Here is a 53,417-nt window from a genome sequence, read left to right as displayed (position 1 = left end):
TCGCGGTGGTGGTGTCAGCCCTTGACGTAGGCCGCCAAGTGCTTGCCGGTCAGCGTTTTCGGGGAGGCGATGAGGTCGGCGGGCGTGCCCTCGAAGACGATCTGGCCGCCGTCGTGCCCGGCGCCGGGGCCGAGGTCGATGATCCAGTCCGCGTGCGCCATGACGGCCTGGTGGTGCTCCACGACGATCACCGACTTGCCGGAGTCGACGAGCCGGTCCAGCAGGCCGAGCAGCTGCTCGACGTCGGCGAGGTGCAGGCCGGTCGTCGGCTCGTCCAGCACGTAGATCCCGCCCTTCTCCGCCATGTGCGTCGCCAGCTTCAGCCGCTGCCGCTCACCGCCGGAGAGCGTGGTCAGCGGCTGGCCGAGGCTCAGGTAGCCGAGCCCGACGTCCGCGAGCCGTTCGAGGATGGCGTGCGCGGCCGGGATGCGGGCCTCGCCGGAGCCGAAGAACTGCTCGGCCTCGGCGACCGACATGGACAGCACCTCGCTGATGTTGCGGCCCCCCAAGCGGTATTCGAGCACTGCCGCCTGGAACCGCTTGCCCTCGCACTCCTCGCAGGGGTTGGCGACGCTGGCCATGATCCCGAGATCCATGTAGACAACGCCCGCGCCGTTGCAGGTGGGGCACGCGCCCTCGGAGTTCGCGCTGAACAGCGCTGGCTTCACGCCGTTGGCCTTGGCGAAGGCCTTGCGGATCGGTTCGAGCAGGCCGGTATAGGTGGCCGGGTTGCTCCGCCGCGAACCGCGGATCGGGCTCTGGTCGATCGACACCACGCCTGCTCCGGCGGGCACCGACCCGTGCACGAGCGAGCTCTTGCCGGAGCCCGCGACGCCGGTGATCACGCACAGCACGCCCAGCGGGATGTCGACGTCGACCTTGCGCAGGTTGTGCTTGGTGGCGCCCCGGATCTCCAGCGCGCCGGTGGCCTCGCGCACGGAGTCCTTGATGGACGCGCGGTCGTCGAGGTGGCGGCCGGTCGTGGTGTCGCTTGCCCGCAGCTCGTCCACGGTGCCCTCGAAGCACACCGTGCCGCCGCCGGCTCCGGCTCCGGGACCGAGGTCGACCACGTGGTCGGCGATCGCGATCGCCTCCGGCTTGTGCTCGACCACGAGCACCGTGTTGCCCTTGTTCCGCAGCTGCACCAACAGATCGTTCATCCGCTGGATGTCGTGCGGGTGCAGGCCGATCGTGGGCTCGTCGAAGACGTAGGTGACGTCGGTCAGCGCCGAGCCGAGGTGCCGGATCATCTTCACGCGCTGCGCCTCACCACCGGAGAGCGTGCCAGCGGGCCGGTCCAGCGAGAGGTAGCCGAGGCCGATCTCCACGAAGGAGTCCAAGGCGTGCAACAGCTTCTCCAGCAGCGGCGCCACCGACGGCTCCTTGAGCCCGCGTACCCACTCGGCGAGGTCGCTGATCTGCATCGCGCACGCCTCGGCGATGTTGACCTTCTTGATCTTCGAGGAGCGCGCCAGCTCGCTGAGCCGGGTGCCGTCGCACTCCGGGCACGTGGTGAAGGTGACCGCGCGCTCGACGAAGGCGCGGATGTGCGGCTGCATCGCCTCCTTGTCCTTGGACAGGAAGGACTTCTGGATCTGCGGCACCAGCCCGAGGTAGGTCAGGTTGATGCCTTCGACCTTGATCTTGGTGGCTTCCTTGTAGACCAGGTCGTGCAGCTGCTTCTTGGTGAACTTCTTGATCGGCTTGTCCGGGTCGAAGTAGCCGCAGCCCCGGTAGATGCGCCCGTACCAGCCCTCCATGCTGTAGCCGGGGATGGTGATCGCGCCCTCGTTGAGCGACTTGTCCTCGTCGTAGAGCTGGCTCAGGTCGATGTCGTTCACCGAGCCACGGCCCTCGCAACGCGGGCACATGCCGCCGACGACGTTGAAGTCCCTGCGCTCCTTGACCTTCTGCCCGGCCTTCTCGAAGGTGACCGCGCCCGCGCCGCTGATCGAGGCCACGTTGAAGGAGAACGCCTGCGGTGAGCCGATGTGCGGCTTGCCGACCCGGCTGAAGAGGATGCGCAGCATGGCGTTGGCGTCGGTCGCGGTGCCGACGGTGGAGCGCGGGTCGGCGCCCATTCGCTGCTGGTCCACGATGATCGCGGTGGTCAGCCCTTCGAGCACGTCGACCTCGGGGCGGGCCAGCGACGGCATGAAGCCCTGGAGGAAGGCGCTGTAGGTCTCGTTGATCAGCCGCTGCGACTCGGCCGCGATCGTGCTGAACACCAACGAGCTCTTGCCGGAGCCGGAGACGCCGGTGAACACCGTCAGGCGGCGCTTCGGGATCTCGACGCTCACGTCCTTGAGGTTGTTCACGCGCGCGCCGTGCACGCGGATCAGGTCGTGGCTGTCCGCGAGGTGCTGCTCCGGCACAGGCGGCTGCGCCTTCTTCTTCGTGGCCATGCTCTTCGTCTCCATGCTGGTGCGCCGTGGCCGCCTGCGTCGTCGCGGCGAAGGGGGGTGGGGGTCGGGGTCAGCCGGTCTGCTGGATGCGGACGGTGTTGCCCGCGGGGTCGCGCACGGCGCAGTCGCGCACGCCGTAGGGCTGGTCGGCGGGCTCCTGGATGACCTCGGCCTTGTGCTCCACGAGCCGCGCGAAGGCGCTGTCGACGTCGGCCGTGGCCAGCACGATGCTGCCGTAGGTGCCCTTGGCCATCATCTCGGTGATGGTGCGGCGCTCGTCATCGGTGACACCCGGGTCGACGGCGGGCGGGTGCAGCACGATCGACGTTCGCGGCTGCCCGGCCGGACCGACCGTGATCCAGCGCAGGCCGTTGTAGCCGACGTCGTTGCGGACCTCGAAACCGAGCGTGTCGCGGTAGAAGGACAGCGCCGCCTCGGGGTCGTCCTGGGGGAGGAAGCTGGCGTGAATGTTCAAATCCATGCCGGTCAGGCTATGTGTGCCCGGGGGAGCGCGCTTCTCGATTCCTGATCGGTCTGGTCACCTGTTTGGCCACGCACGAGGGAATCCCGGCGGTCGCGTCGGCGGCATGCCGCCGGTAGGCGCTCGGCGGCATGCCCACCAGTTCGGTGAACCGGGTGCTGAAGGTGCCCAGCGACGAACACCCCACCTCGAAGCACACCTCGGTGACGCTGAGGTCGCCGCGCCGCAGCAGCGCCATGGCCCGCTCGATGCGCCGCGTCATCAGGTAGCCGTACGGCGATTCCCCGTAGGCGAGCCGGAACTGGCGGCTGAGGTGCCCCGCCGACATGTTCACCCCGCGCGCCAGGGCCTCGACGTCCAGCGGCTTCGCGTACTCGCGGTCGATGCGGTCCTTGACCCGGCGCAGCCTCGCCAGGTCGCGCAGGTGCTGCTCGGGCGTCGGCCTGCTGGTCACGCCCGCGATCGTGCCACACGTTCGGCCAGGTCAGCGACCGAAAGCGGTCTCGAAAGCGGCACGGCCGCCGAGCACGGGCACGCTCACCCCGGTTCGGTCCAGGTGCACCGCGAGGCCCGTGCCCGGCTTGGGGCGGAGCGTGTGCTCGCGGTCGCTGGAGAGCAGCACCAGCCCGAGCGCGTGGTTCGCGGGCACGACGTAGTCCATCGGTTGCAGGTCGAAGGCGAGCGAGTACGGCTCTCCTGGCTTGACCGGATCGGTGCGGTCGAGGCGTGCGCGGTTCTGCGGGTCCGTCCAGCCACGCGTGATCACCTTCGTGGTGCCGTCCGGCGCGCGGTCCACGAGGGCCACGGTCACGTTCGCCGCAGGGCGGTCGAAGGCGATCCTCAGCTCGGCCCTGGTCGTGCCGCTGATGCGCACGGCGTTCTTCGCCGCGGGTGTGGTGTAGAGCAACCGGTTCGCGGGCTCGGGAATCAGTTGCGCGAGCTTCTTCGTGGCGTCGTCGGTCAGTTTTTCCACGCCCGTGCCCCTTGTGATACCGAGCGCGCCGCCCGGCTTCGGGTGCACCGAGACGTCAGTGCTGCCCGGAGTGGGCCAGTCGATTTCGTTGACCCATGTGCCGTCCTCGCGCTGAATGGTGACGCGGGGTTCCGCTTCGACGTTGTTCCGGTGGCCGAACAGGTAGCGGGTGAACCAGCGGTTGAGCGTCTTCTGCCACTCGTCCTTCCGCAGCGATTCCGGGGACTCGTGATCGCCTTGGTGCCACCAGAGCTTCAGTGGCACCCTGTTGGCCTTCAATGCGCTGTACCACTGCGCGGCTTGCTTGGTCTTGACGTTCCAGTCCTTCAAACCGTGCGCGATGAGCGTTGCCGCACGCACCTTGTTGGCGTCTTTGAGGTAGTTGCGCTCATCCCAGAACCGGTTGTAGTCACCGGTCACGCGGTCTTGCTGCCGCGTGAGTTCTTCGAGCATCGGCTTGCAGATCTCCCGGTCAGCACGGCTGTTGACGCGCGTGGCCAGCCAGTCGGCGTCCTCGCCCTGATAAGGCGCGGCCGCGACGACAGCACCGTTTGCGCGGTAGTAGTCGTACCAACTGGAAATCGCGGCGATGGGCACGATCGCTTCAAGGCCCTGCACGCCCGTTGCCGCGACCGCGTTCGGCAGAGTTCCGTTGTAGGACAAGCCCATCATCGCGGTCTTACCAGTCGTCCACGACGCGATCGAAGGCTTGTTGTCGGCGTCGCGCGCCGTAGCGCGGCCGTTGAGCCAATCCACGACCGAACGCGCACCGAGGACCTCGCTCCGGCCGCCACTGCTCGGACAGCCCGTGGAGTCACCCGTGCCGAGAGAATCCGCGTACACCAACGCATATCCGCGCGCCAGGTAGTAGGGCTCGTCGGCGTGCACCGGGATGTCGCGGGGACTCGGGCCGGAATTCGGGTTCCCCTCAGGGCCACCACTGCCTGGGACGTGCAGCTCGACGTCGACGTTGTGCACCGGAATTCGCTGCCCGCCACCGAAGTACGGGCTGATCCGGTAGAGCACAGGCGCTTTCACGCCTTGGTCGGTCGCTCGGTGGCGCACCACGACCGCACGGATCTCGTCGTCCTTGCCGTCCCGGTCGCTGTCGACGGGAACGCGCACGAACACCGTTTCCCGCACGAGGTCCGCCGGATCGAACACCGGCTGGGCCTCGCCGTCGGCGAACACCGGTTGTTGCGGCGGCGTGTGCGCGCCGGTCAGCGGCAACACCACCAGCGCGGCCAGCAGAACCGTTCGTACACGCCTCATTCTCGGAATGCTATTCCGGTCTTCCCTGTTTCGCAGAATTCGGTTCGGCGTTGCCCGAAGGCCTATTCGGTGGGCTCGTCATCCGTTGACGGCAGCCTCGACGGAACTGATGATTTTGTCCGCCCATTCCCTCGTCACCGCGCCACCCCTTTTGGTCGACAGGCCGTACTGCCCTGAGCGCGCCAGCACGAGCTTGGTGACAGCGGTCTCGCCCCCGGAATCCAGAGCGCGAGCTTCCTCGTCGGGGGAGAGCAGAGCGAAGGTCGGGTTGTTGCTGCTGCGCGAGATGAACGAGAACTTGTGCGCGGTCGAATCCCCGCCCCTGATCACCGTGAAGCCGATGGTCAGGCCGCTCTCCTGGTAGTTCTTGCCTTCCGCGGCCAGCCTGGAGTACGCGTCCTTCGCCGCGATGTGCTCGGAGAGCTTCCCGTGACTGGACAGGTTTCCCTGGCCGCTGTGCGTCGTGTACTCGCCCGGTTTCTCACCGTAGACCGAGGCGTCCTTCAGCACGCTGTCATCGAGGGGATGAGTCCGCACGCCCGTTTCGAGATAGGCGCCCTCGGCCTGCGTCGGAAACAGAATGATTTTGGGATCTTCCGGGGCGCCGGTGGTGGTTGAACGACTCCCGAACCGCACGATGCCGGTGTACGCCTGACCTGAGTGGCCGTGGTCGCGGAACACCGTGACGCTCTGCCCGTGCACGGGAACCGGCCCAGTCGGCACGACCGGCCAATGCGGTGGATACGTGCCGTTCCCGCCCGTGATCACCGCGTCCGAATCCTTGTAGCCCGGCCGCTTGCTGTTCCGGATCTCCTCCGCGTCAGCGGGTTCGGTGTAGGGCTCCGCGTTCACCGCGTCATACCTGTTCTTGATGTCGGCGACGACGTCCTCTCGGTTCACGCCGTAGTACGCCTTCACCGCCAGGTCGACGAGGTTCTTCTGGCGCAAGGGAATCTTGCCGCTCGCGAATCCGCCGACCTTGGTGTGTTCCTGCGGCAGGTCGTAGGTCTCGCCCACGTCGACAGGGTGCTGAACCCCCACCGTCACGGGCGCCAAGCCCTCTGCGGGAGGTTCTGGGATTCCGGCGTCTTCCACCGTCGCGGCGGAAACGGTCGTCGTTGTCGTCGTCGTTGTCGTGGTCGTGACCGGAGGGTTCTTCCGGGTTTCCAGCTCCGCCCTCAACTGGACGCTGAGGTCCGCCAACGCCGTGTACGTCGTGGAAAGCCCGTCGACGACCGCGATCACCTTCTTGAGCTGGGCGATACTCAACTCGTCCGTGGTGAAGTCGTCGTTCCACGCGTCAGTCTCTTCGACGATCGTCTGCCAATCCGAGTCGGAGAGGCCCAGAACGTCCTTGTCGAGCGTGACCGTCACTGTTCTTCGCCTTCCCCTGCAAGGACCTTCTCGAATTCCGACGGTGGGAACCCCCACTGCTCGAAGATCGTGCGCGAGGTGTCCGCGTCACCGTTGGCGTAGTGCACCGTCGCCAGGTTCCAGGCGATTTCCATCAGCGCCTCGCGGCTCTGCTCGAAGAACTCCCGCGTCGGCGCGTCGTTGAGGATGTTCGTCCAGATCTGGATGGCGGTCTCGAAGTCGCCGTTCTTCGCCGCGTCGAATCCCATGACCTGGTAGTCCAGCAACTGCTTGTGATAGGCGAGCGTCTCCGAGTTCGTCACGGTTGAGCCCCTTCTGAGCCGATGACCGTCCCCGTCGACGTTAGGCAGCCAGGGGCTCGTGGAGTTGACCGAAAAGGCAGCCGTGCGGGCAGTGGGGTTTCCCCCAGTACGAGCCCGGGGGCGCGCCCGATGTCGTTCTTCCCCGCGCGCGAGCAGGCTCACCGCATGGCGATTTCCCACTCCCGTCGCGTTCTCATCAAGCTGATCGCTGCCGGCGCGGCGGTCCTCGGCCTCGCGGGCTGCACAACGGCGGCCGAGCCGTCCCAGATCACGCCGCTGCGCATCTCCACCGCCGCGGGGACCTTCGACGCCGTCGCCGCCGGACCATTGGACGGCCGAAAAGTGCTTCTGCTGCACGGCTTTCCCGAGCTCGGCATCGAGTGGGAGCACCAGCTCCGCGCCCTGGCCGCCGCCGGGTACCGGGCCGTGGCGCCCGACCAGCGCGGCTACTCGCCCGGCGTCCGCCCCACCGGCGTCGAGAACTACCGGCTCGACCACGCCGTCGGCGATGTCGTCGCGATGGCCGATTCCCTTGGCTGGAAACAGTTCGACCTCGTCGGCCACGACTGGGGCGCGGCCGTCTCCTGGGTCGCCGCCGCCCGGCACCCGGACCGGATCCGCACGCTGACCGCCGTGTCCGTGCCGCACCTCGGCGCGTTCGCGGAGGCGCTGCGCTCCGATCCCGCGCAGAAGGAGGCTTCCAAGTACATGGACATGTTCCGGCAGCCCTCGCCGGTCCCCGAGGACAAGATCCTCGCGTCGGGACCGCCGAAGCTGCCGGGCGTCTCACCCGAGCGGAGCGCCGAGTACTTCCAGCGGCTCTCCCAGCCCGGCGCCCTCACCGCCGCGCTGAACTGGTACCGCGCCAACGATTTCCGGGGTTACGAGCAGCGCGTCGCGGTGCCGACCCTCTTCATCGCCAGCACCAAGGACGCCATGGTCGCGCCCTCCGGCGTCCAGGCGACGAAGAACTGGGTCACCGGCCCCTACCGCCTGGAGAACCTCGAAGGCATCGGCCACAACATCCCCGAGGAAGCCCCCGCCGTCACCAACTCCCACCTCCTCGCCCACCTGGCTTCGGTGCCCGCCCGCTAGCGCGGTACGCGCTCAGCACCTGGCGCACGAACGGCGTGATGGTGATGCTGTCGAGCTCCTCGAAGGCGAAGAACCTCAGTTCCTGGCCCTCCGTCAGCGTGAACTCGGTCGACGGCATCGTGGTGCGGGTGATGAACACCGACACCAGGTGGCGGTGACCGCCTCGGTCGATCACCGAGCAGAAGTGCTCGAACTCGCCGAACTCCTCGACCGCCGAGCCGATCTCCTCGCCCAGTTCCCGTCGTGCCGTGACGACCGGCGACTCTCCCGGCTCCGCCGCGCCGCCGAGGATGGCCCAGTGGTTCGGGTACAGGATCTCGGGCTTGTCGTCGCGCAGGTTGAGCAGAACGCGATCGTCCTCGTCCAACACCATCGTCATGGACGCGCGCCCGGTGAACTCACCGCGCTCCACCTCGATGCGGTCCTGTTCGGAGAGATACATGGCCGCCACCCTGCCACGGCACTGAACGTGAAAGTTCGAACACGTATGCCGAGGAGGTTCTGAACCGGGGGAGCGGGGGGCGAAAAAGATCAGGCCCTGACCGGCTGATGCTGGTCAGGGCCTGATGTCGTTGGTGCCCCTGGCAGGAATCGAACCTGCGACACACGGTTTAGGAAACCGATGCTCTATCCCCTGAGCTACAGAGGCGCGCAACGGCTAGATCATACGACCCACGGCCAAGCCGGTTGGCGGGTGGGCCGCTTCGACGGGCTTGATGGGGTGGCGTTGACCGTCGTGCGCGCGCCGGACCACAGTTGGGAAAGACTCTTTCCGAACTGCGGAGGTTCCCCGTGGACAGTGAACTTTCCCGCCGTGCCCTGCTCCGAGGCGTCGCCGGTGCCGGCCTGGTCATGGGCGCCGGGCTGTGCACCGCGACGCCCGCGCTGGCCGTCCCCGCGCCGAGCATCGTGAACTGCGCGGGCTGGAGCGCGCGGCCCGCGAAGTCGACGCCGCAACTGCTCGGCCACAAGCCGACGGTGCTGATCGTGCACCAGACGGAGAGCCCGAACTCGACCGACTACAGCAAGGCGCACGCGTACTCGCTGGCCCGCTCGGTGCAGAACCACCACATGAACAGCAACGGGTGGATCGACAGCGGGCAGCAGTTCACGATCAGCCGGGGCGGCCACATCCTGGAGGGGCGGCACCGCAGCCTGGCCGCGCTCAAGGGCGGCAAGCAGCACGTTCTGGGCGCGCACGTGGGCGGGCACAACTCCACGCACATCGGCATCGAGAACGAGGGGACCTACCACACGGCGAAGCCGCCGGAGCAGCTCTGGGCCTCGCTGGTGACGATGTGCGCCTACATCTGCCAGCAGTACGGAATCAAGGTTGCCAACATCAAGGGGCACCGGGACTACAACTCGACTGACTGCCCTGGCAACAAGCTTTACAGCATGTTGCCAAAGCTGAGGCAGGACGTGGCCAAGCTGCTCGGCTGAGGAGCGAGGCTCGTCGCTGGTAACCCTCCGTTCACCGCTGTTCCCCGACTGGGTGTCGCGCCGGAGTCCCTGACGTGGTGAGATAACCGGACCGTAACGCCGGTGGGTGATACTGCCCTCCGGTACAAGCCCGTGAACACGACGCGTCAGTCGGGGAGGCGTCCGTGATCAAAGTTCTGTTGGTCGATGACGAGGATCTCGTTCGATCCGGTCTTCGAATGATCTTGTCGAGTGCTGGTGACATCGAGGTTGTCGGAGAGTGTGACGACGGTTGCCTCGTGGTGGACCGGGTGCGGCAACTTCGCCCGCACGTGGTCCTGCTGGACATCCGGATGCGCACGACGGACGGCCTGTCCGCCCTGCGACGGCTGCGCGCGCTGCCGGACCCGCCACGGGTCGCGATGCTCACCACGTTCGACATCGACGAGTACGTCAGCGAGGCCTTACGCCTCGGTGCCAGCGGTTTCCTGTTGAAGGACACCGAACCCGCCCAGCTCGTCCGGGCGGTGCGCGACGTCGCACGCGGCGGAGCGGTGCTCGATCCCGGAGTGGCCGCCCGCGTGCTCGCGGCGGTCGCGAACGGGGAGCGCGCCGCTGAGCCCGCTCGGACGTTGCTCGGGTCCCTGTCCGAGCGCGAGCGGGAGGTGCTCGCGCTCATCGGGCAGGGCATGTCCAACGCCGAGATCGGCGGTGCCCTGCACCTGTCCGAGGCGACGGTGAAGGGCTACGTGTCCTCGGTGCTCGGCAAGATAGGAGCCGTGAACCGGGTGCAGGCCGCCCTGGTCGCCTACCGCGGCGGGCTGATCGCCTGATCGGGTGACCTGTCGGTCTGGATCACTCCAGGCCGACGGGTTGCTCGGGCGCCAGCACGGTCCCGTCCACCCCGCCGTCCACCCCGCCGTCCGCTCCGCCGTCGACTCCGCCGTTCAGCGAGGGCTGGACCTCCACGCGGTTCCTGCCGTGGCGCTTCGCCCGGTAGAGCGCGATGTCGGCCGCCGCGAAGAGCTGGTCCAGCTTGGCCGGGCCGGCCGCGACGCCGATGCTCACGGTCGGGCGCCTGATGTCGCCAAGCACCATCGACCAGTCGTGATCGTCCACGGCCGCGCGGATGCGCTCGGCCACCACGGGCCCGACGTTGTGCCGGTCCTCGTTGGCGTCGACGAGCAGCACCACGAACTCATCGCCCGCCCACCGCGCCACCAGGTCGTCAGTGCGGCACTCGCGGCGCAGCAGCTGGGCGATCTCGCGCAGCGCCGCGTCTCCGGCAGCGTGCCCGGCGTCGTCGTTGACGCCCTTGAACCAGTCCACGTCGACCAGCACCAGCCAGGGCATCCGCCCGCGCGCGGCGGTCCGCTCCAGCAGCTGCGGCGCGGCGCGCTCCAGGCCGAGCCGGTTCGCCAGCCCGGTCAGCGGGTCCCGCGCGGCGGCCTCCTGCGCCGCCATCGCCAGCCGCTGGGCCTGCACGGCGAGCCTGCGCTGCTCCAACGCCTGGCCCAAGCCCTCCTGCAAGGTCTCCACGGCTGTGCGGCTGGACTTGAGGCTCCTGCGCAGCGCCTCCGCCTCGCCGACGGCGTCGCCGAGTGAGTTGCAGATGTCGGCCAGGTCCAGCGAGAACCGGAACAGCAGGGAGGTGTCGTTGATCTTCTCCGCCTCCGCGACGGACCGAGCGGCGAGCGTGCGCGCCTCGGCGAGGTCCCCGCGTGCGCGCTGGACCGTGGCGAGCACCCAGTGACTGACCGCCTGGCCCCACCAATCCTCGGCGCGCCGGGCCAGCTCGCCCGCCTGCTTCGCGGTCTTCTCGGCCTGGTCCAGCTCGCCGATGCCCGCGAGGGAGCGCGAGTAGGCGCCGAGCAGCGCGCGGTGCACGTAGCCCTCGCTGATCAGCTCAAGGCCCTGCTCCAGCAGCACGGCGGCCTCGCCGAAGATCTGCCGAGCCGCCTCCTCGGGCGCGTCGACCGCGCGGAAGTTGAGCGTGCCACCCAGCCGCTGCAAGCAGTGGGCAAGCGTTTGGGCGTCGCCGGAGTCCCTGGCCACCTGCACCGACAGCCGCGTCATGTCCAGCGCGGCGCGGCGGTGGCCGATGCCGTCGAGCAGGTAGCCCAGCATGCCGATGGTCTGCGCGGCGGCGGCACCGACCGGGCGCTCGGAGTCCAGCTCCGTCCAGCCCTCGGCGGCGAGTTCGAGCGCGAGCGGGATGCGGCCGAGCCGCCACGCCACCACGGCGCGGTAGACCAGCACGGTCGCCCTGCGCCAGCGGTCACCGCCGGACGCGGGGGTGCGCGAGACCACGTCGTCGAAGAGGGTGTTGGCCTCGACCACGCGGCCGGAGTCCAGCAGCGACCGGACCTCTCGGTCCTGCCGCGGGATCTGTCCCGCCGCCAGCGGCTCGTCGTGATCCACGTCGTGATCCACTACGTCCTCGGCATCCCCTGACCCCGGCTGACCGCGCCGTCCTTGCCCTCACCAGGCGCGATCTGCCGACAGGCTACCTTTCCCGTCGCTGCCCGTACCGCTCGTGGTGCACAACGTCATGAAGAGGTAGCCGACTGCGCCACCCGTGTCGCTCCAGATCAGGGGTGTCGGCGAGCCGCTCCACGGGCCCGAGGCACAACCACGCGACCGGGCGCACGCCCTGCGGAACGCCCAGGAGCCTGCGCAGGAAGTCCTCGCGGTAGAAGCTCACCCAGCCCACGCCGAGCCCCTCGGCGGTCGCGGCCAGCCACAGGTTCTGGATCGCCAGGCAGACCGAGAACAACCCGGCGTCGGCGATCGCGTGCCTGCCGAGCACGGCGGGGGAGCCCCGGTCGGCGTCGTAGGTCACCACGACGCCGACGGTGGACTCCAGCACGCCCTCGACCTTGATCCGCGAGAAGGTCTCCGCGCGCTCGCCCTCCAGCGAAGCGGCGAACACGCTGCGCTCCGCCTGGACGTGGTCGCGGAAGGACCTGCGGGTGTCGCGGTCGCTGACGAGCACGAAGTCCCACGGCTGCGAGAGCCCGACGCTGGGGGCGGCGTGGGCCGCCCCCAGGACGCGGTCGAGCACGTCCTCCGCGATCGGCCCACCGGTGAACTCGCCGCGCACGTCGCGGCGCCGGAACAGCACGTCGTAGAACTCGGAGACTTCGGTCGGTGCGGCCACCGCGACGACGCTACTACCGCTTCCCGCCAGCTGGGCCCGAGTAGGGGAGCAGCGCCATCTCCCGGGCGTTCTTGATCGCCCTGGCGACCGTGCGCTGCTCCTGCGGAGTGAGACCGGTGACGCGGCGGGAGCGGATCTTGCCCCGGTCGGAGATGAACTTCCGCAGCAGCGCGGAGTCCTTCCAGTCGACTTCGGTGACCCGCTCGCGCTTGAGCAGGTTGGGCTTCTTCTTGCCGGTGAACCGGGTCATGGCCTCACCAGCTCGACTTGCTGACGCCGGGCAGCTCGCCCGCGTGGGCCATCGAACGCAGGCGCACGCGGGACAGGCCGAAGGCGCGGAAGTACGCGCGCGGCCTGCCGTCGACGGAGTCGCGGTTGCGGACCCTCGTCGCGCTCGCGTCGCGCGGCTGGCGCCGCAGCTCCCGCTCGGCCGCCTCGCGCTCGGCGTCGGAGGACTTCGGCGAGCGAAGGACCTCCTTCAGCTCGGCGCGGCGCTCGGCGTAGCGGGCAACGACCACCTTGCGCTGCTCGTTCTTGGCGATCTTGGACTTCTTGGCCATCTCAGCGCTCCTCCTTGAACTCGACGTGCCTGCGCACGATCGGGTCGTACTTGGTGAGCCGCATGCGGTCCGGGTCGTTGCGCCGGTTCTTGCGGGTCACGTACGTGTAGCCGGTCCCCGCGGTCGAGCGGAGCTTGATGATCGGCCGGACCTCGTTGCGCGCCATCAGACCTTCTCCCCGCGAGCGCGGATCTCGGCGACGACCGACTCCACGCCGCGCTTGTCGATCGTCTTGATGCCCTTGGTGGAGACCCGCAGCGTGATCCACCGGTTCTCGCTGCCCAGCCAGTAGCGCCTGCGCTGGATGTTGGGGTTCCACCGGCGCGAGGTCCGCACGTGGGAGTGCGAGACCTGCTTGCCGAAGCCGGGTTCGCGGCCGGTCACCTGGCACCTGGCTGACACGGGTCCTCCTCGGGAATGAAAACGATACCGATTTTCGTTAAGGCGGGAGTCAGGGTAGCGTGACCGTCGTTGAAAGTGGAAATCGTTGTCAACAAGGGAGCCGACGTGACTGATCAGCGCGTGCCGGTGGTGCTGCTCTCCGGCCTCGCCGCCGACGCGGTTGCCGAGGTCGCCCGCCACGCCGCCGCGGACCCGACGACCGCGGTGCTCCACCACGACCTCCGCGAGGTGGTCCAGGGCGTGGTGCGGCGGACCCTGACCCACGGCGAGCACAGGGCGACCGAAGTGCTGGAACTGGCGCACGGCTGCGTCTCCTGCACGCTCCGCCAGGACCTGCTCCCCGTCGCGCTCCGGCTCGCCGAAGCGCCGGACGTGCGCCGGATCGTGCTGCACCTGGACCCGGCGATGGAGCCCGAGGCGGTCTGCTGGGCGCTGCACCACGTGGTCGTCGACGGCCGGGTCGCCACCGAGCGCCTGCGCATCGACGCGGTGGTCAGCACGGTGGACGCCGCGACGTGGTTCGCGGACGCGATCGGCGAGGAGTCGCTGTACGAGCGCGGCATGTCCGCGAGCGCCGACGACGAGCGCACGATCGCTCAAGTCGTTGTGGCGCAAGTGGAGTTCGCCGACGCGGTGATCGTGGCCGGGGCCGCCCCTGACGCGTGGACGGCGGCGCGGACCGACGCTGTGCTGGACCGGCTGGCCCCTGAACTGCCGCGTGCCGACCTGCCCGGGCTCGATCTCGACGCGTTGGTCGCGGCCGTCCCGGCGCGGGCGCGCAAGGGCGAGGTCGGTGACGCGCACGAGCCGCTGCTGCGCGGTCAGCCGCCGTTGGAGCCGGACTGCGGGATCTCCGTGGTGCTCTTCGACGAGCGCAGGCCGTTCCACCCCGGGCGGCTGCACGACGCGCTCGACGTGCTGCTGGAAGGCGTTGTGCGCACGCGCGGGCGCCTTTGGGTGGCGAGCCAGCCGGACGCCGCGCTCTGGGTGGAGTCGGCGGGCGGCGGGCTCCGCATCGCGCACGCCGGGCCGTGGCTGGCGACCACGGAGGACTGGTCCGAAGTGGACTCCGAGCGCGTCGCGATGGCCTCGCTGCGCTGGGACCCCTACTACGGCGACCGCGAGCAGCAGCTGGTCGTGATCACGCACCTGGCTTCGCCGGAGGAGATCACCTCAGCGCTGCACGAGGCGCTGCTCACCGATGCCGAACTCGCCGAGGGCGCTGAGGTTTGGCGCACCTACGAGGACCCGTTCGGCGAGTGGCACACAGACCCCTGCGAGGACTCGGGCGACCGGGACTCCGCTTTGAGGACAGGAAGGGAAGAAGGATGAAGACCGGAATCCACCCCGAGTACCACCCGGTGGTCTTCAAGGACTCCTCGACGGGCACGGCGTTCCTGACCCGCTCGACGGCGACCTCCGAGAAGACCGTGGAGTGGGAGGACGGCAACACCTACCCGTTGATCGTCGTCGACGTCACCAGCGACTCGCACCCGTTCTGGACGGGCAACCAGCGCCTGGTCGACACGGCGGGACGCGTCGAGAAGTTCCACCGCCGCTACGGCAGGAGAAGCTGATGGCCGTCCCCAAGCGGCGCATGTCGCGCAGCAACACCCGCAGCCGCCGCTCCCAGTGGAAGGCAGCGCCCGTGCCCCTCGTCCCCATCACCGTGGACGGCCGCGCACTGCTCGTCCCACCCCACCTGGTCCAGGCGTTCCGCCGCGGCTACGCCTCCTGAGTGAGGGTGCGCCTTGGCCTTACGTGCTGAATGAGTCATTGAGGGCGCTCAAGTACCTCAATGACTCATTCAGCACAAAAGAGGCCTAGGCCACCTGGGTGATCTGAGTTTCACCATCGGGGGACTCGCGCCACTGGGTGAACGGGCGGTCCATGTGCCAGCGGCCGGTGGAGTCCCGTTCGAGGACCCGGAAATCACAGGTCGGCGGGTTCGACAGCGATTCGAACAATTCGATGCTCCAGTTGAAGAGCCGACGGCACAGCAATCGCATCGTGAGCCCGTGGGAGACCACGAGCACGTTCTTCGGATGGGCGGGATCGTTGTCCACCCGCCGCTCCAGCTCGGTGAGGAAACCCGCGACGCGGTCGTCGACGTCCGCGCCGGACTCGCCGTGGGCCAGCCGGAAGAAGAAGTGGCCGAACGCGTGCCGCTCCTGCTTCTGCCGCTCCTGGTCGACCGGGTCCTGGAGGTTGCCCCAGTCCTGTTCGCGCAGGCGGGGCTCGGGAACTATCCGTTCGATGAGATTGCTGAGCTCCATCAGCTCGAAGGTCTGCCGCGTGCGCAGGTAGGGGCTGACGTACGCGGCGACGGGACCAGGGCTGAGCAGGCGGCGCATGCGCGGTGCCATGCCGCGCGCCTGTTGCACGCCCCGCGGTGTCAGCGGCAGGGCGTGGTCCGGTATGCGGCAGTAGGCGAGCTCATCGACGTTGCCGAGGCTTTCCGCGTGTCGCAGCAGGATGATCCGCACGTCTCTATCGTGCCTTTTTTCCTCTACTCCATCAGCGGGAACATCAGTTGTCGCAGCGTCCGACCGGGTAGAGAACCTGATGCAACCACCCCAATTTCCCGAGCCCCCATCGCGAAATAGAAGCCTTCGGCGTAGGGCTCCGCGTCCAGGACGAGCTCCGTCCATCCCATATTCCGGGCGTTTCGCACCGCATCCGCCCACAACAGCCTGCCGAGACCGGTGCCGATGTGCGGCGGATCGACCCACAGATTGCTCAGCTCACCGCGCGGTCCCGTGCCGTCCAGACCGAAGAACCCGAGCACTTCGCCGTCGCGCTCGGCCACGACGAACAGGCCCTCCGAAAGCCGTTCCGCGCTGTAGGTCAGCTCGGCGCGCACGGCCGCCATGAACTCCGCGTCGTAGCCCCAGTGCGCTTTCGACCGCTGAGCGAGCGCGCTGAGCGCCCCGGCCTCGTCCGCCCGCGCCCGGCGCAGCGTGATCTCGTTGCCCACGGCTCGATCTTCGCGGTCAGGATCACGTCGCCGCACGCGATTTCCTGGGGGAGGATCTCCGGGTGTTGCTCGTGTTGGAGCTGGTCGGCATCGCCGTGTTCGCCGCGTCCGGTGCGCTCGCCGGGGTCCGCGCCCGGTTGGACGTCTTCGGCGTGGTGATCCTCGCCATGACCACCGCGCTCGGCGGCGGGATCATCCGGGACGTGCTGCTCGACGTCAGCCCGCCGACGAGTCTGCGCGACTGGCGCTACCTGCTGGTGACCGCGGTGACCGGCCTCATCGTGTTCTGGATCCACCCGCACATGGCCAAGCTGCGCCGCGCCATGCTGCTCGCCGACGCGGTCGGGCTCGGGCTGTTCACCACCGCGGGCACCATCACCGCGCTCGAACTGGGCGCGCCCGCCTACACCGCCTGCCTGATCGGCATGACCACGGGCATCGGCGGCGGTGCCCTGCGCGACGTGCTGATCAGGGAGATCCCGGTGGTGCTGCAACGCGAGATCTACGCGGTCGCGGCGCTGCTCGGCGCCGTTGTGGTCGTGGTGGGGCGCGATATCGGCCTGCCGCAGGGGCCGACCGTGCTCGCCGGTGCCGTGCTGATCGTGACGGTCCGCGTGCTCGCGCTGTGGCGGAAGTGGAACGCACCCCTGCCTCGCGAGTCCTGAGGCCCACGGACCAGGCCCTGTCCTGCAAGTCATCAGGTTTGCAGGTCTTCAAGACCACGCAACCCCCACCTCAACCGTCTCCAACCACAGCAAACCCCTGCAAGGCCGCTGGGTTTGCGGCGGTTAGCGATGATCAGCAGAGGGGTTTGCCGGTCTTGAAGACACCCCAACCCCAGCGACACCGTGAGGACGAGCCCTGCGCGGTCATGACTATTCGCCGGCGTTCAGGCCCTTCTCAGGCACCTCTCAGGGCGGCGGGTCAGACTACGTGCCATGCGCATCCTCGTTGTCGACGACGACCGGGCCGTTCGCGACTCGCTGCGGCGGTCGTTGCAGTTCAACGGCTATCAGGTCGAGATGGCCAGCGACGGTGTGCAGGCACTGGAACAGCTCGGCGCCAGCAGGCCGGACGCCATGGTGCTCGACGTGATGATGCCGCGCCTGGACGGCCTTGAGGTCTGCCGCAGGCTCCGCAGCACCGGGGACGACCTGCCGATCCTCGTGCTCACCGCACGTGACGCGGTGTCCGACCGGGTCGCGGGCCTCGACGCGGGCGCCGACGACTACCTGCCCAAGCCCTTCGCGCTCGAAGAGCTGCTCGCGCGGCTGCGCGCCCTGCTCCGGCGCACCGGCCCCAACCAGGACGACGCGGGCGCGATGGCGCCTGCGCTGCGCTTCGCAGACCTCGAACTCGACCCCGGCACCAGGGACGTGCGCAGGGGAGAGCGGCCGATCAGCCTGACGCGCACCGAGTTCTCGTTGCTGGAGCTGTTCCTCGCGCACCCGCGCCAGGTCCTCACCCGCGGTCGCATCCTCGAAGAGGTGTGGGGCTACGACTTCCCCACCTCCGGCAACGCGCTTGAGGTGTACGTGGGCTACCTGCGCCGCAAGACCGAGGCCTCGGGCGAACCGCGGCTGCTGCACACCGTGCGCGGTGTGGGCTACGTGCTCCGGGAGACCGCTCCGTGACGGTTCCGACCGGGATGCGCCAGCGCTTCTCGCTCCAGTCCAGGATCACCGCGCTGGCCGCCTTCGGAGTGGGTTTCGCCGTGGCCCTGGTGTCCCTCGCCGCCTACGTGACCGTGCGCTCCAGCCTGTACAACCAGCTGGAGACCAAGCTGGAGGACCAGGCCCGGGAAGCGGTCAGCACCGCCATCGCGCGGGACAACTTCGAGGGCTTCCCCAGCGACATGTTCCAGATCTTCGGCCTGAAGGTCGCGCTGCTGGAGGTGGACCGCACCGGGCACGTCACGCTCCAGGTCGGCAGCGGTGGCCGCTCCACCGCGCCCGCCGTCGGCCAGGACGAGATCGCGGTGGCCATCGGCACGAACGACGCGAACAGCAGGTCCGACGCCAAGACCGACACGCAGATCGCGGCCGCGAACATCCGGCCGGGGCTCGCGCTGGTCCTCGGCCAGTCGCTGGCCTCGCTCAAGGCGACGTTGAACCAGCTCGGCGTCGTGCTCGTCGTGGTCGGCGGCGCGGGCATCCTGCTCGCGGCCGCCGCGGGCACGGCCGTCGCGCGCGGCAGTCTCAGACCGGTAAAGCGGCTGACCGAGGCGGCCGAGCACGTCGCGCGCACAGCGGAGCTACGGCCGATCCCGATCACCGGCGACGACGAGCTGGCGCGGCTCACGCAGGCGTTCAACTCGATGCTCGCCGCGCTCTCGGAGTCCCAGGAGCGCCAGCGCAGGCTCGTCGCCGACGCCGGGCACGAGCTGCGCACACCGCTGACTTCCTTGCGCACCAACCTGGAACTGCTGCTGGCCTCGCAGCGCCCCGACACGCCGAACCTCTCCGAAGAGGACCGCTCGGAGATCTACGAGGACGTCCGCGCACAGGTCAACGAACTGTCCACTCTGGTCGGTGACCTCGTCGAGCTCGCCCGTGACGACGCCCCCGGCGTGGTGCACGAGCCGGTCGAGATGGTGGACGTGGTGGAGCGCGCGCTCGAACGCGCCCGCCGCCGCGCGCCGAGCCTGGAGTTCGAGGCGAGTCTGCGGCCGTGGGTGCTCGACGGTGACGCGAACGCGTTGGAGCGCGCCGCGCTGAACCTGTTGGACAACGCCGCGAAGTGGAGTCCGCCGGGCGGTCGTGTCCGCGTCGAGCTGCGCCAGGCCGGGCAGGGCGTCGCGCTCCTCGAAGTGGCGGACGCGGGCCGGGGCATCGCGGACGCGGACCTGCCGCACGTGTTCGAGCGGTTCTACCGGTCGTCGGAGGCGCGCACGCTGCCCGGCTCCGGCCTGGGCCTGGCCATCGTCAAGCAGGTCGCCGAGCGCCACGGCGGCACCGCGACCGCAGGGCACGCCCCCGAGGGCGGAGCGCTCATGTCGATCTGGCTCCCCGGGCGTCCCGGCTGAGTCCGCGATCGATCCTGTTCGCTTGACGGCCAGGCCGCTCGCCACCGAACGAACTCGAACAAGGCGACCGATAGCCCTGCTGAGCACCGAATATCCGATTCTGCCGCCGTTTTCCGGCGGATTGGTGATCAGTGATCTTCCGGAAAGGGCTCAACTCGGACGCGACTTCGTGTTTGACTGTGTTGACGTTGCCCCTCGGGCTGGGTCAGGCTGGGTGGGTGGAGCCGTCAAGGGGAAGAGGTGCGCGGTGCTGGCGCGGCAACGACAGGCGGTGATCCTGGAAGAGGTGCGCAGGACCGGCGCCGTGCGGGTCAGCGACCTGGTGACCAGGCTCGGCGTCTCCGACATGACCGTGCGCAGGGACCTCGACGCGCTCGCCCGGCGCGGCCAGGTGGAAAAGGTCTACGGCGGCGCGACCTCGGCGACCGGGCGCAGCACGGACGAGCCCGGTTTCGAGGCCAAGTCCGTCCGCCAGCTCCCGGAGAAGGAGGCCATCGCCGCGATGGCCGCCGAACTCGTGCGGCCCGGCACGGCGATCGGCCTCTCGGCGGGGACCACGACCTGGACCCTGGCGCGCTATCTCGACGACGTGGCCGACCTGACCGTCGTCACCAACTCGATCCGCGTCGCCGACGTGCTCCAGCAGCGCGGACGCACCGACCGGACAGTGGTGCTCACCGGCGGCGTGCGCACGCCCTCCGACGCGCTCGTCGGCCCGGTCGCGGTGCAGGCGCTGCGCTCGCTGCACCTGGACCTGGTGTTCCTCGGCGTGCACGGGATGGCGCTGAACGCGGGCTTCACCACGCCCAACCTCAACGAGAGCGAGACCGACCGCGCGCTGGTCGACGCCGCGAGCAACCTCGTGGTGCTCGCCGACCACACCAAGTGGGCCACGGTCGGCATCTCCACCATCGCCCAGCTGGACGAGGCGCACGTGCTGGTCAGCGACGAGGGCCTGGACGAGGGCGCGCGCGAGGTCCTCTCCGAGCACGTCGACGAGCTGGTGCTCGCCCCCGTTCCCGCCCGCAGGACTCAGCCGGAGGTCGGCGCGTGAGGCGCAGCAGCAACCACCTCGCGGACGGCCGCGAGATCATCTACTTCGACGACACCGAGACCGCGCCGCGCACCGCGAAGGACACGCGCGACCTGCCCGAGCAGGCGCCGCGCTCGGAGATCCGCCGCGACCCGCTGACCGGGGAATGGGTCGGGATGGCCGCGCACCGGCAGACCCGCATCTACAAGCCGCCGGCCGACCTGTGCCCGCTGTGCCCGACCTCGCCGGGAAGGCCGACGGAGATCCCCGAGTCGAGCTACGACGTGGTGGTCTTCGAGAACCGCTTCCCGTCCTTCGCCCAGGGCGTTCCCGCCCTACCGTCCACTGTGGACGGAATGCCCATGGTCGAGCAGGCGGGAGGGCTCGGCCGCTGCGAGGTCGTCTGCTTCACCTCCGACCACGAGTCCTCCTTCGGCGGGCTCAGCCCGACGCGGGTGCGCACCGTCGTGGACGCGTGGGCCGACCGCACGCGCACGCTCAGCGCGCTGCCCGGTGTGGAGCAGGTGTTCTGCTTCGAGAACCGAGGCGAAGAGATCGGCGTGACGCTGCACCACCCGCACGGCCAGATCTACGGCTACCCGTTCGTCACGCCGCGCACGGAGCGCATGCTCGCCACGGCCCGTGAGTACCACGCCGAGCACGGGCGCCACGTCCTCGGCGACGTGCTCGCCGCCGAGCGCACCGCGGAGATCCGCGTGATCAGCTCCACGGAGCACTGGACCGCGTTCGTGCCCGCCGCCGCGCGGTGGCCGGTCGAGGTGCTCCTCGTGCCGCACCGCCAGGTCCCCGACATCCCCGCGCTCAGCGACGCCGAGCGCGACGACTTCGGCCGGCTCTACCTCGACGTGCTCGGCAGGCTCGACGGGCTCTACGACAAGCCGTTGCCCTACATCGCCGCCTGGCACCAGGCCCCGGTCCGCGTCGGTCGCGAGCACTCCTGGCTGCACCTCCAGGTGTTCTCCGTGCTGCGCACCGCGGACAAGCTGAAGTACCTGGCGGGCTCGGAGTCCGGGATGGCGGTGTGGGTCAACGACGCTACGCCGGAGCAGATCGCCGAACGGCTGCGTGCCTCCGGGTGAATTGACGGCGTATCCATAAGCGAACCCCAGGCGTGTCTAAGCCTCTTCTCAGGTCGGCACTCCAGAGTGGTTCCCATGACGGACAACACCTCCGGCGCCTCGGGCGGACAGCCTGAGCGCCCGCAGCAGCCGACCGAGGCCACCACCCAGCAGCAGCCGGGTGCGCCGGAGGCCAACGCTGCCCAGCAGCAGCCGCACGTGGGCTCGCACGTGGCCTACGGCGGCCAGTCCTACCCGCAGCAGGACAACGGTCCGCTGACCAACCCGCTCGGCATCCCCGTGCAGGGACAGCCGCAGCAGGTGTTCGCGCAACCGCAGCCCAAGCCGAAGTCCGGCAAGGGCAAGCTCGTCGCGGGCGCGCTGATCTTCGCGCTGCTCGGCGGTGCGGCGGGTGGCGTCGGTGGTGGTCTGCTCGGCTACAACCTCGCGCTCAACGGCAGCTCCTACAACGCGCTCGACGCGCCCCGGCCCGACGCCAGCAACGTGAACAGCCCCGCTCCGGCGGGCACCGTGGAGGCCGTCGCGCAGAAGGTGCTGCCGAGCGTCGTGCAGCTGCAGACGCAGAGCGGCTCGGGCTCCGGCGTCGTGCTCAGCTCCGACGGCATGATCCTGACCAACAACCACGTGGTCGAGGAGGCGGCGGCCGGGGGCGGCCAGATCCGCATCCAGTTCAAGGACGGCAGGACCGCGCCCGCCAAGATCATCGGCGTCGACCCCACCTCCGACCTCGCCGTGGTGAAGGCCGAGGGCGTCACCGGGCTCACCCCGGTCGAGCTCGGCCGCTCCGGCAACCTCCGTGTCGGCCAGCAGGTCGTGGCCATCGGCGCCCCGTTCGGCCTCAGCAACACGGTCACCAGCGGCATCGTCAGCGCGCTCCAGCGGCCCGTGCGCACCGGCAACGAGGCGGGCGACAGCACCGTGATGGACGCGGTGCAGACCGACGCCGCGATCAACCCCGGCAACTCCGGCGGCCCGCTGGTGGACATGAGCGGCAAGGTCATCGGCATCAACACCGCGATCAAGACGGCCAGCGGCGGCCAGCAGCAGTCCGGCGGCTCCATCGGACTCGGCTTCGCCATCCCGATCGACCAGGCCATGCGCATCGCCAACGAGCTGCGCGCCAACGGCAAGGCCACCCACGCCGTGCTCGGGGTGACGCTCGCGCCGCAGCAGCAGCGCTCGGCCGCGACCAACGGCGCGGCCGTCGGCACCGTCGAGCCCAACTCGGCGGCCGAGGCGGCGGGCATCAAGCAGGGCGACGTGATCACCAAGCTGGACGGCCGGCGGATCAACGACACCGACTCGCTGATCGCCGCGGTCCGCTCGCACGACCCGAACTCCAAGGTCAAGGTCACCGTCGCCAGCGGTGGCACCGAACGCGAGGTCGAGCTGACGCTGGGCAGCAGGGTGCTCAGCGGAGGCTGACCTCCTCGCAGGAACGCGGGTTCCCGGCTCGCCCTCGCGCCGGGGGCCCGCGCTCCGTCCTGTCCGATCCCCGGGGGAGCAGATGAGACCGAACCTGATCGTCGAACCGTCCACGCACGGCATGCCCGAGCCGACTAACGTGCTCCTCATGGAACGCACCGCGAAGCTCGGCCGTGCCCTCGTCGTGCTCGTCGACGACCGCCTGGCGCACGGCGAACACGAGGACACCACCGGGCCGCTGGTCACCGAGCTGCTCGAAGAAGCAGGCTTCATCGTGGACGGCACCGTCGCGGTCGCCGGCGAGATCGTGGAGATCCGCAACGCCCTCAACACCGCGGTCATCGGCGGCGTCGACCTGGTGATCACCGTCGGTGGCACCGGTGTGTCCCCGCGCGATGTCACCCCGGACGCCACGGTCGGCGTGCTCGACCGCCCGCTGCCCGGTGTCGCCGAGGCGCTCCGCGCCTCCGGCCTGGCCGCCGGAGCCGTGGACGCGGGCATCTCGCGCGGCGTCGTCGGGGTCTCCGGCAGCACGCTCGTGGTCAACCTCGCCGCATCGCGCTCCTCGGTTCGCGACGGCATGGCCACGCTGACCCCGTTGGTGCAGCACGTGATCGAGCAGCTCTCCGGCATCGAAGAGGCGTGAGGCGGCGTCGGTGACGGGCGAATCAGCCGAGCGCAAGCAGGCCGAGGAGCGTCGCAGGAAGCTCGACGAGCTCTTCGGTGACGTGCTCCCGGAGACCACCTCCGACGAGCGCGATCCGAGCGAGCGCTCCGACCGCGCCGCCGACACCTGGTACTACGAGAACCGCCCGCCCCACCACGACACCTGACACCCGTTTCGTACTCACGACAGGGAAAAGAGCGCTTCCCAATCCTGTCGTGAGTACGGAACGAGCCTCTGGGGACCTGTCTACTTCTTGCGGTCGGGGTCGAGGACGTTCTCCAGCTTGGTGCTGACGTCCTCGATCTTGTCGTGGTACTTCCCGCCCGTGGCCTTGTCCAGCTTCGAGGCGGCCAGGTCGACCCCGCGCGCCGCGGCGTCACCGGCCTTCTCGGCGAGCGGACCCGCCTTCTCCTTGGCCTGCTCCGCGAGCGGGCCGACCTTCTCCTTCGCCTGGTTGGCGAGTTCCTTGGCCTTGTCCAGGAAGCTCATTGCCTTGTCCCTCCACCGCAGCGGTGTGCCGTCCTGGTTCCGACGCTACCCAGGACGGCGCACCGGCGCAGTGGTCGCGGCTCAGCGCTGGGCGTTGCGCTCCTGCAGCAGGTCGCGGATCTCGGTCAGCAGCTCGACATCGGTCGGCTTCGACGGACCGGCCTCCTTGCCCCGCTCGCGCCGCTCCTGGATCTTCTTGATCGGCAGGACGAGGACGAAGTAGACCACCGCGGCGACGATCAGGAAGTTGATCGCCGCGTTGATCACGGTGCCCAGGTCGATGAACGTGGACGGCTTGTCACCGATGATCTGGAAGCCCAGACCCTGCGCCGGGTCCGAGCCACCGATGGAGTTGATCAGCGGCTTGATGATGCCGGTGGTGAACGCCGTGACGATCGCGGTGAACGCGCTGCCGATGACCACGGCGACCGCGAGCTCGACCACGTTGCCGCGCATGATGAAGTCTTTGAAGCCCTTAAGCACTGCTGCCCCTTTTGGTTCTGTGCCGACTGGCCCGCACAGAGTAAACAGTCACTTCCGCAGCGTGATCGCCACCGGTCGGGTGAGCCCGGCCGCCGCAACCCTCGTGGCGTCCTCCCTGGTCAGCGCGAGGACGACGAGGCGGTTCGCGCGATTGGCCGCGCGGTGCCCGTCGTTCTCACCGCGAACCGCGAGCACCACGGCATCCTCGGCGAGCACGGTCGACTCCTGGGCGATCACGTCCACCCGGCTACCCGCGCGCAGCAGATCGGCGACTCCGGGATCGGCGGGGCGCACCGCGACCGCCGCACCGTTGACGTCACCGGTGGCCAGTCCGGTGAGCTCGGGCCCGGCGAGGCGCAGGTCGGTCAGCGGTTCCCCGCGTCGCGCCGCGCCCACGAGTAATCGCCCGGAAACCGTTGTGGCGACGGGGAGTGCGCCGTCGGGCACCGAGTCCGTGGTGAAGGCGTGCGGCCGCACGTCATCGGCGTTGAGGACCGCGCCGGGCGCCAGATCCCGGGCGGCGACGAGGACGTGCACGCTCTCCGCCGGTGGCGCGCAGGCCAGAAATGCCGCCAGGGCAACGAGAAGCGCCGTCAGCAGCCTGCGGAGGAGAACGACGCGGCCACGCAGCAACCGCCCTATCCGGTCGCGGGGCAGCGGCGCCAGTGTTCCGCCCATCGAGCCTCCTGAAGTCGTCGTGGGTCAGCGACTTCGACGTTAGGAGGTGATGGGGTGCGGTCCGGCCGTCGTCGGCGAAGTTGTGGACAACTGGTGCCGATGTGGACAACTAGCCGGATCAGGTGCCCTCAGGAGGCCGCGGAGGCCTTGGCCGTCGGGGTCGTGGTGGAGGATGAGGACGTCGACTTCGACGAGTCCGAAGAAGACCCGGACGACCCGGACGAGGACTCGGTGGAGGAGGACTTCGGCTTGCTGTCCGAAGAGGACGAATCAGAGGAGGCGCCCACCGTGGAGCTGCTGCCCGACCGGCTGTCGGTGCGGTAGAAGCCGCTCCCCTTGAACACGATGCCGACCGAACCGAACAGCTTGCGCAGCTTGCCGGAGCACTCCGGGCACGTCGTGAGAGCGTCGTCGCTGAACGACTGGAACTGCTCGAAGCGGTGCTCGCACTCAGTGCAGGCGTACTGGTAGGTCGGCACGACGTCCCTCCGCGAACTGTCAAGCGACTGGCACTCAACAGTGATGAGTGCTAATACGATGATGCGCCACTTCGGCCCCGGAGCGCAAACACCCCGGGTCAGAGAGGTCGCACGTCCGCGTGCGGGACCAGCACCGCCGTCATGCGGATGTCGTGCTCCTCACCGGGAAGCTCGTCGACGAACTCCTCCGGGTGAACCACCGCGATCAGGGGCGTGCCGGGACGGATCAACGGCAGCGACCTGTCGTAGTGCCCGGCCCCGCGCCCGAGCCGGACGCCTCGCCGGTCCACGGCCAGCGCCGGGACCAGCACCGCGTCCGCCTCGCCGATCGCCGACGCGTCCAGGCGCGGACCGGGCGGTTCGAGAAGCCCGTACCTGGCGGGCAGCAGTTCCCCGGTGTGCTCGGACCACGCCAGAGGGCTCCTGCCGGTCACCACGGGCAGCAGCACACGGCAACCAGCATCGAGAAGGGAGGACAACAACGCAGGTGAACCGGGCTCCGCGCCGATCGGGGCGTAGGCGCAGACGGTTCCGCCGGAGCAGGTGGCCGCCCAGTCGGACAGGGTGCGGGCCAGCGCCTCCGCGCGGTCCGCGAGCACCCGCTCCGACAGGGCCGCCCTGCCGTGGGACAGCCGCTCGCGCCACGCCTTCTTCGCCTGCCTTATGAGATCTTCCGAAGCCACGAAAAGTGAGCTTAGGCACGCCGGATAGGCTCGGCCCATGAGCTCGTCGAGCGCCTTCCGCACCGCAATCGTGCCCGCAGCCGGACTCGGCACCCGGTTCCTGCCGACCACGAAGTCCGTGCCCAAGGAACTGCTGCCCGTAGTCGACCGGCCCGCGATCGAGCTGGTGGCCGAAGAGGCCGCCAGGGCGGGCGCGAGCAAGCTGGTGATCGTCACCTCGCCGGACAAGGCGTCGGTGGGCCAGCACTTCCAGCCCGCGCCGGAGCTGGAGTCGACGCTGGAGAAGCGCGGCAAGACCGAGCTGCTGGACAAGGTGCGCCGCGCCCCCGGCCTGCTCGACGTCGAGGTCGCCATCCAGGAGCAGGCGCTGGGCCTCGGGCACGCGGTCGCCTGCGCCGAACCGAACCTGACCGGTGCGGACGAGGCCGTCGCGGTGCTGCTGCCGGACGACCTGATCCTGCCCAACGGCGCGCTGGATGCCATGTCCGCGGTGCGCGAGCGCTTCGGCGGCAGCGTGCTGCTCGCCATCGAGGTGCCGCGCGAACAGGTGTCGGCCTACGGCGTCTTCGACGTGGACGACACCGACGAGCCGGACGTGAAGCGGCTCAAGGGCATGGTGGAGAAGCCCGCGGTCGAGGACGCGCCGTCGAACCTGATCGCACCCGGTCGCTACCTGCTCGACCGGGCGATCTTCGACGCCCTGAAGCGGATCACGCCGGGTGCCGGTGGGGAGCTCCAGCTCACCGACGCCATCGCGCTGCTGATCGCCGAGGGCCACCCCGTGCACGTGGTGGTGCACCGCGGTGACCGGCACGACCTGGGCAACCCGGGGGGCTTCCTGAAAGCCGCCGTCGACTTCGCGCTGAAAGATCCCGCGTATGGGCCCGGCCTGTTGCAGTGGCTCCGCGAGCGCGTTGCCGCATCCTAGGAAGTTATGAGGTCCGTAGACGAGCAGCTGGCCCGCGTTCTCCGCGCCGCGGTGCAGCCGTCCCCAGTGCGGGTGGCCATCTCCGAGGCGCAGGGTCTGCTGTGCGCCGAGGAGGTCGTGGCGGAGCGGGCGCTGCCCGGCTTCGACCAGGCCGCCGTTGACGGCTACGCGGTGCGCAGTGTCGACGTGCAGCAGGCGGGTGCCGACCCGGTCGTGCTGCCCGTCGTCGGGGAGATCCAGGCCGGTTCCCGCCAGCCCAGCCGCCTGCAACCAGGTCAGGCCGTGCGGGTGGCGACCGGCGCCCCGCTGCCCACGCTGGCCGACGCGGTCGTTCCGCTCGCCTACACCGACGAGCACCCGGCCAGGGTCTCCGTGCAGCGCCCGGTGCCCTCGGCCGCGTTCGTCCGCCGCACCGGCGAGGACGTGCAGACCGGCGACGTCGCCGTGCGCATGGGCTCGGCGATCGGCGCGGCCCAGGTCGGCCTGCTCGCCGCGGTCGGCCGCAACAAGGTGCTCGTGCACCCCAGGCCCAGGGTGTCGATCATCTCCATCGGCGAGGAGCTGGTGGACATCGGCCGCACCCCGGGACCGGGGCAGGTCTACGACGTCAACTCCTACGCGCTGTCCGCGGCCGCCCGGGACGCCGGGGCCGAGGTCAGCAGGGTCGGCGTGGTCACGACCGAGCCGTCGCGCTTCGCCGAGATCGTCGAGGGACGGCTGCTGATCTCCGAGATCGTGGTCATCACGGGCGCGATCGGCGGCAGCAGCGGTGAGGAGGTCATCGGCGCGCTGGCCGACCTCGGCGAGCTGGACGAGACCCGGGTGGCGATGCACCCCGGCTCGGTGCAGGGCTTCGGCAGGCTCGGACCGGACGAGGTGCCGACCTTCCTGCTGCCCGGCAACCCGATCAGCGCCCTGGTGATCTTCGAGGTGCTGATCCGGCCGCTGATCCGCGCCGCGCTCGGCAAGCGCAACCCGCAGCGCCGCAGGGTCAAGGCGCGCCTGGTCTCCCCGGTGACCTCCACCAAGGGGCGCAAGGGTTTCCTGCGCGGACAGCTCATGCGCGACACCGAGACCAACGAGTACCTCGTGCAGCCGCTCGGCACCTCCGGCTCGCACCTGCTCGCTTCGCTGGCCGAGGCGAACTGCCTGATCCTGCTGGACGAGGACACCACCGACGTCCTGGTCGGGGAAGAGGTGGCGGTGAGCTTCCTGGCGCAGCGTGGCTGACCTCCGGCCACCGGAGGGACGTCACCCCGGCTGGCCCGCCCGGCTCGGCCCGCTGGTCGTCGCCGGGGGCACCCTCGAACTGCGCCCGCCGCGCCTGCGCGACGCGGGCGCGTGGAGCTCCGCCCGCCAGCGCGACCGCGCGCACCTCGAACCGTGGGAGCCCAGCTCGTACGGACAGGGCTGGGACGAGCGCAACTCACTGCTCGCATGGCCGCCGCAGTGGGCAACGCTGCGCTCGTTGGGCAGGCGCGGGCTCGCCCTGCCGTTCACGATCGTGCTCGACGGGCGGCTCGCCGGTCAGGTCACCGTCGGCAACATCCAGCGCGGCGCGCTGCGCTCCGGCTGGATCGGCTACTGGGTGTCCAGCGAGCTGACCAGGGGCGGAGTCGCCACCGCCGCCGTCGCGCTGGTCGTGGACCACAGCTTCGGGCCCGCCGGGCTGCACCGGTTGGAGGCCACCGTGCGGCCGGAGAACGAGCCCAGCCTCCGCGTGCTCGACAAGCTCGGTTTCCGCCGCGAGGGGCTCTACGAGCGCTACCTCGACGTGGGCGGCATCTGGCGCGACCACCTCAGCCTCGCGTTCACCGAGGAAGAGCTCGGAGCCGGCGCGGTGGCCCGGCTGGTGCGCCGTGGGCTGGCTCGCATTCCCTGATTCCGACGCAATTCTTCCCTCGTTCGGGTAAAGATCGACATGTCTGGGGAGTGTCGGCGGGCGGCGTGGCTCCGACACGGGTGTGACTGGTGTGACTAACGTGGCGTTCACCTATGAATGTCGGGCGTGGTGTGGGGGAGGTGGACAGGCGTGCCGAGTTCGTTGATCTTCGCCGCTCTCGCGGCTGCCTGGCTCGTCGTTCTCGTACCCATGGTGGCGCGGCGTCGAAAGCCCGTCGCCAGAACAGCCGACTCGGCCCTCACGGGCAGAGTCGTCCGTCGCGGCGGTGAACGCGCGCGCGGGGCACAGCTTCCGGAGGAGAACGCGCAGGAGGTGTTCGCCATGCCCGGACGACGGGCGCCGGAGCCCGCTGAGGACTCCGAGGACTACGACAGCTACTCCGACCACTACGCCGAGGACTACGGCGACGAGTCGATCAACCGCCGCGCCCGCCGCCGCTACCGGCCGGGCCGAGGCGGCTTCGATCCCGAGCTCGCCGCCATGGTCGCGCGCGCCAAGTACCAGTTCCGGCAGCGCGTCGTCCTCGGCATGCTGCTGCTCGCCCTCGCCACCGGCCTGCTCGCCGGGTTCGCGATGCCGGTCCTGTGGTGGGCGCACGGCGCCACCGACGTGATCCTCGTCGGATACCTCACCTACCTCCGGCGCCAGGTGCGCATCGAGGCGGAGATCCGTGATCGCAGGCTCGCCCGCATGCGCGGCGCCGACGACGAGGACGAGGACGTCGCCCAGCTCGACCGGGACGACGACGAGGACGACGACGTCGAGACCTACGAGGTGCCCACCAAGGCCGTCAGCAAGCCCACCGGCACCCGGTGCTCGTCCCGCCCCAGCGCCGAGGCGCTCGACCTCGACGACGAGGACCCGACCTTCGAACACCTGGATCCACCTGCGCAAATGAGCTACCGACGGGCCTCGGGGGAGTAGAGGTGGGGGGTGCGCGAAGCACCCCCAACCAACTGTTATGCTTCCCCCACAACAGAACACGGGGCTGTAGCGCAGTTGGTAGCGCGTCTCGTTCGCATCGAGAAGGTCAGGGGTTCGATTCCCCTCAGCTCCACCCCAGGTCAGAGGCCGTCCACTGTAGACAGTGGACGGCCTCTTTCGTGCGCGTGCAGCAGCGGAGCACAGCCGACAGGGGCCGCACGGTGGTTGTGGTTCTGGTCAGGACTCGTTGGCGTTCTTGAGCACCCAGTTCTGGTTCGGGGCGTTGACGATGCAGTCCCACTGGTGGAGGTGGGCACCGTCCTCGCTGGAGCTTCTCTCGACGTCCAGGCACAGGCCGCTGTTGCGGTTGACCAGCTTGAAAACTCCCCTGGACGCGTCCACCCATTCCCTGTGCCAACGCTGGTTCGGCTCACCAGCGCTGCGGCATGCCCACTGGATCGCCTGCATTCCGCGCTCCAGCGAACGGTCGTACACGTCCAAGCACTTCCCGCTGTTCTTGTTGACGAACTTGAAGTCGTCGCCGCCCTGGTCCTTCATCTCCCATTCCTGGTGGGGTCCTTCGACAGAGGAGAAGCAGCGCCACTGGTGCACACGGGCACCGTCTCCGAGGGACTTCCTCTCGACGTCGGCGCATTTCTTGGTCATGTCGCTGCGCAGTTGCTTGTACACGGGCTCAGGGGCCGCCGACGCCAACGGGGACGTGCTCGCGATCGCCACGACAGCGGCGACGGCTGCGAGAGTGCGAGAGGACGTGCGCATACGCCTTGCCTTTCCTGGGTGAATGATGTGTAGCCGGGCAGGGATGGCTACTGATCAAAGTGTGATCTCAGACGGCCCAGGTGAACCAGTGATGCGCGGCTTTCTGCCTTGTCAGTCGCCCGTAGGGGTGGGGAAGTAATCGCGCAGGTGGACGATGAGGTTGTCGCGGGTGCGGAAGATCTGGACGAGGGACATGGTGGTGCGCTTACCGTCGGGGGCGTCGAGGACGGTGTCGATCTCGACGATGAAAACGGCGGGGTCGGCGGTTTCGTGCAGGACGAAGCGGGACTCCTGGGTGTTGATGGTTCCGTAGTTGTCGGAGCCGCGCCGGTAGTACGCCTTGATGCCCGTGCGGATCTCCTCGCGGCCGACCATGCGGCGCGGTAGGGAGTGGCCTTCGGGGACCAGCGGTGTCTCGAACACGCCGTCTTCGGTGAACAGCTCCGCGAGAGCGTCCGCGTCTCGGCTCATCGGGCCCGCGTACACGTAGCGCTGAAAGATTTCCTGGTGAGTCAGGGTCACTCTCCTCAGCCTAGCGAGCGTGCGAGTGGGCCCAGGGGGTGCGGTAGCGGATCAGCGAAGCGATGAGGACGAGGGCGAGCAGGAGCGCGCCGCCGTCGGTGATGATGGAGGGCAGGAGCCCGGGGAAGCCGTAGAGGTCGACGGACGCCTGGAAGACCTCGGGTTTGATCATGATGACACCGGCGGCCTGGGTCAGGTTGACGACGAGCACGACCCAGAAGACCCATTTTCGGCCGGTGAGTGCGAGAAGGCCGATGGCGTTGCCGACGATGTAGACGCTGCCGATGATCCGGAAAACGGTGAGGAAGCCGGATGGGTCGGCGGTGCGGCCGGCGAGGCGCATGGTGTGTTCGAGCATCTCGTGGTTGACGATCACGAAGTTCTGCAGCGCGGTGCCGATCGTGAAGACGACCGAGCACACCACCACGAGAATCTGGAGCCGTCGCGAAGTAGTCATGTCGTACCCCCTCCGTCGAGGTTAGGGAGAGGGCGCGAGCGGGGGAGCGAAACGGAACAGCGTGGCCGGGATCGACCGCGTGCTCCGAAAACGACGTCAGTCGCAGAGCTTTTCGAGGATGAGGCGGATCTGCGCGCCGTAGCGCTCCTCGAACTCCGGCGCGGTGGGGTCGACGCCGAAGAGCCGCTTGGTGACGTCGGGCATGACGATGGGGGCGCTGATCGCGGCCATCATCAGCAGGAGCACGGCGGCGGGGTCGAGGTCGGGGGACAGCTCCTCGTCGTGCTGGCGGTCGCGGAGGTAGGCGAGGTCCTCGTCGATGGGCGACTCGTCGGGCGGGGTGTCGCCGGAATCGAGACCGCGCCAGATCATCAGGCGGATGCCGCGCGGGTCGGCGAGGCTCTCGCGCAGGTAGCGCACGGCCAGGTCGGGCAGCGGCTGCGCCGGTGTGTTGAACGTGGCCTCGCGGTCCAGCCACGCCTGCTGGAGCTCCCGGTAGAGCCCTTCCTTGCCGCCGAAGTAGTAGTTGATCAGCTGCTTGTTCACGCCCGCCTTCGCGGCGATCTCGTGCACCCGCGCTCCGGCGAAGCCCTTGGCGGCGAACTCGTCGAAGGCGGCGGAGAGCAGCAGTCGCCGCGAGCGGTCCGCGTCCTGGCGGCGTTCGTCGGGGCTCGGCGCTCGCCTCGGTGCGGGCACGGGTCCTCCTGGAGCTGGGGTTTCAGGATCCAGGAGAGTATCAGTCATCTAGTTGGTTGACGTATTCATCCGGTTGGTTGAACCTGGAGGCATGACGATTCTGGTGACTGGAGCCACGGGCAACGTCGGGCGCAACGTGGTGGAGATGCTGCTGGCCGAGGGGGCGAGCGTGCGCGCCACGACCCGCAACCCGGAGACGGCGGGCCTGCCCGAGGGGGTCGACGTCCGTGCGGCGGACCTGGCCAAGCCGGACACGCTCGCGGCTGCTCTGTCCACTGTGGACAAGGTGTACCTGTTTCCCGAGCCGGACGCGGTCGGCGAGTTCGTGAAGCTCGCCGAGGAAGCGGGAGTGCGGCGCGTGGTGGTGCTGTCTTCCTTGTCCGCCAAGGAAACCGATGCTGAGGACGACGTGATCGGCAGGCGGCACGTGCTGGTCGAGCGCGCGGTCGAGGCGTCCACAATGGACTGGACTTTCGTGCGGCCGGGCTCGTTCTCGGCGAACACCCTCCAGTGGGCGCACAGCATCCGCGCGGAGGGCGTCGTGCGCGCTCCGTACGGCGACGCGCAGATCGCGCCGGTGCACGAGAAGGACATCGCGGCGGTCGCGGTTCGCGCGCTCCTGGACGACGGACACGCGGGCAAGGCGTACGAGCTGACCGGCTCGGAGACGATGACTCAGCGGCGGCAGGTGGAGCTGATCGGGGAGGCCATCGGACGGCAGGTGCGCTTCGAGGAGCTGACGCCGGAGCAGTCCCGCGAGCAGATGGCGCGGTGGGCGCCGGTCGGGGTCATCGACTCGCTGCTGGGCTACCTCGCGGACGCCGTCGGGAAGCCCGCCGAGGTCCACGACGTCAGCGAGAAGATCACCGGCCGCCCGGCGCGCACATTTGCCGAGTGGGCGGCCGACCACGTGCGCGATTTCGTGTGAGGGGTCGGAAAAGATAGGGGTTCGCGCCGGTCGGAACGCTCACTAGCGTCGATTTCCTGACTGAGGGGGCAATCGTGAGCGCAGTCCGACTGGCATTCCCCGTGGCCCTGAGCCTGGTGGCCTGTGTGATCGCGGCCCCTGGAGCAACAGCGGCGGCCTGCACGTGGAAGGCCTCCGCCCTGCCGCTTCCCGCCGGGATGACACAGGGGCGCGCGATCGCCTCGGACGACCAGGGCGGCTACGCGGGGATCATGATGGGCACCGGGCCGGAGCGCGTCGCGCTGTGGAAGCCCGACGGCGTCGTCGACTACGGCCAGGTGCCGTTCGCGCCGTACCTGGTCTCGGTCGCCGATGTGAACCGTTCCGGCACGGTGGTCGGCCACGGCCTGCGCAGCACGTTCGCCTACGGCCCGTTCCGATCCGTGGGGACGCGGATCGAAGCCCTGCCGGTGCCCGCGGGCACGCACTCCGCGACGGCGAAGGCGGTGAACGACCGCGGCGACATCGTCGGTCAGTACGTGCCGAAGCTGGGCGAGCGGGGCCGTGCGGTGATGTGGCCCGCCGACCGCCCGGGACAGATGGTCGAGCTGACCGGCTTGCCCGGAACGGACACCAAGGTGGCCAACGACATCGACGAGGACGGCACGGTCCTGGTCGACGTCGTCACCAGCAACGGCACGACCACCGGCTACCTCTGGAAGAACGGCGTCGCGACGAAGCTCGCGCCGCCGGTCGCCTCGAAGGACGTTTCTGGCAAGTCGATCTCGGCGGGCCGAATCGCTGGCTGGATCAGCTTGGAAGAGCAGCCCGGCGAGCTGCGCGCGGTGCAGTGGGACGCGGAGGGCAACGCCAGTGTCCTGCCGGAGGGCCAGTCGGCGGACAGCGTGAACCGCGACGGGCTCGCGGTCGGCGACACCCACGACTACTCGGTGGGCGCCGCTGTGTGGCGCGGCGGCAAGCTCGAAGCGAAGCTGCCGAACAGCCCGCAGCTGTTCGCGGGCAAGGTCGGTGACGACGGCGGCATCCCCGCCTACACGCGCTCCGACAACAAGGACACCCCGCTGGTCTACCGCTGCGGCTGAGCCGTCACCGCCAGGAAGGCAGCCACAGCTCGGCGTTCCACCGCCAAGGCGTGATCGAGTCACCCACGAGCACCGGCCACAGCCACGCGAAGTTCGCCACGACGAGCCCGATGTAGAGCGCGACGACGAGCAGCCCGGTCCTGCGGCGCTCGAAGCCCGCGCGCGCCTTGCCGAGGATCTCGCCGAGCGCCATGGTCAGCCCGAGCACCAGGAACGGCGCCATCGCGGTGGCGTAGAAGAAGTACATCTGCCGGTCGACGTCGAGGAACCACGGCAGCCACGCGGCCCCGTAGCCGACCAGAACGGCGGAGTAGCGCCAGTCCAGCCTGCTCAGCGCGCGCCAGACCGCCCAGCCGAGCATCGGGAAAGCCAGCCACCACATCGCGGGGGTTCCGATGAGCATGACCGCGCTGACGCAGTCCTCGCGGCCGCAGCCCATCGCGTTCGCGCCGGACTCGTAGTAGTAGAGCATCGGCCGCAGGCCCATCGGCCACGTCCACGGCTTGGACTCCCACGGGTGCGGGGTGGCCGGGGTGTGCAAGCTCGTGTGAAAGCCCAGCACGTTGTCGTGGTAGAAGAGCAAACCGCGTATCGGGTCGGGCAGGAACGGCAGGAACGTGTCCACCGTGAGCTTGATCGAGGCGGCCCAGCGGTCGATGCCGGTCTCGCTGCCGAACCACGCCCACCAGGTGCCGAAGTAGGTCACCACCGGGATCACCGCCAGCGCCCACAGCGCGGGGGCGAGGTCGCGGGCGAGCGTGCCGACCCACGGCCTGCGCACTCCGGCGGCTCGGCGTGCCGTGACGTCCCAGAAGACGTTGAGCAGGCCGAACGCGACGATGAACCACACGCCGGACCACTTGATGCCGCAGCCGAGGCCGACCAGCACGCCCGCGCCGAAGCGCCACCAGCGGAAGCCGAGCCGGGGACCGAACGGACTGTTGCCGACCCACCCCTCGCTCATCGCCACGGTCAACCTGGCGCGGACCTGGTCGCGGTCCACCAGCAGGCAGCCGAAGGCGCCGACGACGAAGACGGCCAGGAAGATGTCGAGCATGGCCACGCGCGAGGACACGTGGCTCACGCCGTCGGCGATCAGCAGCACGCCCGCGACCGCGCCCAGCAGCGTGGAGCGGGTCAGCCTGCGCGCGATGCGCACGATCAGCAGCACGCAGATCGTGCCGAACACCGCCGAGGTGAAGCGCCAGCCCCAGCCGTTGTAGCCGAAGAGCCACTCGCCGAACCCGATCAGCTGCTTGCTCAGCGGGGGGTGCACCACCAGCTCGTAGCCGGGGTTGTCCTCGTAGCCGCCGTTGCGCAGCAACTGCCACGCCTGCGGCGCGTAATGCTTCTCGTCGAAGACGGGGGTGCCCTTGTCGGCGGGGTGGCCGAGGTTCCAGAACCGGACGATCCCGCCGATCAGCGCCAGTGTCAGCGCGACCGTCCAGCCGCGCAGGCGATCGCTGGGCGGGGGCGGCCCGAACGGTTGCCAGGGCCGCTCGTCGACGGGGGGTGTGGCGTCCTCACGCATCAGGCGCGCACCTCTCTCCGCTGGTTCACCCGGACGATCGTAGACAGGGGCGGGGTGGCCGCGCTCGAACGCCGTGAAAGGGTCTACGTCCATGCAGGTCGAATCGGGATCAGGGCGGTTGGTGCTGGCCGCGACGCCGCTGGGGGACTCCAGGGACGCGTCGCCGAGGCTGGTCGCCGCGCTCGCCGAGTCCGAGGTGATCGCGGCCGAGGACACCAGGCGCACCAGGTCGCTCGCGGCGGCCTTGGACGTGCAGCCCAGCGGCAAGATCGTCAGCTTCTACGACGCCGTGGAGAACTCCCGGCTGCCGATGCTGCTCGAAGCCCTCCGCGCCGGTTCGACCGTGCTCCTGGTGACCGACGCGGGGATGCCGAGCGTGTCCGACCCCGGCTACCGGCTCGTTGCCGCGTGCGCTGCCGAGGGCATCACCGTCACCTGCTTGCCCGGTCCGTCCGCCGTGACCACCGCGCTGGCCGTGTCCGGGCTGCCGTGCGAGCGCTTCTGCTTCGAGGGCTTTCCTCCGCGCAAGTCCGGTGACCGTCGCCGGTGGCTGACCTCGCTGCGCACCGAGCAGCGGGCCGTAGTGTTCTTCGAAGCCCCGCACCGGCTCGCCGCGACCCTCGTCGATGCTGCTGAAGTGCTTGGTGCGGAACGGAAAGCGGCCGTGTGCCGGGAGCTGACCAAGCACTACGAAGAGGTCCGCAGGGGCGGGCTCGCCGAGCTGGCCGCGTGGGCGGAAGAAGGTGTGCGTGGTGAGATCACCGTTGTGCTCGCCGGAGCCGCCGCGGACGAGTCGGCCGTGACGGACGTGCAGGCGCTGGTGCCCGCTGTTGAGGAGCGCGTCGCCGGAGGTGAGCGCCTGAAGGAGGCGACCGCCGCGGTGGCCGCCTCCTCGGGTGTCAGCAGGAAGGCGCTCTACGACGCCGTCCTGGCTCAGAGACAGGCTTGACGGAGCGCGTCGAGCTGCTTGACCTTGGTCTCGATCCACTTCGGCAGGTTGGCGGCGTCCTCGACGCGCTGCTTCGCCATGTCGATGTAGGAGTTGCCCAGGGTGGTGATGGCCCCGCTGACGTCGCCGTCCTTGGCGTTCTTGGCGAGTTCGTGCAGCTTGTCGCCGGTCTCCTTGGTCTCCTTCTGCGCCTGCTCGCCGTCCTTCGGGTCGGGCGTGAACGCGGCGAGCGCGATGGCGTCGGTGCACACCTTCGCCTTGGAGCCCGCTTCCTGGATCTGCGAGCACCCGCCCAACGCGATCATCAGGGGCAGCACGGCGATCGCCAAGCGACGCGTCGTGGGCATGGGCTCCTCCTCGGGGCGGGGTCGTCCACCCCGAGGTTATTCACAAATCGGTCACCGTGTCAGCGTGCGTACAACCGTCTGATCAATTCCTCGATCCCCGGCTCGGCCACGGACACGTCGTGCACGGCGACGCGGCCGACAAGAGCCGAGATCAGCGCCGCCGCCGTGGTGTCCGAGCGCCCGAAGACGAGGTGCTGGCGGAGCCCGTCCAGCTCGGTGCGCACCTCGCGGACGCCGGGGAGCCCGGTCAGCGGCGGCCGCGGCTCGGTCAGGTCCACGACCAGGGTCCGCTCGGTGACGACTTCCGCGCGCAGTTCGCTGAGCGGCCCGTCCGCGAGCACCCGCCCGTGGTCGATCACCATCAGCCGCCCGCACAGCCGCTCGATGTCGTCGAGGTCGTGCGTGGTGAGCAGCAGTGTGGTGCCGCGCCGGTTGAGGTCGGCGAGGAACGTGCGCAGGCGCTCCTTGGACTCCAGGTCGAGCCCGATCGTCGGCTCGTCGAGCACCAGCAGCTCAGGGTCGTGCAGCAGCGCGGCCGTGACCTCGCCGCGCATCCGCTGGCCCAGGGAGAGCTGGCGCACCGGAGTGGCCAGGAACGGCGTCAGCTCAAGGAGTTCGACGCACTCGGCCAGCCGTTCGCGGTAGCGCTCGCGCGGCACGCGGTAGATCGAGCGCAGCAGCTCGAAGCTCTCCGCGAGCGGCAGGTCCCACCACAGCTGGCTGCGCTGGCCGAACACCACGCCGATGCGCGAGGCGAGCGCGCGTCGCTGCTTCGCCGGGTCGAGGCCGCAGACGGTGGCTCCGCCGGAGGAGGGGGTGAGGATGCCGGTCAGCATCTTGATCGTCGTGGACTTGCCCGCGCCGTTGGGGCCGACGTAGCCGACCGCCTCGCCCCGGTCCACGGTGAAGCTCACCGCGTCGACCGCGACCACTTCGGTGCGGCGCCTGCGCAGGAATCCGGCTCGGTGGGAGACGTGGAAGCTGCGGCGGAGCCGGTCCGCCACGATGAGGGCGCTCATGATCCTGTTCCTTGGTAGTGGCGGACGGCGAAGCGCCAGACGAGCCCGGCGACCCCGGCGGCGACGAGCGCGATCAGCGGCGAGCACCAGCCGAGGAACGCCGGTGCGCCAAGGGGATCAGGCCGGTCCAGCAGCGCGAGCGCGGGGTAGTAGGCGATGAACGCGCCCGGGATGACGAAGGCCAGCACCCGCCGCAGCCACGGCGGGTAGACGGTGATCGGGTAAGAGCTGAACATGTTGCTGCCGTAGGTGACCGCGTTGGCCAGCTCGCGCCCGTCCACGATCCAGAAGCAGATCGAGCACGCGACGACCCAGATCGACCCGAAGAGCACCGCGCCGACGAGCGGGGCGGTGATGGCGAGCAGCAGCTTCGGCGCGCTCCACGCTATGTCCGAAGTGGACAGGACGTACACGAGAACTCCCAGCGCGGCGGCGATCCGGCCCACCCGGCGCAGCTGGATGTCGCCGGTGACGACCTGCGCGAGCGTGCTGAGCGGGCGCAGCAGGAGCACGTCCAGCTGCCCGGTCCTGATCAGCCGGGGCAGCTCGTCGAGCTGGCCGACGAAGAGGTCGGCGAGCCCGAACCCCACGCCCGCGATGCCGTACATGATCAGCACCTCGTGCACGGCGAAGCCGCCCAGTTCCGTGGCGCGCCCGAAGAGCACGAGGATGACGATCAGCTCGCCCGCCTGGCCGAGCATCTGCGCGACGAAGTCCAGCAAGAACGATGTGCGGTAGGAGAGCTGGGATCGGAAACGCGAGCCCAGGATGCTGAGGTAGACGCGGTCAGCCACCCTGGATCACCAGCTTCCGCTCAGCCGCGCGCTGGACGAGCTGGCCGATCGCGAGCAGCGCGACCGTCCACACCGCCTGGTGGGCGAGCAGCGGAAGCGGGTCGCCGCGTTCGACGAACACGTCGATCGTGTTCTGCAGCAAGGAGGGGAAGGGCGTCCACCACAGCGCGAGCTGTGCCCAGTCGGGGAAGAACGCCAGCGGCACGGTCAGCCCCGACACGATGCCGCCGAGGATGCCGTACATCGCGGTGATCCCGCGCGCGTCCAACAGCCAGAAAGCGCTGAGGCTCAACAGGAAGCGGATCGCGAAGCTCATCGCGACGGCCAGCACCACGCTGAGCGCGAACAACACCCAGGTCTGTGACCGTTGGGGCCAGCGGAGATCGAACAGCAGTGAGCCGATGAGCATCGGCGGGACGAACCTGATCAGCACGGCGAACCCCGCGCGGCCGAACTCCTCGGCGAGCAGGGCGAACTGGAGGTTCCACGGCCGGGAGAGGTCGATCGCGACGTCTCCGCTGCGGACGCGGTCGGCGAGCTCGTGCCCGCCCCACAGCATGATCACGCCGAGCAGGCCCTGGCCGAGCCACACGTAGCTGGCGATGCTGCCCGCGTCGTAGCCCGCGACCTCCTGGCGGGCGCCGAGCACGCTGAACAGCACCGCGATGCGCATGAGGCCGAAGGCGGAGTTGGTGGTCAGGGCCGCCACAGCGGCCGAGCGGTAGGTGGAGTAGCGGTGGAATCCGGCGACGGCGAGGTGCGGATAGCACCCGATCAACGCACGCACGAAAATCCACGTTAGTCCCGGCCGCAACTCCTTTTTGGACGGTCGAACGAGGGTGGCTTTCGTACGGTGGGGGACCCCCCCACTTCAATCGTCACCCACCACGACGCCGAGCAGCAAGCCACGTTCACGCAGTGGGTGAAACTTCGCTCACCACCACGTCGTGTCCACAGTGGACACTTGTGTACCCAATGTGGCATTTGTTTCACGAGACGTAACAAATGCCACATTGGGTACGCGGCCCTGGCGGCCCTGCGGGAGCTTCACCTCTGCGTCAAAGTCCCGTTTGGTGCGTTGAGCGCGCTGAACGGGTCGTTTGGTGCGTTCAAGTACCTCAACGGGTCGTTTGGTGCGTTCCAGGTTCAGGCTTCGAGGACGATTTTGCCGGTGGCCTGGCCGGTGCTGAGGAGGGTGAGCGCTTCGGCGGCGTTGGCGAGGGGCATGCGGCGGTCGATGTGCGGTGTGAGGGAACCGGAGGCAACCAGGCGCAGGACTTCGGTCAGGGCCTTGGCGAAACCGGCGCCGGGCTTGACGTAGTACATCGAAGCGCGACGGCCACCGGTCAGCCCGACGAGCCGGCGCAGCTGCCACCACGCGAGCCGTCGCACGGTGCCCACGTAAGGCCGCAGCGGGTGCCCGGTGTCGTGCAGCGTGCCTGCGGAGCCGTAGTTCGCCAGCACGCCACCGGGCGCGAGCAAGCTCCACGACTCGTCGAGGCTCTTGCCGCCCACGTGGTCGAACACCGCGTCCACGCCGTTGGGAGCGAGCGCGCGCACCTGCGCCCCGACATCGCCCTTGCGGTAGTCGACGGGCTCGGCGCCGAGCGAACGCAGCAGCTCGTGCTTGCCCACCGAAGCGGTGCCGATGACGCGAGCACCAGCGAGGCGCGCGAGCTGCACGAGCAGGCTCCCGACGCCACCGGCCGCGCCGTGCACGAGGACGGTCTGACCCGCGCGGACCTTGGCGGTCACGTGCAGCATCTCCCACGCGGTGACGCCGTTCATCGCCACGGCGGCGACCATGCCGGGGTCGACGTCCTCGGAGATCGGGACCGCGATCTTGGCGGGGATCACCACCTCGTCGCGCCACGCGCCCGTTCTCGTCAGCGCCACGACGCGCTGATCGGTGCCGACCACCCGGCCGACCAGGTCGTAGCCGGGGACGAAGGGGAACTTCGGCTGGAGCGGGTAGCGCCCGCGCAGCATCTGCACCTCGGCGAAGCTCACGCCGGTGGCCTCGGTGCGCACCAGGAGCCGCCCCTTGCCGGGGCTGGGCTTCGCACCCTCGGTGACGCGCAGCATCTCCGGGCCGCCCTTGCCGGTCAGCACGATCTCCACGGTCGCCTCCTGTGAATGATTGTTACAAGTGTTAGAGCTTCTAACGAAAGCTTGAGCCTGTTAGGGTCCAGTTGTCAAGGGAGGTGGTCGAGGTGGACCGCAGGCAGCGCTACCGCGAGCAGACGCGGGACGAGGCGAAGCGCATCGCGCTGGAGCAGCTGGCCGAGGCCGGGCCGGGCGGGATCTCCGTCAACGCCATCGCCAAGCGCATGGGCGTCACCGGGCCCGCCCTCTACCGGTACTTCGCGAACCGGGACGCGCTGCTCACCGACCTGATCGAGGACGCGTACAACGACCTCGCGGACACGATGCAGGCGGCGGTCGTCCATCGAGCCGGGAGCGCCACGCAGATGCGCGCGCTCGCCACTGCCATGCGCGCGTGGGCGATCGCGCAGCCGCACCGCTACCTGCTGCTCTTCGGAACGCCGGTGCCCGGGTACGAGGCGCCGATCGAAACGCTGGCCGCCGCGCACCGCTCGATGACCGCAGTGCTCGCGACCGTCGGCGAGGACCGGGAGCCCGCGAACCGGCGCTCGACGCTCTACCGCCAGCTCGGCGCGTGGGGCGAGAAGATGCAGACCGGCGAGCTGACGCCCAAGCAGCTCCACTGGGGCATCACCGTGTGGACCCGTCTGCACGGCGTGATCAGCCTGGAGGTCACCGGTCAGTTCACGTTGACCGGCGTCGACCCCGAGCTTGTCTTCAAGGCGGAAGTGGAGTCACTCGTCGCGTGGGGCGAGCGCGGCTAGAACTCGCGATCCCGTGCTGTACAAGGTGATCAGCAGCGGTCGCAGCTCCATGCCCGCGTCGGTCAGCCGGTAGCTCGTGCGCACGGGGAAGCCCGGAAGGCGATCCTTCGCGACGAGCCCCTGGGCGACCAGCTCACCGAGCCGATCGGTCAGCACCTTCGCGGTCAGGGTCGGCAGCCGCGCGCGCAGCTCGCCGAACGAGCACGGGCCGTGCATCAGCTCGCGCAGCACGAGCGTTGCCCACCGGCCGGAGATCGCCGCGAGCGCGACCTCGACCGGGCACGTCGGCTCCGGCTTGTCCGTGCGACCGCGCGCGTCCGGGATCAGCTCCGCGTCGGTTTCCGTTTGGTGACCGTCGAGACGCTTCGCTTCGCTGGTGCCATGAGTACCGACCACATGCCCAGTGTGCGCCTGCCCGAGCAGTTCCGGGAGGCGTTCAACGCAGCTTCGAGTTCCGCCGTCGATGCCCTGTACGAGCCCGACGGGGTGTTCGTCGACGGCCCCGGCACTCCCACGACCGGCCTGGACCGCAAGCGCGCCAACGAGAAGATGCTCGCGCTGGGGGAGCCGATCGAGGTCCGGCCGCGCCACACCTACGTCGCGGGCGACATCGCGCTGCTCATCGTCGACTGGAGCATCGGCGAGGTGCACGGCACGGCGACCGACGTGGCTCGCCGCGGACCGGACGGCGTGTGGCGCTACGTGATCGACAACCCGTTCGGCACGGCCTGACTACTGCTTGGCGATGCCTTCCACGGGCGTGGCGTCCCAGGGCAGCAGGTCGACGCCGAGCCAGGGCATCACACCCGTGCTCTGCAACGCGGCGACCGACAACCACAGCGCCAGCAGGCTGAACAGGGGCAGGACGATCATGTTCTCGACCGTGCCGCCGGTCTTCATCCGCATGATCTTCGGCGGGGCCACCGGGTACCAGGTCTTGCCCGCGATTGGCACCGGCCACAGCATCGGGCAGCCCATCTCGGTGATCGCGTCGCCGATGAAGTGCGCGACGCAGCCGATCGCCACCGCGAGCCCGCACGCGCCCGCCAGCTCCGGCGCGCCGTTCACCCACTGCCAGCACAGCAGCGACAAGCCGGCGGAGGTCAGCGTGATCGTCATCGCGTCGCGCTTCGGGTGCCACTCGTGCAGCAGCCCGCGCACCGCCAAGCCGCAGAAGAAGAACATCACGAACGGCAGCGCGTAGGTGTGGCTCAACTGGATCAGCGCGGTCGTCGCGAGCCCGGCGAGCACCGCGAAGACGATCGTGTGCGTGAAACCGCGGTGACCGCCGTGCCGGTTGGAGTCCTTCTTCGTCCGGGTGCCCCGGTAGATCTTGTGGCTGAGCCAGTTGATCCCCGCCGACATGCTCTTGCTGATCGGCCCGAACGTGCGCGCCACCGTGGAGCTCGGGTGGTCCAGGTCCGGCAGCAGCGCCGCCCCCGTCGCCAGCGCCCCGCCCACCACGATCGCCGGCGCGGTGAACGCTCCGAAGTCGTACGCCGCGCCCAGCACCGCGACCCCGCTCCACGCCGCCAGCCCACTGATGGCGTGCGTCGGCCCCATCGACATCCCGCGCCCCCTGAAGATCGTCCGCTGCGCGAAAGGCTAGGCGATCTTCACCACCCCCAGAACCCCCACCCGCCCCATCCTCACCACCACCCCCACGCCCGCCAACGGCCCATTTGACGCGTTGAACGCACTGAACGGGTCGTTCAGCGTCCCCAACGCACTGAACGGGTCGTTTGGTGCGCTCAACGCACTGAACGGGTCGTTCAGGGCTTCAACGGCGGCCGGGGGTGATGAGGCCGAGCTCGTAGGCGGTGGCGACGGCGGCGGCGCGGTCGTTCACGCCGAGTTTGGCGTAGACGTGCAGCAGGTGCGTCTTCACGGTGGCCTCGCTGATGAACAGCTTGGCGGCGGCGTCGCGGTTGGTCATGCCGCGCGCGATGAGGCCGAGCACCTCCAGTTCGCGCTGGCTCAACGGTTCCTTGGCGGGGGAGCGGACCTGGCTGAGCAGCTTGGTGGCGATCGCGGGCGCCAGCACGGCCTCGCCGCGCGCGGCGGCTTCGACGGCGCGGAACAGCTCGGACTTGGGCGCGTCCTTGAGCAGGTAGCCGGTGGCGCCCGCCTCGATCGCGGGCAGCACGTCGGCATCGGTGTCGTAGGTCGTCAGCACCAGGACCCGCGTCCGCAGCTGCCGCTCGGCGATCGTGCGGATCGCGGTCACGCCGTCGGTGCCGGGCATCCGCAGGTCCATCAGCGCGACGTCGGGGTCCAGTGCGGTGACCAGAGTGACCGCCTCAGCCCCGTCGGCGGCCTCGCCCACCACCTCGAAGCGGGGGTCGCCGGTGAACATGCCGCGCAACCCGTCGCGCACCACCGGGTGGTCGTCGACGATCAGCACCGTGATCAAGGCTGTCCTCCAACGGGAATCGCCGGAACGGTCGCGGAGATCGCGGTGCCGGAGCCGGGTTCGGACTCGATGGCCAGCGTGCCGGAGAGCCCCTCGGCCCGCTGCCGCATCGACGTGAAGCCGAACCCGGAACTGTCCACAGTGGACGAAAAGCCGACGCCGTCGTCCCGCACGTCCAGTGTCACCACGTCCTCCATGTACGACAACGTCAGGCCGACTCGCGAGGCGCGCGCGTGCTTGGCCACGTTGGCCAGCGCCTCCTGGGCTGTGCGCAGCAGCGCCACCTCGACATCGGCGTGCAGCGGGCGCGCGGTCCCGGTCGAGGTGAACTCGGCGGCCACCCCGTTGATCTTCGACCACTGCCGCACGACGTCGCCGAGCGCCTCCGGGAGCCGAGCCGATTCCAGCGCCTCCGGCCGCACGGCGTGCACGGAGCGCCGCGCCTCGCTCAAGCTCTCCCGCGCCAGCGTCGCCGCGTTGTCCAGGTGCCGCCGCTGCTGAGCTGGATCGCCGTCAGCCGCTTGGAGCTGGGTGATGATGCCGGTCAGCCCCTGCGCGATGGTGTCGTGAATCTCGCGCGCCATCCGCTGCCGCTCCTCGGTCACCCCGGCCTCGCGCGCCTGCTCCAGCAATTGGGCCTGCAACCCCGCGTTGACCCGCATCGCGGCTTCGAGCCGCTCGTTGACCTCGGTCAGCTCGTCGATCGCGTCCTGCCGCTTCTGGCTCTCCCCGCCCGCTGCCCACCCCGCGAAGGCCAGCGGAATCGCGACGTTCACCAGCACGATGAACGGCGAGGTCGTCGGGAAGGCGCTCAGCCCGGTCTGCGCGGTGAGCCCGCCGATCGAGGTCACCCCGACCGCGAAGACCGCCCAGTGCGCCGGGAACAACGCGTACGCGTACGGGTAGCCGAGCGCGCCGAAGATCGAGTAGATCGGCGAGGTGGACACCAGCGCGAAGATCGACAGGAGCAGCCCGCCGTAGAACACCAGCCCCAGCACGGGCCGCCCCGCCAGCCAGCCCGTGGTGTTGCGGCGAGGAGAGAAGTCCGGCCGGGTCCGCAGCAGCAGCCCGACCAGCAGCCACAGCGCCGCCACACCGATCAGGGCGAACAGCGCCGGAGCCCGGTCCTGGTGATCGTCGATCAGCGCCCACAGCCCGGTGGACAGGGCGAGCGCGGCGTAGCCGATCACGACCAGCACGGTCCCGCCGTGCCTCGCCCAGAACTCCGCCTTGCCCACCGCGCTCACCTATTCCCAACGAAACAGTGCTGCTGCGACAGATCCCAGCACCACGGCGATCCCGGCCAGCACCATCGCGTGGAACGGCTGGAGGCCGACGCCGGACCAAGTGTCGCGCAGCGCCTGCAACGCCGCCCCCAAGGGCGTGAAGTCACCGATCGTGGCCAGCCACGACGGCATCGCCTCCTTCGGCGTCCACACCCCGCCGAGGAACATGCTGGGGAAGAACAACATCATCCCGGCCGCCGTCGCCGCACGAGTGGTCGGAACGAGGGCGGCCACCAGCAGGCCGACCGAGAACAGCGCGGCGATGCTCAGCAGGAGCGTCCCCGCGAACGCCAAGACGTTGGACGGCAACGGGATGCCGAGCACGAGGTGACCGACGCCGACCACCACCGCCGTGGACACCAGTGCCGTGCCCGCCCCCACGATGATCTGCGCGATCAGTAACATGGCCGGGTGCACCGGGGACGCCCGAAGCCTGCGCAGGACCCCCTTCTCCCGGTAGGCCGCGAGGTAGCTCGGCAGGGTGTTGAAGGACAGCGTCGCCAGCGCGAGCGCCAGCGCGATCGACGCGACGAAGTACGCCGCCTTCAAGCCCTCCAGGTCGGGTGGTCCGCCGCTGCCTTGGAACTGCAGGCCGATGGCCAGCAACAGGAACACCGGCAGCACGAGGGCGAACAACGGCGAGATCTTGTCCCGCAGGAACAACTTCGCCTCGGTCAGGGTGAGCTTGCCCAAGCCGTTCACTTGTCTCCTCCGGTCAGCGTCACGTACGCCTCGTCGAGCGTCGGCTGGTCCAGTCGCAGGTCCGCCACGAGCACGTGCTCCCTGGCGAGCAGGCCGGTCACCTCGTCGGCGAAGCCGCCGGTCCCGGTCACCACGACCTGTTGCCCCGTCCGAACGACCTCGCGCACCCCCGGTAGCCGCGCGAGGGCGTTCTCGTCGAAGGCCGCGACCGGCCGGAACCGCAGCCGCCGCTCCGAGAAGGTGCTGTCGACCAGCCCCGTCGGGGTGTCCAGCGCGACCACCCGGCCCTTGTCGAAGATCGCGACGCGGTCGCACAGCGCCTCCACCTCGTCCATGAAGTGGCTGACCAGCACGACCGTCACCCCCGTCGCGCGCATGTCCGAGATCAACTTCCAGGTTGCCCGCCGCGCCTGCGGGTCGAGTCCGGTGGTCAGCTCGTCCAGGAACGCGACCTTGGGCTTGCCGACCAGGGCCAGCGCGATGAACAGCCGCTGCTTCTGGCCGCCGGAGAGCGCGGAGAAGCGCGCGTTGCGCTTGTCCGCCAACCCCCACTGCTCCAACAGCTCCCGCCAGTCGCGCGGATCGCGGTAGAAGGAGGCGTAGAGATCCAGCGCCTCCCACACCTTGATCAGCTCGGGCAGTTGGGCCTGCTGGAGCTGGACACCGACGACCTGGCGAAGCTCGCGCTCGTCCTTGGCGGGGTCGAGCCCGAGCACGCGGATCGTGCCGGAATCGGGGCGCCGCAAGCCTTCCACGCACTCCACGGCGGTGGTCTTGCCCGCGCCGTTGGGGCCGAGGATGCCGAAGATCTCGCCCTCCTCGACCGAGAAGGAGACATCGCGCAGCGCCACGTGGTCGCCGTAGCGCTTCCCGAGGCCGCTCACTTCGATGATGGACATGCCACTAGCTTGCGGTGCCGCTGAGCTGGGCGAATCGACCGCGCGGCCCCGTTGCCCGACGGTGGCGGCTGACCGCGAATCCACCGTTCGGTTGATGCTCAGCGAGCCAGGACCGTGCGTAGCGGCCGGTCGGCGCGGCGGGGTTCTCGAACACAGCTCCGTCCTCGTCCGCCTCGCCCACGCCCGCGATCCGCGGCGCCCACATCGTGTGCCGCGCGGTGATCAACACGGGCGTGTGTTCCTGCTTCATTCGAACCTCCTCGGTCGCTACGATGGTCCTACGAGTCGGATATCTCTATTGTGTGTATATCTAGATTTGTGGGATATCTCGATTGATCGAAGTACTGGAGCCGGGAGGGTCGATGTCAAGCGGTGCGTCCTCGCGCGCGGAGCTGCTCGCCGAGATGGAGGGGGTCATGCGGGACAACGCCTCCAGAGGGCTGCTCATGCACCAGGCGATAGCCGACCGCTTTGGGCTCGGCGCGACCGACATCAAGTGCCTGGACCTGGCGCGCGACGAGGTGAACCTGACCGCGGGCAAGCTCGCCGAGATCACCGGGCTGAGCACCTCGGCCGTCACCGCGCTGCTCGACCGGCTGGAGAAGGCCGGCTTCATCGAGCGCCGCCGCGACCCGGGCGACCGCAGGCGCGTCTTCGTCGTCTCCACCGGCAGGCGCGAGGCCGAGACCGCGCGGGCGTTCGCGCCGCTGCGCGAGCTGATGCTGCGCGGGCTGGAGGGCTGCGACGAGCGGGAGCTGCGGCTCATCCACGACTTCCTGCGCGGCGTCACCGACGGCGTGACCGAGATGGTCCGCCGCTACCGGGTCGAATCCAGGCCCTAGAAGTCGGCTGGCAGTCGGGGAGCGGCCAGCATCACACTGGCCGGGTCCGGCGGTGGGCGCGCATAGCAGTACGCTTGTCCCGCTTGCACCGTCGCGAGAGGAGCGCTCCGCCGTATGAGCAAGATCAAGGTCCAAGGCACTGTCGTCGAGCTCGACGGCGACGAGATGACCCGGATCATCTGGCAGTTCATCAAGGACAAGCTGGTCCACCCGTACCTCGACGTGAACCTCGAGTACTACGACCTGGGCATGGAGCACCGGGACGCCACGGACGACCAGGTCACCATCGACTCGGCGAACGCCATCAAGCGCCACGGCGTCGGCGTCAAGTGCGCCACCATCACGCCGGACGAGGCGCGGGTCGAGGAGTTCGGCCTGAAGAAGATGTGGCGCAGCCCCAACGGCACCATCCGCAACATCCTGGGCGGCGTCGTCTTCCGCGAGCCCATCATCATCTCCAACATCCCGCGCCTGGTGCCGGGCTGGACGCAGCCGATCATCATCGGCCGCCACGCCCACGGCGACCAGTACAAGGCGACCGACTTCAAGGTCCCCGGCCCGGGCACGCTGACCGTGACCTTCCAGCCCGCCGACGGCTCCGAGCCGATGGAGTTCGAGGTCGCGCAGTACCCGGAGGGCGGCGGTGTCGCCCTGTCGATGTACAACTACCGCAAGTCCATCGAGGACTTCGCGCGCGCGTCGTTCAGCTACGGCCTGCAGCGCAACTACCCGGTCTACATGTCGACCAAGAACACGATCCTCAAGGCCTACGACGGCATGTTCAAGGACGTGTTCCAGGAGGTCTTCGACGCCGAGTTCAAGGCCGACTTCGACGCCAAGGGCCTGACCTACGAGCACCGCCTCATCGACGACATGGTCGCCGCGGCCATGAAGTGGGAGGGCGGCTACGTCTGGGCGTGCAAGAACTACGACGGTGACGTGCAGTCCGACACCGTGGCCCAGGGCTTCGGCTCGCTCGGCCTGATGACCTCCGTGCTGATGACCCCGGACGGCAAGACCGTCGAGGCCGAGGCCGCGCACGGCACGGTGACCCGGCACTACCGCCAGCACCAGGCGGGCAAGCCGACCTCCACCAACCCGATCGCGTCCATCTACGCCTGGACCCGGGGTCTCGCGCACCGCGGCAAGCTGGACAACACCCCCGAGGTGATCGGCTTCGCCAACTCGCTGGAGCGCGTGGTCATCGAGACCGTCGAGAGCGGCAAGATGACCAAGGACCTGGCCCTGCTGATCGGCAAGGACCAGCCGTGGCAGACCACCGAGGAGTTCCTGGCCTCGCTGGATGAGAACCTGCAGAAGAAGATGGCCTGATCCTCTTCTCGCACTCGCACGAGGGCCGTCCCCGGTTCGGGGGCGGCCCTCACGCGTTGTGCGGCCGCTGCCCCCAACGGGTGGAGCTGCCGGGTTCCCCGGGTGCACTTCGCGCGCAGGTCTTCGCAGCTCAGGCAGGGGGCGATATACCAGGAGCAGGTGTCGGGGCCGATCTTGGAGGGACCGTGTTCCTGTTCCTGCGTCCACTTCTGCTCATCGGCGCCGCCGTCGCGGGCTTCATCGTGCTGTCCAACATGGGCGCCGCACCCCAGGCCCCCGAACTCGTCGGCGGCGTGCAGCGCTGTGACTTCAAGGTCACCGCCGACCTGCTCAACGTCAGAACCGGTCCGAGCACCCAGTACCCGGTCGCGGCCAAGCTCCGCAGGGACGCGCTCACGCCGGGCACCGTCGAGCTGGACAACGGCTTCCGCAAGCTCGGCAACGAGCGCTGGGTGGCCGACCAGTTCCTCAGCCCGGACAAGCTCAACACCTGCCGCTGACCTGGGCTCGCGTGACATGGTGAGGCCATGTCCCCCTTCGACGGCACGACTCTGGCGACCTACGTCGCCGCGTGCTTCGCGCTCGTCCTCGTTCCGGGGCCCGCTCAGGCCCTCGTGCTCGTGCGCACCGCGAACGGCGGTCGGCGCGCGGGTGTGCTGACCACGCTCGGCCTCAGCGTCGGCACCCTCGTGCACACGGCCGCCGCCGCGGTCGGGCTCTCCGCGCTGCTCGCCGGTTCCGCCGTCGCGTTCTCCGTCCTCAAGTACCTCGGTGCCGCTTACCTGGTCCACCTGGCTTGGCGCGCGTGGCGCGACGGCGCCCGCCCTCTTTCGACCGCCCCGTCGGAGGTTCCCAGCAGCAAGGTGTTCACCAGCGCCGTGCTCGCCGGGGTGCTCAACCCGAAGACCGCGCTGTTCTTCCTCGCGTTCCTTCCGCAGTTCGTGCACCCGGAGCGCGGGTGGGTGGTGCTCCAGTTCCTCGTGCTCGGCCTCGTCCTCGCGGTCGTCGGTGTGCTGACCGACTGCGTGCTCTCCGTCGCCGCCGGTGCGCTGACCACCCGGCTCAACCGGAACCACCGCTTCCACCAGTGGCGGCAGCGGGTGACCGCGACCGTCTTCCTCGCCCTCGGCGTCCGCCTCGCCCTGACCGAGCAGTCCTGAGCTGGTGACGTGGTCGGCCCCGGTGTGAGAAAATCGCACTATGGCTGATGAGGCGTGGGCTCGCATCGGTGAACGGATTCGCTCCGCGCGGGTCGGTTCCCAGCACACCCAGGACGAGGTGGCGAAGAAGCTCGACATCGACCGCTCCTCGGTGGTGCGACTGGAAGCCGGGCAGCGCAAGATCTCGGCCCTGGAGCTGGCGTCGCTGTCGGAGCTGTTCGACGTTCCCCTGACCTACTTCCTCCGCGAGTCGCCCACCCCGGTGGTCTCCCGCAGGCAACGCCTCGCCGACGACCCGGACGCCGCCGCGCGCACCGTCTGGCGCCTCGACGTCGACCTCGAATCGCACGCCGATGATCTCCAGTTCCTCGCCGAGCTGGGCATGATCGAGCAGATGGCCGTCTCCTTCGACTACCTCGACGCGGACAAGCTCGCCGCCGCCGCGCGCGAACACATCGCGATCCCGCACGGTCCGCTGCCCTCGCTGTCCGAGGTCACCGAGCGGTTCGGGCTCTACCTGCTGGTGGTCGACCGAGACGTCGACGGCGCGTCGTTGTTGCTCGACGAGCCCGTCAACGTTGGAGTCGCCGTCATCGGTGGCCAGGCCGACCCTGGGCGCAGGCGGTTCACCGCTGCCCACGAGTTGGGACATCACCTGCTCGGCGACGCGTACAACTCGGACGTCGGTGGGAGCCACGACGACCGCGAAGCCCTCATCGACGCTTTCGCCCGCGCGTTCTTGTTGCCCGAGGCGGATGTCCGTCTGGAGTGGCGCTCTGTGGGCGATGAGCCCTGGCGTGCTCTGCTGCGGATCGCCGGTCTCTACCGCGTCCCGTGGTCCGTCGCCGTGCAGCGTGCGCGCGAACTGGACCTGATCGACTCCACCGACGCGCGCGTCCTTCGGCCGCGGCGCCCGATGCTGGGCGATTTTCTCGCCGAACTCGGTGTCGCCCCCGAGGAGGACCTCAAGATCGGCGCGACCGGCCCGGCGTGGAAGCGAGCCGTGCTCCAGGCCTACGAGCGTTCGCTGATCACCGGAAACCGAGCCCTCGAACTCCTGCACGGCGCCCTTGTCAGCAAGAGAGACCTGCCATCGTGCGAGGCGGGGCTGCTCGCCTGAACGTGGTGTCGGGGGCCGGGGTTAGGCTCGCGGCGTGCTGACTGTCTCCACGGTGAACGTCAACGGAATCCGCGCGGCCGCGAAGAAGGAGAACGGCCTCGTCGAGTGGCTCGCGGCCACGTCGGCCGAGGTGGTGTGCCTGCAGGAGACCAGGGCCGAGCCGGGGCAGATGCCCGACGAGGTGCGCGAACCGGAGGGCTGGCACGTCGTGCACGCCCACAGCGACCAGAAGGGGCGCAACGGCGTCTCGATCCTCACCAGGCAGCAGCCGGAGGCGGTGCGGATCGGCTTCGGTGCCAAGGAGTTCGACAGCAGCGGGCGCTACATCGAGGTGGACCTGCCGGGGCTGACGGTGGCCAGCCTCTACCTGCCGAGCGGGGACGTGGGCACGCCGCGCCAGGACGAGAAGGAGCGCTTCATGGGGGCGTTCCTGCCCTACCTGGCGAAGCGCAAGCGCGCGGCGAAGCGGCAGAAGCGCGAGGTCGTGGTGTGCGGCGACTGGAACATCGCCCACCGCGAGATCGACCTGAAGAACTGGAAGGGCAACCAGAAGGAGTCCGGCTTCCTGCCCGAGGAGCGCGCGTGGATGGACCGCGTCTTCGGCGAGGCGGGCTACGTGGACGCCTTCCGCAAGGCGCACCCGGAAGGCCCTGGGCCGTACTCGTGGTGGTCGTACCGGGGAAAGGCGTTCGACAACGACTCGGGTTGGCGGATCGATTACCAGATCGCCACGCCGGGATTGGCGGAACGGGTCAAGGAAGCGCGGATCGAACGCGCGGAGACTTATGCGGCGCGCTGGTCCGATCACTCGCCGGTGACCATCACCTACGACTTCCCATAGGCGCTGAGCGGATTCCCGGGCGGCTCTCGGAGAAAGCCGAAAGAGCCACCCGGGAACGAAGTCACGAGTACTTGATCTCCACGCACGGGTAGCCGGGGACGGCGCTGCCCCAGGCCCGGCGCACCTTCCCGCAGATCTTGCCGTTCGGGAACAGCGCGGTGCTGTTGTTCCAGGTGTGCGAGGTCCCGTCGCCGCCCCGCTTCAGGCCGGACCTGTATGAACCTCCCCACGTGTCGAGCTGGAAGACCCAGTCGCCGTGGTGATCGCCGCGATAGGTGACGGTCGCGGAATCGGTGTGCTTGTTGTTGCCGACGACCTTGATGCACACGTCGCCGTTGCACCCGGACGCGGTAGCCGACGCGGTACCTGGCACCGCGATTCCCGCGACCAGAACCGCAGCGAGGGCCGTCATCGCGCCCAGCGGGCGCAAGCGGAATCTGCTCGTCATTCCAGTGTTCCCCTAGAGTCCGTTGACAGAACCGGACAAAACGGTAACAGCGACTTCGCCGCGATTCGTTTGCTCAATGGGGAACGGGCGTGAATGTCCCCTGATTAGGGGTCGACCTCGAAACGGCGCAGGACGTGGCCGTAACCGACGTGCCGGTCG

Annotated in this window: 68 protein-coding genes, 2 tRNA genes and 1 pseudogene (1 of these 71 running past the window's edge); 31 read left to right on the top strand and 40 right to left on the bottom strand. The window is 69.3% G+C overall.

Translation table 11 applies throughout. From position 1 onward, the window contains the following. Positions 1 to 14: 14 nt before the first annotated feature. The 6 genes from ABD798_RS05010 to ABD798_RS04985 all read right to left on the bottom strand — a co-directional run bounded on the left by ABD798_RS05010 (position 15) and on the right by ABD798_RS04985 (position 6,807). Entirely contained in the window at positions 15 to 2,405 is a 2,391-nt protein-coding gene (locus ABD798_RS05010; RefSeq protein WP_344871323.1) for an ATP-binding cassette domain-containing protein, read from the bottom strand. Between the two features lie 70 nt (positions 2,406 to 2,475). Further along, positions 2,476 to 2,886 (bottom strand): VOC family protein, encoded by a 411-nt coding sequence (locus ABD798_RS05005; protein WP_344871322.1) that lies wholly within the window; start codon positions 2,884 to 2,886, stop codon positions 2,476 to 2,478. Positions 2,887 to 2,896: 10 nt separating this feature from the next. Continuing rightward, complete coding sequence (locus tag ABD798_RS05000; protein ID WP_344871321.1) at positions 2,897 to 3,340, bottom strand: helix-turn-helix transcriptional regulator; 444 nt, start codon at positions 3,338 to 3,340, stop codon at positions 2,897 to 2,899. Between the two features lie 30 nt (positions 3,341 to 3,370). Continuing rightward, entirely contained in the window at positions 3,371 to 5,131 is a 1,761-nt protein-coding gene (locus tag ABD798_RS04995) for a Xaa-Pro dipeptidyl-peptidase (RefSeq protein ID WP_344871320.1), read from the bottom strand. A gap of 78 nt (positions 5,132 to 5,209) precedes the next feature. Further along, the gene (locus ABD798_RS04990; protein ID WP_344871319.1) at positions 5,210 to 6,505 is read right to left on the bottom strand and encodes a hypothetical protein; all 1,296 of its coding nucleotides are present in this window, start codon (positions 6,503 to 6,505) and stop codon (positions 5,210 to 5,212) included. Next, on the bottom strand, positions 6,502 to 6,807 hold the full coding sequence (locus ABD798_RS04985) for a hypothetical protein (protein ID WP_344871318.1): 306 nt from the start codon (positions 6,805 to 6,807) through the stop codon (positions 6,502 to 6,504). The genes ABD798_RS04990 and ABD798_RS04985 overlap by 4 nt, the downstream gene beginning before the upstream one ends. A gap of 165 nt (positions 6,808 to 6,972) precedes the next feature. Between ABD798_RS04985 and ABD798_RS04980 the strand changes: the two genes are divergently transcribed. After that, positions 6,973 to 7,902 carry an alpha/beta fold hydrolase gene (locus ABD798_RS04980; protein ID WP_344871317.1) on the top strand — a complete coding sequence of 310 codons (930 nt, stop codon included), beginning with the start codon at positions 6,973 to 6,975 and terminating at the stop codon, positions 7,900 to 7,902. On the opposite strand, the gene ABD798_RS04975 is transcribed toward ABD798_RS04980, so the two are convergent. Together ABD798_RS04975 and ABD798_RS04970 are read right to left on the bottom strand one after the other, a co-directional pair. Next, on the bottom strand, positions 7,853 to 8,344 hold the full coding sequence (locus tag ABD798_RS04975) for an NUDIX domain-containing protein (protein WP_344871316.1): 492 nt from the start codon (positions 8,342 to 8,344) through the stop codon (positions 7,853 to 7,855). The two genes, ABD798_RS04980 and ABD798_RS04975, sit on opposite strands and share 50 nt — an antisense overlap. Positions 8,345 to 8,475: 131 nt before the next feature. Then, positions 8,476 to 8,551: transfer RNA gene (locus ABD798_RS04970), tRNA-Arg, on the bottom strand. A gap of 143 nt (positions 8,552 to 8,694) precedes the next feature. Between ABD798_RS04970 and ABD798_RS04965 the strand changes: the two genes are divergently transcribed. Together ABD798_RS04965 and ABD798_RS04960 are read left to right on the top strand one after the other, a co-directional pair. Further along, complete coding sequence (locus ABD798_RS04965; RefSeq protein ID WP_344871315.1) at positions 8,695 to 9,345, top strand: peptidoglycan recognition protein family protein; 651 nt, start codon at positions 8,695 to 8,697, stop codon at positions 9,343 to 9,345. A 164-nt stretch (positions 9,346 to 9,509) separates the two neighbouring features. After that, positions 9,510 to 10,157 (top strand): response regulator, encoded by a 648-nt coding sequence (locus ABD798_RS04960; protein ID WP_030427006.1) that lies wholly within the window; start codon positions 9,510 to 9,512, stop codon positions 10,155 to 10,157. 22 nt (positions 10,158 to 10,179) lie between these two features. Here the strand turns inward: ABD798_RS04960 and ABD798_RS04955 are convergent, their stop codons facing one another. The 6 genes from ABD798_RS04955 to rpmB all read right to left on the bottom strand — a co-directional run bounded on the left by ABD798_RS04955 (position 10,180) and on the right by rpmB (position 13,446). Continuing rightward, positions 10,180 to 11,745, bottom strand: coding sequence for a tetratricopeptide repeat-containing diguanylate cyclase (locus ABD798_RS04955; RefSeq protein ID WP_344871314.1), 1,566 nt, complete (start codon positions 11,743 to 11,745; stop codon positions 10,180 to 10,182). An 85-nt stretch (positions 11,746 to 11,830) separates the two neighbouring features. Further along, positions 11,831 to 12,484 carry a 5,6-dimethylbenzimidazole synthase gene (gene bluB / locus ABD798_RS04950; protein ID WP_344871313.1) on the bottom strand — a complete coding sequence of 218 codons (654 nt, stop codon included), beginning with the start codon at positions 12,482 to 12,484 and terminating at the stop codon, positions 11,831 to 11,833. Positions 12,485 to 12,497: 13 nt separating this feature from the next. Next, a complete protein-coding gene (gene rpsR, locus ABD798_RS04945; protein WP_344871312.1) occupies positions 12,498 to 12,734 on the bottom strand; it encodes a 30S ribosomal protein S18 in 237 nt (78 codons plus the stop codon). Positions 12,735 to 12,738: 4 nt separating this feature from the next. Next, positions 12,739 to 13,044, bottom strand: a complete 306-nt coding sequence (gene rpsN, locus ABD798_RS04940) for a 30S ribosomal protein S14 (RefSeq protein ID WP_344871311.1) — start codon at positions 13,042 to 13,044, stop codon at positions 12,739 to 12,741. Between the two features lies 1 nt (position 13,045). Continuing rightward, on the bottom strand, positions 13,046 to 13,210 hold the full coding sequence (rpmG, locus tag ABD798_RS04935) for a 50S ribosomal protein L33 (protein WP_086820091.1): 165 nt from the start codon (positions 13,208 to 13,210) through the stop codon (positions 13,046 to 13,048). Next, positions 13,210 to 13,446 (bottom strand): 50S ribosomal protein L28, encoded by a 237-nt coding sequence (rpmB, locus tag ABD798_RS04930; RefSeq protein ID WP_344871310.1) that lies wholly within the window; start codon positions 13,444 to 13,446, stop codon positions 13,210 to 13,212. The genes rpmG and rpmB overlap by 1 nt, the downstream gene beginning before the upstream one ends. A 105-nt stretch (positions 13,447 to 13,551) precedes the next feature. Here rpmB and mrf point away from each other — a divergent pair, with 105 nt between their 5' ends. The 3 genes from mrf to rpmF are packed head-to-tail and all read left to right on the top strand — an operon-like array spanning position 13,552 to position 15,184. Further along, positions 13,552 to 14,778 carry a ribosome hibernation factor-recruiting GTPase MRF gene (gene mrf, locus ABD798_RS04925; protein WP_344871309.1) on the top strand — a complete coding sequence of 409 codons (1,227 nt, stop codon included), beginning with the start codon at positions 13,552 to 13,554 and terminating at the stop codon, positions 14,776 to 14,778. After that, entirely contained in the window at positions 14,775 to 15,023 is a 249-nt protein-coding gene (locus tag ABD798_RS04920; protein WP_344871308.1) for a type B 50S ribosomal protein L31, read from the top strand. Before mrf ends, ABD798_RS04920 begins: the two co-directional genes overlap by 4 nt. Then, complete coding sequence (gene rpmF, locus ABD798_RS04915; RefSeq protein WP_344871307.1) at positions 15,023 to 15,184, top strand: 50S ribosomal protein L32; 162 nt, start codon at positions 15,023 to 15,025, stop codon at positions 15,182 to 15,184. The genes ABD798_RS04920 and rpmF overlap by 1 nt, the downstream gene beginning before the upstream one ends. Before the next feature lie 85 nt (positions 15,185 to 15,269). Here rpmF and ABD798_RS04910 read toward each other — a convergent pair whose 3' ends face one another. Both ABD798_RS04910 and ABD798_RS04905 read right to left on the bottom strand, forming a co-directional pair. Continuing rightward, positions 15,270 to 15,932, bottom strand: coding sequence for a histidine phosphatase family protein (locus tag ABD798_RS04910; RefSeq protein WP_344871306.1), 663 nt, complete (start codon positions 15,930 to 15,932; stop codon positions 15,270 to 15,272). Positions 15,933 to 15,955: 23 nt separating this feature from the next. After that, a complete protein-coding gene (locus ABD798_RS04905) occupies positions 15,956 to 16,423 on the bottom strand; it encodes a GNAT family N-acetyltransferase (protein WP_344871305.1) in 468 nt (155 codons plus the stop codon). 62 nt (positions 16,424 to 16,485) lie between these two features. Between ABD798_RS04905 and ABD798_RS04900 the strand changes: the two genes are divergently transcribed. The 8 genes from ABD798_RS04900 (at position 16,486) to ABD798_RS04865 (ending at position 23,839) form a co-directional block, all read left to right on the top strand. Further along, positions 16,486 to 17,088, top strand: a complete 603-nt coding sequence (locus tag ABD798_RS04900; protein ID WP_344871304.1) for a trimeric intracellular cation channel family protein — start codon at positions 16,486 to 16,488, stop codon at positions 17,086 to 17,088. Between the two features lie 273 nt (positions 17,089 to 17,361). Next, positions 17,362 to 18,057 (top strand): response regulator transcription factor, encoded by a 696-nt coding sequence (locus ABD798_RS04895; protein ID WP_344871303.1) that lies wholly within the window; start codon positions 17,362 to 17,364, stop codon positions 18,055 to 18,057. A gap of 14 nt (positions 18,058 to 18,071) precedes the next feature. Next, positions 18,072 to 19,448 carry a sensor histidine kinase gene (locus tag ABD798_RS04890; protein ID WP_344872853.1) on the top strand — a complete coding sequence of 459 codons (1,377 nt, stop codon included), beginning with the start codon at positions 18,072 to 18,074 and terminating at the stop codon, positions 19,446 to 19,448. 247 nt (positions 19,449 to 19,695) lie between these two features. Further along, entirely contained in the window at positions 19,696 to 20,502 is an 807-nt protein-coding gene (locus ABD798_RS04885; protein WP_344871302.1) for a DeoR/GlpR family DNA-binding transcription regulator, read from the top strand. Further along, on the top strand, positions 20,499 to 21,581 hold the full coding sequence (gene galT / locus ABD798_RS04880; RefSeq protein WP_344871301.1) for a galactose-1-phosphate uridylyltransferase: 1,083 nt from the start codon (positions 20,499 to 20,501) through the stop codon (positions 21,579 to 21,581). The genes ABD798_RS04885 and galT overlap by 4 nt, the downstream gene beginning before the upstream one ends. 75 nt (positions 21,582 to 21,656) lie before the next feature. Then, on the top strand, positions 21,657 to 23,006 hold the full coding sequence (locus ABD798_RS04875; RefSeq protein ID WP_344871300.1) for a S1C family serine protease: 1,350 nt from the start codon (positions 21,657 to 21,659) through the stop codon (positions 23,004 to 23,006). Positions 23,007 to 23,154: 148 nt separating this feature from the next. Continuing rightward, positions 23,155 to 23,652, top strand: coding sequence for a MogA/MoaB family molybdenum cofactor biosynthesis protein (locus ABD798_RS04870; protein WP_086820149.1), 498 nt, complete (start codon positions 23,155 to 23,157; stop codon positions 23,650 to 23,652). A gap of 10 nt (positions 23,653 to 23,662) precedes the next feature. Beyond that, positions 23,663 to 23,839, top strand: a complete 177-nt coding sequence (locus tag ABD798_RS04865; RefSeq protein WP_344871299.1) for a hypothetical protein — start codon at positions 23,663 to 23,665, stop codon at positions 23,837 to 23,839. A gap of 80 nt (positions 23,840 to 23,919) precedes the next feature. Here the strand turns inward: ABD798_RS04865 and ABD798_RS04860 are convergent, their stop codons facing one another. The 3 genes from ABD798_RS04860 to ABD798_RS04850 form a co-directional block, all read right to left on the bottom strand. Next, positions 23,920 to 24,162: an antitoxin gene (locus tag ABD798_RS04860; protein ID WP_086820102.1), complete on the bottom strand. Its 243-nt coding sequence runs from the start codon at positions 24,160 to 24,162 to the stop codon at positions 23,920 to 23,922. An 81-nt stretch (positions 24,163 to 24,243) separates the two neighbouring features. Then, positions 24,244 to 24,645, bottom strand: coding sequence for a large-conductance mechanosensitive channel protein MscL (gene mscL / locus ABD798_RS04855; RefSeq protein ID WP_344871298.1), 402 nt, complete (start codon positions 24,643 to 24,645; stop codon positions 24,244 to 24,246). Between the two features lie 48 nt (positions 24,646 to 24,693). Then, positions 24,694 to 25,323 carry an SAF domain-containing protein gene (locus ABD798_RS04850; protein WP_344871297.1) on the bottom strand — a complete coding sequence of 210 codons (630 nt, stop codon included), beginning with the start codon at positions 25,321 to 25,323 and terminating at the stop codon, positions 24,694 to 24,696. 147 nt (positions 25,324 to 25,470) lie between these two features. On the opposite strand from ABD798_RS04850, the gene ABD798_RS37190 reads away from it, so the two are divergent. Next, on the top strand, positions 25,471 to 25,647 hold the full coding sequence (locus ABD798_RS37190; RefSeq protein ID WP_425549194.1) for a hypothetical protein: 177 nt from the start codon (positions 25,471 to 25,473) through the stop codon (positions 25,645 to 25,647). Between the two features lie 14 nt (positions 25,648 to 25,661). Here the strand turns inward: ABD798_RS37190 and ABD798_RS37185 are convergent. After that, positions 25,662 to 25,802: pseudogene (locus tag ABD798_RS37185) on the bottom strand (FmdB family zinc ribbon protein); the annotation flags it as partial. 98 nt (positions 25,803 to 25,900) lie between these two features. After that, positions 25,901 to 26,485 carry a 5-formyltetrahydrofolate cyclo-ligase gene (locus ABD798_RS04840; protein WP_344871295.1) on the bottom strand — a complete coding sequence of 195 codons (585 nt, stop codon included), beginning with the start codon at positions 26,483 to 26,485 and terminating at the stop codon, positions 25,901 to 25,903. 37 nt (positions 26,486 to 26,522) lie between these two features. Here ABD798_RS04840 and ABD798_RS04835 point away from each other — a divergent pair, with 37 nt between their 5' ends. The 5 genes from ABD798_RS04835 (at position 26,523) to ABD798_RS04815 (ending at position 30,373) form a co-directional block, all read left to right on the top strand. Then, on the top strand, positions 26,523 to 27,413 hold the full coding sequence (locus tag ABD798_RS04835) for a UTP--glucose-1-phosphate uridylyltransferase (RefSeq protein WP_344871294.1): 891 nt from the start codon (positions 26,523 to 26,525) through the stop codon (positions 27,411 to 27,413). Positions 27,414 to 27,419: 6 nt separating this feature from the next. Further along, positions 27,420 to 28,643: a molybdotransferase-like divisome protein Glp gene (glp, locus tag ABD798_RS04830; protein WP_344871293.1), complete on the top strand. Its 1,224-nt coding sequence runs from the start codon at positions 27,420 to 27,422 to the stop codon at positions 28,641 to 28,643. Continuing rightward, complete coding sequence (locus tag ABD798_RS04825) at positions 28,636 to 29,295, top strand: GNAT family N-acetyltransferase (protein WP_344871292.1); 660 nt, start codon at positions 28,636 to 28,638, stop codon at positions 29,293 to 29,295. Before glp ends, ABD798_RS04825 begins: the two co-directional genes overlap by 8 nt. Positions 29,296 to 29,445: 150 nt before the next feature. Then, entirely contained in the window at positions 29,446 to 30,240 is a 795-nt protein-coding gene (gene sepX / locus ABD798_RS04820; RefSeq protein WP_344871291.1) for a divisome protein SepX/GlpR, read from the top strand. Between the two features lie 60 nt (positions 30,241 to 30,300). After that, positions 30,301 to 30,373 (top strand) — tRNA-Ala (locus tag ABD798_RS04815). Between the two features lie 104 nt (positions 30,374 to 30,477). Here ABD798_RS04815 and ABD798_RS04810 read toward each other — a convergent pair. The 4 genes from ABD798_RS04810 to ABD798_RS04795 form a co-directional block, all read right to left on the bottom strand. Then, complete coding sequence (locus tag ABD798_RS04810) at positions 30,478 to 31,020, bottom strand: RICIN domain-containing protein (protein ID WP_344871290.1); 543 nt, start codon at positions 31,018 to 31,020, stop codon at positions 30,478 to 30,480. Positions 31,021 to 31,131: 111 nt separating this feature from the next. Continuing rightward, complete coding sequence (locus ABD798_RS04805) at positions 31,132 to 31,542, bottom strand: nuclear transport factor 2 family protein (RefSeq protein ID WP_344871289.1); 411 nt, start codon at positions 31,540 to 31,542, stop codon at positions 31,132 to 31,134. A gap of 10 nt (positions 31,543 to 31,552) precedes the next feature. After that, positions 31,553 to 31,999 carry a hypothetical protein gene (locus ABD798_RS04800; RefSeq protein WP_344871288.1) on the bottom strand — a complete coding sequence of 149 codons (447 nt, stop codon included), beginning with the start codon at positions 31,997 to 31,999 and terminating at the stop codon, positions 31,553 to 31,555. Positions 32,000 to 32,095: 96 nt separating this feature from the next. Further along, positions 32,096 to 32,695: a TetR/AcrR family transcriptional regulator gene (locus ABD798_RS04795; protein WP_344871287.1), complete on the bottom strand. Its 600-nt coding sequence runs from the start codon at positions 32,693 to 32,695 to the stop codon at positions 32,096 to 32,098. Between the two features lie 91 nt (positions 32,696 to 32,786). Here ABD798_RS04795 and ABD798_RS04790 point away from each other — a divergent pair, with 91 nt between their 5' ends. Together ABD798_RS04790 and ABD798_RS04785 are read left to right on the top strand one after the other, a co-directional pair. Then, the gene (locus ABD798_RS04790; RefSeq protein WP_344871286.1) at positions 32,787 to 33,623 is read left to right on the top strand and encodes an NmrA family NAD(P)-binding protein; all 837 of its coding nucleotides are present in this window, start codon (positions 32,787 to 32,789) and stop codon (positions 33,621 to 33,623) included. A 74-nt stretch (positions 33,624 to 33,697) separates the two neighbouring features. Beyond that, the gene (locus ABD798_RS04785) at positions 33,698 to 34,705 is read left to right on the top strand and encodes a hypothetical protein (RefSeq protein ID WP_344871285.1); all 1,008 of its coding nucleotides are present in this window, start codon (positions 33,698 to 33,700) and stop codon (positions 34,703 to 34,705) included. Positions 34,706 to 34,709: 4 nt separating this feature from the next. Here ABD798_RS04785 and ABD798_RS04780 read toward each other — a convergent pair whose 3' ends face one another. Further along, positions 34,710 to 36,236 carry a dolichyl-phosphate-mannose--protein mannosyltransferase gene (locus tag ABD798_RS04780; protein ID WP_344871284.1) on the bottom strand — a complete coding sequence of 509 codons (1,527 nt, stop codon included), beginning with the start codon at positions 36,234 to 36,236 and terminating at the stop codon, positions 34,710 to 34,712. Positions 36,237 to 36,327: 91 nt separating this feature from the next. On the opposite strand from ABD798_RS04780, the gene rsmI reads away from it, so the two are divergent. Next, a complete protein-coding gene (rsmI, locus tag ABD798_RS04775; protein ID WP_344871283.1) occupies positions 36,328 to 37,185 on the top strand; it encodes a 16S rRNA (cytidine(1402)-2'-O)-methyltransferase in 858 nt (285 codons plus the stop codon). Here the strand turns inward: rsmI and ABD798_RS04770 are convergent. From ABD798_RS04770 to ABD798_RS04750, 5 genes are all read right to left on the bottom strand, one after another. After that, on the bottom strand, positions 37,170 to 37,532 hold the full coding sequence (locus ABD798_RS04770) for a hypothetical protein (RefSeq protein ID WP_344871282.1): 363 nt from the start codon (positions 37,530 to 37,532) through the stop codon (positions 37,170 to 37,172). The two genes, rsmI and ABD798_RS04770, sit on opposite strands and share 16 nt — an antisense overlap. A 59-nt stretch (positions 37,533 to 37,591) precedes the next feature. Next, positions 37,592 to 38,551: an ABC transporter ATP-binding protein gene (locus ABD798_RS04765; RefSeq protein WP_344871281.1), complete on the bottom strand. Its 960-nt coding sequence runs from the start codon at positions 38,549 to 38,551 to the stop codon at positions 37,592 to 37,594. Further along, positions 38,548 to 39,345, bottom strand: coding sequence for an ABC transporter permease (locus ABD798_RS04760; RefSeq protein WP_344871280.1), 798 nt, complete (start codon positions 39,343 to 39,345; stop codon positions 38,548 to 38,550). The genes ABD798_RS04765 and ABD798_RS04760 overlap by 4 nt, the downstream gene beginning before the upstream one ends. After that, complete coding sequence (locus ABD798_RS04755) at positions 39,338 to 40,132, bottom strand: ABC transporter permease (RefSeq protein ID WP_344871279.1); 795 nt, start codon at positions 40,130 to 40,132, stop codon at positions 39,338 to 39,340. Before ABD798_RS04755 ends, ABD798_RS04760 begins: the two co-directional genes overlap by 8 nt. Before the next feature lie 359 nt (positions 40,133 to 40,491). After that, positions 40,492 to 41,466, bottom strand: a complete 975-nt coding sequence (locus ABD798_RS04750) for a medium chain dehydrogenase/reductase family protein (protein WP_344871278.1) — start codon at positions 41,464 to 41,466, stop codon at positions 40,492 to 40,494. 92 nt (positions 41,467 to 41,558) lie between these two features. Between ABD798_RS04750 and ABD798_RS04745 the strand changes: the two genes are divergently transcribed. Continuing rightward, on the top strand, positions 41,559 to 42,215 hold the full coding sequence (locus ABD798_RS04745) for a TetR/AcrR family transcriptional regulator (RefSeq protein WP_344871277.1): 657 nt from the start codon (positions 41,559 to 41,561) through the stop codon (positions 42,213 to 42,215). Here ABD798_RS04745 and ABD798_RS04740 read toward each other — a convergent pair. Then, positions 42,186 to 42,611: a winged helix-turn-helix transcriptional regulator gene (locus ABD798_RS04740; protein WP_344871276.1), complete on the bottom strand. Its 426-nt coding sequence runs from the start codon at positions 42,609 to 42,611 to the stop codon at positions 42,186 to 42,188. The two genes, ABD798_RS04745 and ABD798_RS04740, sit on opposite strands and share 30 nt — an antisense overlap. Between ABD798_RS04740 and ABD798_RS04735 the strand changes: the two genes are divergently transcribed. Next, complete coding sequence (locus ABD798_RS04735) at positions 42,597 to 42,947, top strand: YybH family protein (RefSeq protein ID WP_344871275.1); 351 nt, start codon at positions 42,597 to 42,599, stop codon at positions 42,945 to 42,947. The genes ABD798_RS04740 and ABD798_RS04735 overlap by 15 nt on opposite strands. Here the strand turns inward: ABD798_RS04735 and ABD798_RS04730 are convergent, their stop codons facing one another. The 6 genes from ABD798_RS04730 to ABD798_RS04705 form a co-directional block, all read right to left on the bottom strand. After that, entirely contained in the window at positions 42,948 to 43,784 is an 837-nt protein-coding gene (locus ABD798_RS04730) for a metal-dependent hydrolase (protein ID WP_344871274.1), read from the bottom strand. A gap of 211 nt (positions 43,785 to 43,995) precedes the next feature. After that, complete coding sequence (locus ABD798_RS04725; protein WP_344871273.1) at positions 43,996 to 44,628, bottom strand: response regulator; 633 nt, start codon at positions 44,626 to 44,628, stop codon at positions 43,996 to 43,998. Further along, positions 44,625 to 45,875, bottom strand: coding sequence for a sensor histidine kinase (locus ABD798_RS04720; RefSeq protein WP_344871272.1), 1,251 nt, complete (start codon positions 45,873 to 45,875; stop codon positions 44,625 to 44,627). Before ABD798_RS04720 ends, ABD798_RS04725 begins: the two co-directional genes overlap by 4 nt. Next, positions 45,876 to 46,616, bottom strand: coding sequence for an ABC transporter permease (locus ABD798_RS04715; protein ID WP_344871271.1), 741 nt, complete (start codon positions 46,614 to 46,616; stop codon positions 45,876 to 45,878). Then, positions 46,613 to 47,515 (bottom strand): ABC transporter ATP-binding protein, encoded by a 903-nt coding sequence (locus tag ABD798_RS04710; RefSeq protein ID WP_344871270.1) that lies wholly within the window; start codon positions 47,513 to 47,515, stop codon positions 46,613 to 46,615. The genes ABD798_RS04715 and ABD798_RS04710 overlap by 4 nt, the downstream gene beginning before the upstream one ends. A 4-nt stretch (positions 47,516 to 47,519) precedes the next feature. Continuing rightward, on the bottom strand, positions 47,520 to 47,765 hold the full coding sequence (locus tag ABD798_RS04705) for a hypothetical protein (protein WP_344871269.1): 246 nt from the start codon (positions 47,763 to 47,765) through the stop codon (positions 47,520 to 47,522). 112 nt (positions 47,766 to 47,877) lie between these two features. Between ABD798_RS04705 and ABD798_RS04700 the strand changes: the two genes are divergently transcribed. From ABD798_RS04700 to ABD798_RS04675, 6 genes are all read left to right on the top strand, one after another. Beyond that, positions 47,878 to 48,357, top strand: a complete 480-nt coding sequence (locus tag ABD798_RS04700; RefSeq protein WP_344871268.1) for a MarR family winged helix-turn-helix transcriptional regulator — start codon at positions 47,878 to 47,880, stop codon at positions 48,355 to 48,357. Positions 48,358 to 48,471: 114 nt separating this feature from the next. Next, complete coding sequence (locus tag ABD798_RS04695; protein ID WP_344871267.1) at positions 48,472 to 49,689, top strand: NADP-dependent isocitrate dehydrogenase; 1,218 nt, start codon at positions 48,472 to 48,474, stop codon at positions 49,687 to 49,689. Positions 49,690 to 49,874: 185 nt separating this feature from the next. After that, positions 49,875 to 50,189, top strand: a complete 315-nt coding sequence (locus ABD798_RS04690) for an SH3 domain-containing protein (protein ID WP_344871266.1) — start codon at positions 49,875 to 49,877, stop codon at positions 50,187 to 50,189. Between the two features lie 27 nt (positions 50,190 to 50,216). Then, positions 50,217 to 50,849 (top strand): LysE family translocator, encoded by a 633-nt coding sequence (locus ABD798_RS04685; RefSeq protein ID WP_344871265.1) that lies wholly within the window; start codon positions 50,217 to 50,219, stop codon positions 50,847 to 50,849. A 40-nt stretch (positions 50,850 to 50,889) separates the two neighbouring features. Then, on the top strand, positions 50,890 to 51,969 hold the full coding sequence (locus tag ABD798_RS04680; RefSeq protein WP_344871264.1) for a helix-turn-helix domain-containing protein: 1,080 nt from the start codon (positions 50,890 to 50,892) through the stop codon (positions 51,967 to 51,969). A 34-nt stretch (positions 51,970 to 52,003) separates the two neighbouring features. After that, entirely contained in the window at positions 52,004 to 52,810 is an 807-nt protein-coding gene (locus ABD798_RS04675; protein ID WP_344871263.1) for an exodeoxyribonuclease III, read from the top strand. A gap of 61 nt (positions 52,811 to 52,871) precedes the next feature. On the opposite strand, the gene ABD798_RS04670 is transcribed toward ABD798_RS04675, so the two are convergent. Next, positions 52,872 to 53,258 (bottom strand): hypothetical protein, encoded by a 387-nt coding sequence (locus tag ABD798_RS04670; protein WP_344871262.1) that lies wholly within the window; start codon positions 53,256 to 53,258, stop codon positions 52,872 to 52,874. Between the two features lie 104 nt (positions 53,259 to 53,362). Further along, positions 53,363 to 53,417 carry the 3' end of a hypothetical protein gene (locus ABD798_RS04665; RefSeq protein WP_344871261.1) on the bottom strand. The gene runs 542 nt beyond the window's last position, so the window shows 55 of its 597 coding nt (coding positions 543–597); its start codon lies beyond the right edge, outside the window — the gene reads right to left on this strand; it ends in the stop codon at positions 53,363 to 53,365.

The sequence above is a fragment of the Allokutzneria multivorans genome (assembly GCF_039537405.1).
Taxonomy (GTDB): Bacteria; Actinomycetota; Actinomycetes; order Mycobacteriales; family Pseudonocardiaceae; genus Allokutzneria; species Allokutzneria multivorans.
The sequence above is the reverse complement of the archived record's forward strand: the minus strand, read 5'-3'. Positions and strand labels throughout refer to the sequence as shown.

Excerpts from the sequence above, each read along its gene's own strand:
- ABD798_RS05010 (WP_344871323.1), bottom strand. The coding sequence starts at position 2,405 with ATGGCCACGAAGAAGAAGGCGCAGCCGCCTGTGCCGGAGCAGCACCTC.
- ABD798_RS05005 (WP_344871322.1), bottom strand. The coding sequence starts at position 2,886 with ATGGATTTGAACATTCACGCCAGCTTCCTCCCCCAGGACGACCCCGAG.
- ABD798_RS04995 (WP_344871320.1), bottom strand. The coding sequence starts at position 5,131 with ATGAGGCGTGTACGAACGGTTCTGCTGGCCGCGCTGGTGGTGTTGCCG.
- ABD798_RS04980 (WP_344871317.1), top strand. The coding sequence starts at position 6,973 with ATGGCGATTTCCCACTCCCGTCGCGTTCTCATCAAGCTGATCGCTGCC.
- ABD798_RS04975 (WP_344871316.1), bottom strand. The coding sequence starts at position 8,344 with ATGTATCTCTCCGAACAGGACCGCATCGAGGTGGAGCGCGGTGAGTTC.
- rpsR (WP_344871312.1), bottom strand. The coding sequence starts at position 12,734 with ATGACCCGGTTCACCGGCAAGAAGAAGCCCAACCTGCTCAAGCGCGAG.
- rpsN (WP_344871311.1), bottom strand. The coding sequence starts at position 13,044 with ATGGCCAAGAAGTCCAAGATCGCCAAGAACGAGCAGCGCAAGGTGGTC.
- rpmG (WP_086820091.1), bottom strand. The coding sequence starts at position 13,210 with ATGGCGCGCAACGAGGTCCGGCCGATCATCAAGCTCCGCTCGACCGCG.
- ABD798_RS04920 (WP_344871308.1), top strand. The coding sequence starts at position 14,775 with ATGAAGACCGGAATCCACCCCGAGTACCACCCGGTGGTCTTCAAGGAC.
- rpmF (WP_344871307.1), top strand. The coding sequence starts at position 15,023 with ATGGCCGTCCCCAAGCGGCGCATGTCGCGCAGCAACACCCGCAGCCGC.
- ABD798_RS04895 (WP_344871303.1), top strand. The coding sequence starts at position 17,362 with ATGCGCATCCTCGTTGTCGACGACGACCGGGCCGTTCGCGACTCGCTG.
- ABD798_RS04890 (WP_344872853.1), top strand. The coding sequence starts at position 18,072 with ATGCGCCAGCGCTTCTCGCTCCAGTCCAGGATCACCGCGCTGGCCGCC.
- ABD798_RS04875 (WP_344871300.1), top strand. The coding sequence starts at position 21,657 with ATGACGGACAACACCTCCGGCGCCTCGGGCGGACAGCCTGAGCGCCCG.
- ABD798_RS04870 (WP_086820149.1), top strand. The coding sequence starts at position 23,155 with ATGGAACGCACCGCGAAGCTCGGCCGTGCCCTCGTCGTGCTCGTCGAC.
- ABD798_RS04860 (WP_086820102.1), bottom strand. The coding sequence starts at position 24,162 with ATGAGCTTCCTGGACAAGGCCAAGGAACTCGCCAACCAGGCGAAGGAG.
- ABD798_RS04850 (WP_344871297.1), bottom strand. The coding sequence starts at position 25,323 with ATGGGCGGAACACTGGCGCCGCTGCCCCGCGACCGGATAGGGCGGTTG.
- ABD798_RS04835 (WP_344871294.1), top strand. The coding sequence starts at position 26,523 with ATGAGCTCGTCGAGCGCCTTCCGCACCGCAATCGTGCCCGCAGCCGGA.
- glp (WP_344871293.1), top strand. The coding sequence starts at position 27,420 with ATGAGGTCCGTAGACGAGCAGCTGGCCCGCGTTCTCCGCGCCGCGGTG.
- ABD798_RS04810 (WP_344871290.1), bottom strand. The coding sequence starts at position 31,020 with ATGCGCACGTCCTCTCGCACTCTCGCAGCCGTCGCCGCTGTCGTGGCG.
- ABD798_RS04800 (WP_344871288.1), bottom strand. The coding sequence starts at position 31,999 with ATGACTACTTCGCGACGGCTCCAGATTCTCGTGGTGGTGTGCTCGGTC.
- ABD798_RS04790 (WP_344871286.1), top strand. The coding sequence starts at position 32,787 with ATGACGATTCTGGTGACTGGAGCCACGGGCAACGTCGGGCGCAACGTG.
- ABD798_RS04780 (WP_344871284.1), bottom strand. The coding sequence starts at position 36,236 with ATGCGTGAGGACGCCACACCCCCCGTCGACGAGCGGCCCTGGCAACCG.
- rsmI (WP_344871283.1), top strand. The coding sequence starts at position 36,328 with ATGCAGGTCGAATCGGGATCAGGGCGGTTGGTGCTGGCCGCGACGCCG.
- ABD798_RS04770 (WP_344871282.1), bottom strand. The coding sequence starts at position 37,532 with ATGCCCACGACGCGTCGCTTGGCGATCGCCGTGCTGCCCCTGATGATC.
- ABD798_RS04765 (WP_344871281.1), bottom strand. The coding sequence starts at position 38,551 with ATGAGCGCCCTCATCGTGGCGGACCGGCTCCGCCGCAGCTTCCACGTC.
- ABD798_RS04735 (WP_344871275.1), top strand. The coding sequence starts at position 42,597 with ATGAGTACCGACCACATGCCCAGTGTGCGCCTGCCCGAGCAGTTCCGG.
- ABD798_RS04730 (WP_344871274.1), bottom strand. The coding sequence starts at position 43,784 with ATGTCGATGGGGCCGACGCACGCCATCAGTGGGCTGGCGGCGTGGAGC.
- ABD798_RS04710 (WP_344871270.1), bottom strand. The coding sequence starts at position 47,515 with ATGTCCATCATCGAAGTGAGCGGCCTCGGGAAGCGCTACGGCGACCAC.
- ABD798_RS04705 (WP_344871269.1), bottom strand. The coding sequence starts at position 47,765 with ATGAAGCAGGAACACACGCCCGTGTTGATCACCGCGCGGCACACGATG.
- ABD798_RS04700 (WP_344871268.1), top strand. The coding sequence starts at position 47,878 with ATGTCAAGCGGTGCGTCCTCGCGCGCGGAGCTGCTCGCCGAGATGGAG.
- ABD798_RS04695 (WP_344871267.1), top strand. The coding sequence starts at position 48,472 with ATGAGCAAGATCAAGGTCCAAGGCACTGTCGTCGAGCTCGACGGCGAC.
- ABD798_RS04685 (WP_344871265.1), top strand. The coding sequence starts at position 50,217 with ATGTCCCCCTTCGACGGCACGACTCTGGCGACCTACGTCGCCGCGTGC.
- ABD798_RS04680 (WP_344871264.1), top strand. The coding sequence starts at position 50,890 with ATGGCTGATGAGGCGTGGGCTCGCATCGGTGAACGGATTCGCTCCGCG.
- ABD798_RS04670 (WP_344871262.1), bottom strand. The coding sequence starts at position 53,258 with ATGACGAGCAGATTCCGCTTGCGCCCGCTGGGCGCGATGACGGCCCTC.